The sequence below is a fragment of the Variovorax sp. MPBD4-3 genome, assembly GCF_058809745.1.
In genome coordinates, this window is sequence record NZ_JBXASW010000042.1 from 1 (window position 1) to 54,986 (window position 54,986).

Sequence of the window (54,986 nt, forward strand, 5' to 3'; positions counted from 1 at the left end):
GCGTTGAATGGAATACCAGGCCAGCACGGCCCCCACGCCGATCACCGAGGCCACGATCAATTGCGTGACGATGTCGAAGCCCAGGTGTGCCGAGATTGCCGCGCCGGCGAAGCCAGCGGCCAGCAACAGCAGGTAGACCGTGCCCGAAAGCAGCTCGGCCACGATGGCTGCCCCCGCGATCAGCCACCAGACGGTGGAATTCGCCATGTTGTCGACTCCTCTTCTTGCTTGTTCGATGCGCGCCATTCTGCGGCATTGCCCCCAAGCGCTTGCCCCGCGTAGGGGTACTGGCGCCGGGCCGGCGCGGTACATGCCTGCCTCCGGCGAATGGCTTGCGGCAAGCTGACCGGATTCTTCATCTGAATTCCGTACACTTCGCGCCTCGTCTCATTGCCTGACCCGGAGCCCCGCTCATGAAATTCCGCTTTCCCATCGTCATCATCGACGAGGACTTCCGCTCCGAAAACACTTCGGGCCTCGGCATCCGCGCGCTCGCGCAAGCCATCGAGACGGAGGGCTTCGAGGTGCTGGGCGTCACGAGCTACGGCGACCTGAGCCAGTTCGCCCAGCAGCAAAGCCGCGCCAGCGCCTTCATCCTGTCGATCGACGACGAGGAATTCACCGTCGGCCCCGACCTCGATCCGGCCGTGCTGAGCCTGCGCAACTTCATCGGCGAAGTGCGCCGCAAGAACGCGGATGTGCCGATCTACATCTACGGCGAGACCAAGACCTCGCGCCACATCCCGAACGACATCCTGCGCGAGCTGCACGGCTTCATCCACATGTTCGAGGACACCCCCGAATTCGTGGCGCGCCACATCATCCGCGAGGCCAAGAGCTACCTCGAAGGCGTGCAGCCGCCGTTCTTCAAGGCGCTGATCGACTATGCGGAAGACGGCTCCTACTCATGGCACTGCCCGGGCCATTCGGGCGGCGTGGCGTTCCTGAAGAGCCCGGTGGGCCAGATGTTCCACCAGTTCTTCGGCGAGAACATGCTGCGCGCTGACGTCTGCAACGCCGTGGAGGAACTGGGCCAGCTGCTCGACCACACCGGCCCGGTGGCGGCCAGCGAGCGCAATGCGGCGCGCATCTTCAACGCCGACCACTGCTTCTTCGTCACCAACGGCACCAGCACCAGCAACAAGATGGTGTGGCACCACACGGTGGCGCCGGACGATGTGGTGGTGGTCGACCGCAACTGCCACAAGTCGATCCTGCACGCGATCATCATGACCGGCGCGATTCCGGTGTTCATGAAGCCCACGCGCAACCACTTCGGCATCATCGGTCCCATTCCCAAGAGCGAGTTCGAGCAGAGCGCCATCAAGGCCAAGATCAAGGCCAACCCGCTGCTGGCCGACGTGGACCCCGACAAGGTCAAGCCGCGCGTGATGACGCTCACGCAGTCGACCTACGACGGCGTGATCTACAACACCGAGACCATCAAGAACATGCTCGACGGCTACGTCGACACGCTGCACTTCGACGAAGCCTGGCTGCCGCATGCCGCCTTCCACCCGTTCTACGGCGCCTACCACGCGATGGGCAAGCGCCGCGTGCGCCCGAAGGAATCGCTGGTGTTTGCCACCCAGTCCACCCACAAGCTGCTCGCGGGCATCAGCCAGGCCAGCCACGTACTGGTGCAGGACTCGCAGAACCGCCAGCTCGACCGCGACCTCTTCAACGAGGCCTACCTGATGCACTCGTCGACCAGCCCGCAGTACGCGATCATCGCGAGCTGCGACGTGGCCGCCGCCATGATGGAGCCGCCCGGCGGCACCGCGCTGGTGGAAGAGAGCATCCTGGAGGCGCTGGACTTCCGCCGCGCCATGCGCAAGGTCGAGGAAGAATTCGGCAAGGACGAGTGGTGGTTCAAGGTCTGGGGCCCCGAGAAGCTCGTCGACGAGGGCATCGGCCGCGCCGAGGACTGGATCATGCACGGCGAGAAGAACGGCCCGTCCAAGGCCAAGGGCAAGAAGTCGCCGCGCAACTGGCACGGTTTCGGCGAGCTGGCCGACGGCTTCAACATGCTCGACCCGATCAAGTCGACCATCGTGACTCCCGGCCTCGACCTGGAAGGCAACTTCGCAGAGACCGGCATACCCGCCAGCGTGGTCACCAAGTTCCTGGCGGAGCACGGCGTGATCGTGGAGAAGACCGGGCTGTACAGCTTCTTCATCATGTTCACCATCGGCATCACCAAGGGCCGCTGGAACACGCTGCTCACGGCGCTGCAGCAGTTCAAGGACGACTACGCGCGCAACCAGCCGATGTGGCGCATCCTGCCGGAGTTCTGCCAGCAGCATCCCGGCTACGAGCGCCTCGGCTTGCGCGACCTGTGCCAGCACATCCACCAGCTGTACGCGCGCTACGACGTGGCACGCCTCACGACCGAGATGTACCTGAGCGACCTGACGCCGGCCATGAAGCCGAGCGACGCCTTCGCCCACATTGCCCACCGCAAGACCGAGCGCGTGGAGATCGACGAGCTCGAAGGGCGCATCACCACCAGCCTGATCACGCCGTACCCGCCGGGCATTCCGCTGCTGATCCCGGGCGAAGTGTTCAACAAGAAGATCGTCGACTACCTGAAGTTCTCGCGCGAGTTCAACCTGCAGTGCCCGGGCTTCGAGACCGACATCCACGGCCTGGTGGCGCGCGTCGACGAGACTGGCAAGAAGCGCTATTACGCCGACTGCGTCAAGCAGGTGAAATAAGCCAGGGCCGGCCTAGCCTTCGCGCACCCGCATGAAGCGGGCAAAGCGGGGCAGGCCCGTCGTGGTGGTGCCGTTGTAGCGGTAGGTCACCCAGCTGCCGATGGCGGGCGGATTCTCACGCTCGGCGTCGGTCAACCCGGTGCCGAGCTTGAAGCGCTTGCCGTCGGCCGTCTCGACCAGCAGCGCGCCCAGCCTCCCGGCGTGCCTGCCTTTGCCGGGCACGTGCTCGACCACGCGGGCTTCGGCGTCTTCGTAGGGCTTGACCTTCAGCAGATCGTTGTTGCGCTCGCCACGGTACTGCGAACTGCCGCGGTGGAGCATCAGCCCCTCGCCACCCATCTTCACCGTCTTGTCGAGCAGCGACTGCAGCTCTGCGTGCGTGGTCGCGCGCTCCTGCGGAACGGCCACGACCCACGGTGCGTCGGTGATGGGCAGCAGCTTGCGCAGTGCGCCCAGCCTCGCCGTGAAGTCGCCGGACTGGTTGGGCAGGTCGAACACCATGAAGCGCATCTCGTGCCATGCGACGTCGTTGGGCGTCTGGCTGCGCGCCGTTGCCACGGCGTGCGAGAAGCGGCCTCGTCCTGCCCACAGTTCGCCGTCGAGCGGCTGCGCGGGCAGTGCGGCGGTGAACCACGCGGGCGCCGCGATCCGCTCGCCGCCGCGAGTCCAGAGCTGCTTGCCGTCCCAGTAGCCGCGCACGCCGTCGTACTTCTCGCTCACCCAGTAGTCATTCAGCGACATGCCGGGGCGGTAGACGTCGGCCAGCATCAGCGAAGGCGCCGTCGCGCGCGCGAACGCGGCGGGCGCGGCAGCGAGGCCGAAAGCGGCAAGCAGGAGGGAGCGTCGATTCAGCACGATGCTATGAAATGAATAGCTAAGCACGGCCAGCTGGCGGCCGTGCCGGGTCTTGATGGCCGGATTTACTCAGCCATCCCGCCGACCACGTTGCTGAAGCCGCCGTCCACATAGGTGATCTCGGCGGTCACGCCGCTGGCCAGGTCGCTCAGCAGGAAGGCGGCCACGTTGCCGACTTCCTCGATCGTCACGTTGCGGCGGATCGGGGAGGCGTCGGCCACGGCCGCGAGCATCTTGCCGAAGCCCTTGATGCCGCTGGCGGCCAGCGTCTTGATCGGGCCGGCGCTGATGCCGTTGACCCGCATGCCCTTCGGGCCGAGCGAGGCGGCCGTGTAGCGCACCGACGCTTCGAGCGAGGCCTTGGCCAGGCCCATGGTGTTGTAGTTGGGCAGCGCGCGTTCGGCGCCCAGGTAGGTCAGCGTGAGCAGGGCCGACTTGTCGTTGAGGTAGGGCAGGGCCGACTTGGCCATGGCCGGGAAGCTGTAGGCACTGATGTCGTGCGCGATCTTGAAGCCTTCGCGCGAGAGCCCGTCGAGGAAGTCGCCAGCGATGGACTCGCGCGGCGCGAAGCCGATGCTGTGCACGAAGCCATCGAACTTTGGCCAGGTCTGCGCCAGATCGGCGAAGAGCTTGTCGATTTGCGCGTCGTCGCCCACATCGCAGTCGAAAATGAGTTTCGAGCCGAAGTCTGCGGCATATTCGGTGATACGGTCCTTGAATCGCTCGCCGACGTAGCTGAAGGCGAGCTCCGCGCCCTGTTCATGACAGGCCTTGGCAATGCCATAAGCAATGGAGCGATTGCTCAATACACCAGTGATCAGCAGTTTCTTGCCGGAAAGAAAGCCCATGAAGTTGCCTCGTGAAAATCTTGGGCAGAATTCTCGCATGCGGTTTCTCTGGGCCTGGTCGTTGATGGTGTGTGCGGTTCCCGCTTGGGCTGCGCATGGATATGCACTCTGGGACGACCTGAAGTACGCGCCCGATTTCAAGGCCTTCGACTATGTCGATCCGGCGGCGCCCAAGGGCGGCGAACTGCGGCTGGTGAGCAACCTGCGCGTTTCCACCTTCGACAAGTACAACCCGTTCACCATCAAGGGCTCGGCGCCGGCCTACCTCGACAGCCTTCTGTTCGACACGCTGCTGGCCGGCTCGATGGACGAAACCGCGTCCGGCTACGGCCTGCTGGCCGAAGACGTCACCGTGGCGCCCGACCGCCGCAGCGTGACCTTCCGCCTGCGGCCCGAGGCCCGGTTCCACAACGGCATGCCGGTCGAGGCGGCCGATGTGAAGCACAGCTACGACACGCTGATCGGCCCCTACACCTCGCCCGGCTACAAGACCCTGCTGCAGGAAGTCGATGGCGCCGACGTGATCGACGCGCGCACCATCCGTTACCGCTTCAAGACGCCGAACCGCGAGCTGCCGCTGATCGTCGGCAGCCTGCCGGTGTTCAGCCGCGCGTGGGGCGTGGAGAACGGCAAGGCCAAGCCCTTCGACAAGGTGGTGATGGACATCCCCATCGGCAGCGGCGCCTACAAGATCGGTCCGGTGCGCTTCGGCAAGGACATCACCTACGTGCGCGACCCCGGCTACTGGGGACGCGACCTGCCCGTGAATCGCGGCTCGCACAATTTCGACCGCATCACCGTGAAGATCTACAAGGACAACACGGCCCGGCTCGAGGCGCTGAAGGCGGGCGAGTTCGACATGATGAGCTTCTACTCGGCCGGCGACTGGGCGCGGCGGGTCAACGGCAAGCGCTTCAACACCGGGGAACTGGTCAAGCGCGAGTTCCAGCACAGGAAGCCCGCGGGCTTCCAGAGCTTCGTGCTCAACAGCCGCCGCGAGAAGCTCAAGGACCCGCGCGTGCGCGAGGCGCTGGGCCTGGCGCTCGACTACGAATGGATGAACCGGCAGATGTTCTACGGCGGCTATCCGCGCGTGAAAGACCTGTTCGGCAACACCGACTGCGAGGCCCAGGGCCTGCCGTCCCCGAAAGAAAAAGCCCTGCTCGAACCCTGGCGCGGCAAGATCCCGGACGCGAGCTTCGGGCCGATGTACACGCCGCCCACCACGGAGGGCGAGGGCCACTCGCTGCGCAACAACCTGCGCCGCGCACGGGATCTGCTGAAGGAAGCCGGCTGGGAATACCGCGACGGCGCGCTGCGCAACGCCAAGGGCGACGCCATGACGCTCGAGTACCTCGACAGCAAGGAAGGCGGCGTGCGCACGGTGTCGCCGTGGGTCCGCAACCTCGAGAAGCTCGGCATCACGCTGAACTTCGCGACGGTCGATTTCGCGCTCTACCAGGAGCGGCTCGACCGCTTCGAGTTCGACATCACCACCATCAACTTCCCTGGCACCAACAACCCGGGCCAGTCATTGCTCGAAATCTTCGGCAGCAAGGCAGCCAGGACGGAAAGCTCGGGCAACTACATGGGCGTTTCGACCCCGGCGGTCGATGCCCTGCTCAAGGACATCGTCGATGCCGACACCAAGGCCGAGCTGATGCCTGCCTGCCGCGCGCTGGACCGCGTCATCATGCACAGCCACTACCTGATCCCCCAGTGGACGCTGACCTCGCACCGCATCGTCTACGACGACTGGCGCCTGGCGTTCAAGTCTCCGATGCCGCCCTATGCCGGCGGTGAAGACTGGGTCATGGGCACCTGGTGGGCCAGGCAGCCGCAGAAGCAATCGAACAAGTAGAAGAGAAGGAAACAGCCAGTGCTCTCCTATGTCCTCAAGCGATTGCTGTTGTTCATTCCGACCCTGCTCGGTGTCCTGCTCGTCACTTTCCTGGTCATCCAGTTCGTGCCCGGCGGGCCGGTCGAGCAGTACCTGGCCGAAGCCAAGACGGCGGGGCGCGGCGGCGGAGGCGGCGGTTTCGAATCGGGTGGCGGCAGCTACCGGGGCAACCAGGGGGTGGACCCCAAGCGCCTGGAGCAGATCAAGGCGCTCTATGGCTTCGACAAGCCGCCGCACGAGCGCCTGTGGCAGATGCTCGGGCAGTTCGCGCGCTTCGACCTGGGCAAGAGCTTCTTCCAGAACAAGGATGTCTGGACGCTGATCCTCGAGAAGCTGCCGGTGTCGATCAGCCTGGGCCTGTGGACCTTCTTCATCAGCTATGGCGTGGCGGTGCCGCTGGGCGTTGCCAAGGCGGTGAGGGCGGGCACGCGCTTCGACCTGATCAGCACGCTGATCGTGCTGATCGGCTATGCCATTCCGGGTTTCGTGCTCGGGGTGGCGCTGCTGGTGATCTTCGGCGGGCAGTTGCAGTGGTTCCCGCTGCGCGGGCTGACCTCGGCCAACTGGGACGAGCTCGGCTGGGGAGCGCGCATCGTCGACTACCTGTGGCACATCACACTTCCGGTGACGGCCATGGTGCTCGGCAGTTTCGCGGTGACCGCGATGCTCACCAAGAACGCTTTCCTCGAGGAAATCCGCAAGCAATATGTGCTGACCGCGCGGGCCAAGGGCCTGGGCGAGCGGCAGGTGCTCTGGAAGCATGTGTTCCGCAATGCGCTGATCCCGATCATCACGGGCCTGCCGTCGGCGTTCATCGGCGCCTTCTTCGCGGGCTCGCTGCTCATCGAGACCCTGTTCTCGCTCGACGGACTGGGCCTGCTGGGCTACGAGAGCGTGATCCGGCGCGACTATCCGGTGGTGCTGGGCACGCTGTACCTCTTCACGCTGATCGGCTTGGTGACGAAGCTGATTTCCGATCTCTGCTACGTATGGGTGGACCCGCGTGTCAAATTCGAATGAGCACTGGCTCGCCCCCAGGCTGCGCGCACTTCGTGTCGCTTCGCCTTCCCCCTACCGGGGGCAACACCTGAGGCCCGGCGGAGCCGGTTCCTCGGTGCTTCTGGAATGGGCTCGGCAGTGAGTAGTTCTTCAACCCATATCTCGCCCGGCCGCCGCGCCTGGCTTCGCTTCAAGCGCAACCGGCTCGGTTTCTGGAGCCTGGTGCTCTTCACCATCATGGTGGTGCTCAGCCTGTTCGCCGAGGTGCTGTCGACCGACAAGCCGCTGGTGCTGCGGTACGAAGGCCGCACTTATTTCCCGGTGTTGCGCGACTACTCCGAGAAGACTTTCGGCGGCGACTTCGAGACGCCCGCCGACTACCTCGATCCCTACATCCGCGACCGGATCACCAAGGGCGACAACTGGGCCATCTACGCGCCCAACCCGTACGGCCCGAAGACGCTCAACTACTTTGCCAAGGCGCCCAGTCCGGCAGCCCCGACGGCCGACAACATCTTCGGCACCGACGACCGCGGCCGCGACCTGCTCGCGCAGTTGATCTACGGTTTTCGCGTGAGCGTGTTGTTCGGCCTGGCGCTCACGGCCATCGGCACGGTGCTGGGGGTGGCGGCGGGGGCGGTGCAGGGCTATTTCGCGGGCAAGACCGACCTCGCGTTCCAGCGCTTCATCGAAATCTGGAGCTCGATGCCGGAGCTCTACCTGCTGATCATCTTCAGCGCGATCTTCGCGCCCAGCGTGGCGCTGCTGCTCATCCTGCTGAGCCTGTTCGGCTGGATGGGGCTGGCCGACTATGTACGCGCCGAATTCCTGCGCAACCGCCAGATGGACTACGTGCGTGCCGCGCGCGCCCTGGGCGTGAGCAACCTGCAGATCATGTGGCGCCACATCCTGCCCAACAGCATGGTGCCGGTCGTTACCTTCCTGCCGTTCCGCATGAGCGCGGCCATCCTGGCGCTGACATCGCTCGATTTCCTCGGCCTCGGGGTGCCGCCGGGCACGCCGTCGCTCGGCGAGTTGCTGAGCCAGGGCAAGGCCAACATCGACGCCTGGTGGATTTCCATTTCCACCTTCGGCGTGCTGGTCGTCACGCTGATGCTGCTGACTTTCATGGGCGACGCGCTGCGCGACGCGCTCGACCCGCGCAAGGCTGACAAGTGATGAGCGAGAACAACAACACCAAAACCGGCCAGCCCCTGATCGACGTGAAGGGCCTGCGCGTCGCGTTCGGCGGCAAGGAAGTGGTGCACGGCATCGACTTCCAGATCGCCACGGGTGAAAAGCTGGCGCTCGTCGGCGAGTCGGGATCGGGCAAGACCGTCACCGCGCTGTCGCTGCTGCGGCTGGTGCAAAACGCCGACGTGGCCGGCGAGGCGCGGCTCTTCGGCCCGCAGCGCGAGCAAGCGCCGCGCGACCTGCTGTCGATTCCGGAGCGCGAGCTGCGCGGCATCCGCGGCAAGGAGATCGCGATGATCTTCCAGGAGCCGATGACAGCGCTCAACGCGCTCTACAGCGTGGGCGACCAGATCGCCGAGGTGCTCGAGCTGCACGAAGCGTTGTCGGCCCGCGCCGCGCAGGCGGCGGCAGTGCAGTTGCTGGCCGACACCGGCATTCCCGAGCCGGCGCGGCGGGCGAGGGCGTTTCCGCACCAGCTTTCGGGCGGCCAGCGTCAGCGCGCGATGATCGCGATGGCGCTCGCCTGCAAGCCCCGCCTGCTGCTGGCCGACGAACCGACCACGGCACTCGACGTGACGGTGCGCGCGCAGATCCTGGAGTTGCTCGCCGATCTGCAGCGCAAATACGGCATGGCCGTGCTGCTGATCACGCACGACCTGAACCTGGTGCGCCGCTTCGCCGACCGCGTGGTCGTCATGGAGAACGGGCACATCGTCGAGCACGGCGCCGTGGCCCCGGTGTTCGATGCGCCGCAGCACCCCTATACCCGCAAGCTGATCGACAGCCATCCGACGCGCGACGTCGCCGCGGTTGCGGCCAGCCCTGGCGCCGTGCCGGTGCTTGAGGCCAAGGCGCTGCGCGTGATCTATCCGGTGCCCAAGCCCGGCATCGGCGGCTGGTTCAGCAAGGGCGAGTTCGTGGCGGTGCAGGGTGCGGATTTCCGCATCGTGCCGGGCGAGACGCTGGGCGTGGTCGGCGAGTCGGGCTCGGGCAAGTCGACGCTCGCGCTGGCGGCGCTGGGCCTGCTGAAGCACCAGGGAGCGCTGAAGATTGCCGGCAAGGACTGGGCGGTCGACCGCGCGTCCGACCTGCGCTTGCGCCGGGTGATGCAGGTCGTGTTCCAGGACCCGTTCTCGTCGCTGTCGCCCCGCATGACGGTGGAGCAGATCGTGGGCGAGGGGCTGCGCGTGCATGCGCCCGAACTCGACGCCGAGGCGCGCCGGACCCGTGCGCTCGCCGCGCTGGCCGACGTGGGGCTGACCGAATCGCAGTTTCCGTCGCTGCTCGACCGCTATCCGCATGAGTTCTCGGGCGGGCAGCGGCAGCGGCTGGCCATTGCGCGGGCGCTGATCGTCGATCCGCAGCTGCTGGTGCTCGACGAGCCGACCAGCGCGCTCGACGTGACGATCCAGAAGCAGGTGCTGGGCCTGCTGCAGCGGCTGCAGCGCGAGCGGGGGCTGAGCTACCTGCTGATCACGCACGACGTGGAGGTGATCCGGGCCATGGCCCATCAGGTCATCGTGATGAAGGACGGGGCCATTCTGGAAAACTGGCCTGTCGAGCGCGTGCTCGACGAGCCCGAGCATCCCTATACAAAAAAACTGGTGGCCGCCGCGCTGCTGGAATAAACGGAGCAAGCAAGAAATGTCGGAAACCGGACGCGACCGGCGCGAGGCCTGGCGCGCGGCGCTGGCCTGCATGGTCACCCTCGCGGTGGCAATGGGCCTGGGACGCTTTGCCTTCACGCCCATGCTGCCCATCATGCTTCACGAGGGAAAGCTGGAGCTGGCGGCCGGCGGGGTGTTGGCGTCGCTCAATTACCTGGGCTATTTCCTGGGCGCGGTCACTTGCGCGGCCATCGGCGTCAAGGCGTCGACCATGGTGCGCGGCGGGCTGGTCGCCACGGCGCTGCTGCTGATCGGCATGGGTCTGTTGCACAGTTTCACCAGTTGGGGCGTGCTGCGCTGGACCGCGGGGGTGATGAGCGCGTGGGTTTTCGTCTTCGCGTCGGGCTGGGGGTTGCGAAGGCTGGCCGAGACCAATGCGCCCACCTTGGGCGGCGTGATCTACACCGGCCCGGGCATCGGGATCGCGATGACCGGCTTGCTGGGCGGCGCGCTCGGACGGTGGGGCTCCGAGGCCGGGTGGATCGGGCTGGGCCTGCTGGCTTTCGTGCTGATCGCGGTGATCTGGCGGGTTTTCGACGACGGGCGGCTGGCGTTGTCCAAAGGCGCCGCGTTGGTTGCTGATTCGCGCGCGACGGCGACGGGTATGGATCGCAGCGATGCGATCTGGCTGGTGTCGCTCTACGGGCTGGCGGGCTTCGGCTACATCATCACGGCCACTTTCCTGCCGGTGATCGCGCGCCAGGCACTGCCCGGTTCGTCGTGGCCGGACTATTTCTGGCCGCTGTTCGGGCTGGCCGTCATCCCAGGGGCACTGATCGGTGCCCGCGCGCCGACGCATTGGGACAACCGGCTGCTGCTGGCGGTGGCTTACGCGTTGCAGGCGCTCGGCGTGGTGCTGTCGGTCGTCTGGCCGACGATCGTCGGGTTCGCCTTCGGCAGCTTGCTGCTGGGCATGCCATTTACCGCCATCACCCTTTTCGCGGTGCGGGAAGCACGGCGGCTGCGCGGAAACGCGGCGGCAGGGCTGATCGGCTATGCCACGGCGTCTTATGGGGTGGGGCAGATCGTCGGGCCGCTCTTCGCGGCGCCGCTCGCGCAGCGCACCGGTTCTTTCGAGCTGCCGTTGCTGGTCGCGGCGGCTGCCCTGGCGCTCGGATCGGTCTTATTTGCGGTGGTCTGGTCCAAATCTCGGCGTCTGGTGGCAGTTTGAGTGGTCGAGGCCCTTCATTTATCACGTGAATAGCATATAATTCGAGGCTCACGACCAAACGGGCGGGTACCAACCGCCCGTTTTTTTTGGTCTATGCATTCTCGAGCTTTTGGCTTTATTCATGCAGGTGGCACCCACGGCGGGCGGGTGACACGGAAACCGATTCTTAAAAAGGCTTTTTCGAACACGTGGCATTGCAGCAAATAGTCGAACAAACCGTAGCCGGTCTGGGCTACGACCTGGTAGAGATCGAGCGCTCCGCCGGGGGATTGCTGCGCGTGACGATTGATTTGCCCTGGACGGCCCCCACCTCCGAAGCTGTGGCTGCCGGCGTGCCCGAGCCCTTCGTGACGGTGGAAGACTGCGAGAAGGTGACCCGCCAGCTGCAGTTCGCGCTGGAGGTCGATGGTGTCGATTACAAGCGGCTCGAGGTGTCCTCGCCGGGTATCGACCGTCCGCTGCGCAATGAGCAGGATTTCGAACGTTTCGTGGGCGAGGTGATCGACATCACGCTCAAGGCGCCCATGGGCGCCGCCGCGGCGGGCCAGGTGTCGGCCAACCGCAAGAAGTTTCGCGGCACGCTGGAGCGTGCTGCAGTGGCAGAGGGGGCTGACGCAGCCCCGGGCTGGCAAATCGTCTGGAGCGAGGCGCCGGAACCCAAGCCGGGTCAAAAAGTGAGCAAGAAGCGCGCGCCTGCACCGTTGCATGCGCTGGGCTTCGTGCTGGACGAGCTGCGCGAGGCGCGGCTCGCGCCCATTGTGGATTTCAAGGGCCGCAAGGCCAAAACCCAACCGGGTTTTTCGGATATTGACGACGGAACGCAAGTTCCGGAATGACAGAGGAGTGGTGGCATGAATCGCGAAATGTTGATGTTGGTGGATGCGATCTCGCGCGAGAAGAACGTCGAGCGTGACGTCGTCTTCGGCGCGGTCGAGTCCGCGCTGGCGCAAGCCACCAAGAAGCTCCATCAGGGCGACGTGGACATCCGCGTCTCGGTCGACCGCGACAGCGGCGACTATGAAACCTTCCGCCGCTGGCACGTCGTCCCGGACGAAGCCGGCCTGCAACTGCCCGACCAGGAAATCCTGCTTTTCGAAGCCAAGGAAGAAATGTCGGACATCGAGGTCGGCGAGTACATCGAGGAAGCGGTCGAGTCGGTGCCGATCGGCCGTATCGGTGCCATGGCCGCCAAGCAGGTCATCCTGCAGAAGATCCGCGATGCCGAGCGCGAGATGCTGCTCAACGACTTCATGTCGCGCGGCGACAAGATCTTCGTGGGCACCGTCAAGCGCCTGGACAAGGGCGACATCATCGTCGAGGCCGGCCGTGTCGAAGGCCGCCTGCGCCGCAGCGAGATGATCGCCAAGGAAAACCTGCGCAATGGCGACCGCGTGCGCGCCATGATCATGGAAGTCGACCTGACGCTGCGCGGCGCGCCGATCATTCTGTCGCGCTCCGCTCCCGAGTTCATGGTCGAGCTGTTCCGCCAGGAAGTGCCCGAGATCGAACAGGGCCTGCTCGAAATCAAGAGCTGCGCCCGCGACCCCGGTTCGCGCGCCAAGATCGCCGTGCTCTCGCACGACAAGCGTGTCGACCCGATCGGCACCTGCGTCGGCGTGCGCGGCACCCGCGTGAACGCCGTGACCAACGAGCTCGCCGGCGAGCGTGTCGACATCGTGCTGTGGAGCGAAGACCCGGCCCAGTTCGTGATCGGTGCGCTGGCTCCCGCCAACGTGTCGTCGATCGTGGTGGACGAAGAAAAGCACGCCATGGACGTGGTGGTCGACGAGGAAAACCTCGCCATCGCCATCGGCCGCGGCGGCCAGAACGTGCGCCTGGCTTCCGACCTCACCGGCTGGAAGATCAACATCATGGACGCCAACGAGTCGGCCCAGAAGCAGGCGACCGAGACCGATGCCAGCCGCAAGCTCTTCATGGAGAAGCTCGACGTCGACGAGGAAATCGCCGACATCCTCATCTCCGAAGGCTTCAACAGCCTCGAGGAAGTCGCGTACGTGCCGATTTCCGAAATGCTGGAGATCGAGGCATTCGACGAAGACACCATCAACGAGCTGCGCGCGCGTGCCAAGGATGCGCTGCTGACCATGGAAATCGCCAAGGAAGAGGGCGTCGAGGCCCAGTCGCAGGTGTCTCAGAACCTGCACGACCTCGAAGGGCTCGACCCCGAGCTGATTCCCAAGCTGATCGCAGCGGGTGTGAACACCCGTGACGATCTTGCCGACCTCGCGGTCGATGAACTCACCGAGATCACCGGCCAAAGCGCCGATGACGCCAAAGCCCTCATCTTGAAAGCCCGCGAACATTGGTTCGCCGGCCAAGAGTGACGGTCATGGAGGCACGAAACCAATATGTCCAGTACCACTGTCGCCGAGTTCGCGAACGAGCTCAAGAAGACTCCCGAAACCCTGCTTGACCAGCTCAAGAGCGCAGGCGTGCCCAAAGCGGCCGTCACCGATGCGCTCACCGAGGCTGACAAGCAGCGCCTGCTTGGCCACCTCAAGGCCAGCCACGGCACTGTCGAGCCCGAGCGCAAGAAGATCACGCTGACCAAGAAGTCGACCAGCGAGATCAAGCAGGCCGACGCCACCGGCCGCGCCCGCACCATCCAGGTCGAGGTGCGCAAGAAGCGCACCTTCATCCAGCGCGACGACGGCCATCCGGCTTCGCCCGAGGCTGCGCCACAGGCGGCTGAAGCGCCCGCCGCGGCACCCTCCGCTCCCCGCGTCGACGAGGCCGAACTGGCCCGCCGCGAGGAAGAGGCGCGCCGCCAGGCCGAACTGATCCGCCGCCAGGAAGAAGAACTGGCAGAGAAGCGCCGCCTGCGCGAAGAAGCCGAAGCCCGCGAACGCGAACAGGCCGAGAAGGCCGAGCGCGCCGAGAAGGCCGAGCAGGAAGCTGCGCGCGCCGCCGCCGAGAAGAAGGCCGCCGCCGAGGCAGCCGCTCTCGCCGCCGCCGCCAAGAGCACCCCCGCCAAGCCTGCTGCGCCCGCACCTGCTCCCGCAGTGACGGCGGCGGCCGCCGCGGCAGCCGCCGCCGAGCAGCAGGCTGCCGACACCAAGCTCGCTGCGCAGAACGCCGCCGCGCAAGCCAAGGAAGACGCGAAGGCCAAGGCCGCCGCCGAATCGAAGGCCCGTGCCGACGAAGAAGCCGCTCGCGCCAAGGACCTCGACGAGCGCCGCCGCAAGGCCCTGGCCGAAGCCGAAGCCATTCGCGCCATGATGAACGCACCGGCCCGCGTGCTGGTGCCACACAAGGCGCCCGAGAAGCCGCAGCCCGAAAAGGCCGCGGTCAAGGGCACGCTGCACAAGCCGGCCACGCCTGCGGCCCGCCCCGGCGCGCCTGCCGCGCCCGGCGCTGCGGCTGCACCCGGCGCAGCAGCCGGTGCCGGCAAGGAAGTCAAGTCCGCCAAGCTCTCCTCGAGCTGGGCCGGCGATCCTGCCAAGAAGAAGGAAATCAAGACCCGCGGCGATGCCAGCGGCGGTGTCGGTCGCGGCAACTGGCGCGGAGGCCCGCGTGGTCGCCGTGGCAACGACCGCGGCGGTCACGACGAGCAGCATGCACCGGCCGCACCGGTCGAGGCGCGCATTCTCGAAGTGCACGTGCCCGAAACCATCACCGTGGCGGAACTCGCCCACAAGATGGCCGTGAAGGCGCAGGAAGTCATCAAGCAGCTGATGAAGCTCGGCCAGATGGCGACCATCAACCAGTCGCTCGACCAGGACACCGCAATGATCCTGGTGGAGGAAATGGGCCACAACGCGGTGGTTGCCGCGCTGGACGATCCCGAAGCCTTCACCGACGAGGACGTGTCGGCGCAAACGGCGGAAGCCCTGCCGCGCGCACCGGTCGTGACCGTCATGGGTCACGTCGACCACGGCAAGACCTCGCTGCTGGACTACATCCGCCGCGCCAAGGTCGCCGCGGGCGAAGCCGGCGGCATCACGCAGCACATCGGCGCGTACCACGTGCAGACCGAACGCGGCATGGTGTCGTTCCTCGACACCCCGGGTCACGAGGCCTTCACGGCCATGCGTGCCCGCGGTGCGCAGGCCACCGACATCGTGATTCTGGTGGTGGCGGCCGACGACGGCGTCATGCCCCAGACCAAGGAAGCCATCAAGCACGCGAAGGCGGCGGGTGTGCCGATCGTGGTCGCGATCAACAAGATCGACAAGCCCGATGCCAACCTGGACCGCGTCAAGCAGGAACTGGTGGCAGAGGAGGTCGTGCCCGAAGAGTACGGCGGCGACGTTCCGTTCGTCGGCGTGTCGGCCAAGACCGGCCAGGGCATCGACGACCTGCTCGAGCAGGTGCTGCTGCAGGCCGAAGTGCTGGAACTCAAGGCGCCGGTGGATGCCGCCGCCAAGGGCCTCGTCATCGAAGCCCAGCTCGACAAGGGCCGCGGTCCGGTCGCCACCGTGCTGGTTCAGTCCGGCACGCTCAAGACCGGCGACGTGGTGCTGGCCGGCTCCACCTATGGCCGCGTGCGCGCCATGCTGGACGAAGACGGCAAGTCGACCAAGGCCGCCGGCCCGTCGATCCCGGTCGAAATCCAGGGTCTGACCGAAGTGCCGCAGGCGGGTGACGAGTTCATGGTGATGAGCGACGAGCGCCGTGCGCGCGAAATCGCGACCTACCGTGCCGGCAAGTTCCGCAACACCAAGCTGGCGAAGGCGCAAGCCGCGAACCTGCAGAACATGTTCACCGACCTGTCGGCCGGCGAAGTGCAGACGCTGCGCATCATCATCAAGGCCGACGTGCAGGGCTCGCAGGAAGCATTGGCCCAGTCGCTGCTCAAGCTGGCGACCGACGAGGTCAAGGTGCAGATCGTGTATGCCGGCGTGGGTGGCATCAGCGAAAGCGACATCAACCTGGCCATCGCCTCGAAGGCGGTCGTCATCGGCTTCAACGTGCGCGCCGATGCCGGTGCGCGCAAGCTGGCCGAAGGCAATGGCATCCAGCTGAACTACTACAGCATCATTTACGACGCCGTGGACGAGATCAAGGTCGCGATGTCGGGCATGCTGGCACCGGAGCGCCGCGAGGAAATCATCGGCTCGGCCGAGATCCGCACGGTGTTCGTGGCCTCGAAGATCGGTACCGTCGCAGGTTCGTACATCACCTCGGGCTCGGTCAACCGCAGTGCGCATTTCCGCCTGCTGCGCGACAACGTGGTGGTCTACACCGGCGAAATCGACTCGCTCAAGCGTCTCAAGGACGATGTGCGTGAAGTCCGCGAAGGTTTTGAGTGCGGTATCAAGCTCAAGAACTACAACGACATCAAAGAGGGCGATCAGCTCGAATTCTTCGAGATCAAGGAAATCGCCCGGACGCTGTAAGCGTTCGACGCGAGAGAGTCCATGCCGAAAAGAAAAGCCGCCGCCCCCAACCGCGCGTTCAAGGTCGCCGACCAGATCCAGCGTGATCTGACGGAACTGATCGCGCGCGAGTTGAAGGACCCGCGCGTGGGCATGGTCACGATCCAGGCGGTCGAGGTGACGCCCGACTATGCGCATGCGAAGGTCTTCTTCAGCATGCTCACGGGCGACGTGACCGAGACCACCGAAGCGTTGAACCAGGCCGCGGGCTTCCTGCGCAACGGCCTGTTCAAGCGCCTGCATATCCACACCGTGCCCACGCTGCACTTCCTGTTCGACCGCACCACCGAGCGTGCGGCCGACATGAACGCGCTCATCGCGCAGGCCGTCGCTTCGCGCTCGAAAGACGACTAGCCATGAACGCGCCACGCACACGGGTGCAGCGGCGCCCTGTGCATGGGGTGTTGTTGCTCGACAAGCCGCTGGGACTCTCCAGCAACCAGGCCTTGCAGAAGGCCAAGTGGTTGCTGCGCGCGGAAAAAGCGGGCCACACCGGCACGCTCGATCCGCTCGCGACGGGCGTCCTGCCGCTGTGCTTTGGCGCGGCCACCAAATTCAGCCAGCTCCACCTGGACGCTGACAAGACCTACGAGGCCACGGCCCGCCTGGGCGTGAAAACCGCGACCGGCGACGCCGAGGGCGAAGTCATCGCCGAGCGGCCCGTGCACGTCACGCCGGAAGACCTGGCGCGCGTCCAGGCGCAGTTCACCGGCCCGATCCGGCAGGTGCCGCCGATGCACAGCGCGCTCAAGAAGGACGGCAAGGCGCTGTACGAATACGCCCGCGAGGGCGTCGAAGTGGAGCGGGCGCCGCGCGACGTGGTGATCCACAAGCTCGACATCGGCATGGCCGGCGCGGTGGGCGACAACCTCATCCGCATCCGTGCCACCGTCAGCAAGGGCACCTACATCCGCACCCTCGGCGAGGACATCGGCGAGGCACTGGGTTGCGGCGCGCACCTGACTTCGCTGCGCCGCGTCGCCACCGGCGATTTCGTCGAGGCGCAGTGCGTCACGCTCGAGGCGCTGGAGGCCATGGACGAAGACGAGCGGCTGGCGCGGCTCCTGCCCGCCGAGGCGCTGGTGGACGGCCACAGCCGCGTCACGCTTGGCGCGGAAGATGCTGCACGCTTTCTTTCGGGCCTGCGCCGCCGTGGCAGCTGGGCCGATGCGGGCGAGGTGGCCGTTTTCGGCGCCGAGCCTGCCGCCTTTCTCGGAACCGCCCATGTCACCGGCGGCGAACTGATTCCGGGGCGCTTGCTGAACCCCATCGAAATCCAGCAAATTCTTTTGAACGCACAACAGACCGAAGCGACACCATGAGTACCAAGCAAATTCGCAATATCGCCATCATTGCCCACGTGGACCATGGCAAGACCACCATGGTCGACCAGCTGCTGCGCCAGTCGGGCACCTTCGCCGAGCACGAGAAGGTGGTCGACACGGTGATGGACAACAACGCGATCGAAAAAGAACGCGGCATCACCATCCTGGCCAAGAACTGCGCCGTGACCTGGCAGGGCACGCACATCAACATCGTCGACACCCCGGGCCACGCGGACTTCGGCGGCGAGGTGGAACGCGCGCTGTCGATGGTCGACGGCGTGGTGCTGCTGATCGACGCCCAGGAAGGCCCGATGCCGCAGACGCGCTTCGTGACCAAGAAGGCGCTGGCCCTCGGCCTGAAGCCCATCCTGGTGGTGAACAAGGTCGACAAGCCCGGCGCCAACCCCGACAAGGTGGTCAACGCCGCCTTCGACCTGTTCGACAAGCTCGGCGCGACCGACGAACAGCTCGACTTCCCGGTGGTGTATGCCTCGGGCATCAACGGCTGGTCGTCGCTCGAAGAGGGCGCGCCCGGCGAGCAGTGGGGCCCCGACATGTCGGCCCTGTTCGACACCATCCTGAAGCACGTGCCGTCGCAAAAGGGTGACCCCGCCGCGCCGCTGCAGCTGCAGATTTCGGCTCTCGACTTCTCGACCTTCGTCGGCCGCATCGGCGTGGGCCGCATCAGCCAGGGCACGATCAAGCCTATGACGGACGTCGTGGTCATGGAAGGCCCGGACGGCAAGTCCATCAAGGGCCGCGTCAACCAGGTGCTGACGTTCCAGGGCCTGGACCGCGTGCAGGCCACGGAAGCCGGCCCCGGCGAAATCGTGCTGATCAACGGCATTGCCGACATCGGCATCGGCGTGACCATCACCGACCCGGCCAACCCGGCACCGCTGCCGATGCTGAAGGTCGACGAGCCCACGCTGACGATGAACTTCTGCGTGAACACCAGCCCGCTGGCCGGCCGCGAAGGCAAGTACGTCACCAGCCGCCAGATCTGGGACCGCCTTCAGAAGGAACTGCAGCACAACGTGGCCCTGCGCGTGAACGAGACCGACGAGGAAGGCGTGTTCGAGGTCATGGGCCGCGGCGAACTGCACCTGACCATCCTGCTGGAAAACATGCGCCGCGAAGGCTATGAAATGGCCGTGTCGAAGCCGCGCGTGGTGTTCCGCACCATCGACGGCGAGAAGCACGAGCCGATCGAGCTGGTCACGGCCGACATCGAGGAACAGCACCAGGGCGGCGTGATGCAGGCACTGGGCGAGCGCAAGGGCGAGCTCGTCAACATGGAACCGGACGGCCGTGGCCGCGTGCGCCTGGAATACCGCATTCCGGCGCGTGGCCTGATCGGCTTCACCAACGAATTCCTGAACCTGACGCGCGGCTCGGGCCTCATCAGCAACATCTTCGACAGCTACGAGCCGCACAAGGGCGACATCGGCGGCCGCAAGAACGGCGTGCTGATCTCGATGGACGACGGTGAAATCTTCACCTACGCGCTGGGCAAGCTGGACGACCGCGGCCGCATGTTCGTGCGTGCCAACGACCCGGTGTACGAAGGCATGATCGTCGGCATCCACAGCCGCGACAACGACCTGGTGGTGAACGCCACGCGTACCAAGCAGCTGACCAACTTCCGCGTGAGCGGCAAGGAAGACGCGATCAAGATCACGCCCCCGATCGAACTCACGCTCGAATACGGCGTGGAATTCATCGAGGACGACGAGCTGGTCGAAATCACGCCCAAGAGCGTTCGCCTGCGCAAGCGTTTCCTGAAGGAACACGAGCGCAAGCGCGCCGGCCGCGACACGTCGCAGGGCTGATCGACCGCGTGCGCCTTGCCGCGTGCCCTGGCGCACGGCGAGGCATGCTCCCCTAAGTCACCATCCGGTGCGGCTTCTTCGTGAAGTTGTCACCGCTGGTGATTTTTGCCGTCCGGGGCCTTGCTTCTCAGGGGGATGGCTTCTTGGGCGGGGCCGGGAAGGCCGGCATGGCGACATCGGTGGCGCCGATCTTGCGCATGCGGGCCTCGACCACCTTGCGCATGAACGCCTGCATGAAATCGTCGCCCACGCGCCAGGTGCCGTTGTCCTGCACGAAGGTGAATTCGCCGGTCAGCGGCAGCGACGTGCCGCCGTTGCCGGCAAGGGCGCCCAGCAGGCGATCGTTGTATTCGACGACCAGCGGGCAGGCCTGCCGGCCCGGGTCGCCGTCGAGCGCCCGGCACGGGCCCGTGGGCTCGATGTCGGCGATTTCGCGCGTGCGGTCCGGGTCGAGGTCCGACAGCCCCGAAGCGGCGCGCTCCTGGGCACGCATGCGTGCCAGCGCGCGAGACTGTGAACGGGCCGACAGCGACTCGGCGCCTTCGCGGAAAGCCTTTTCCATCGCCTCGCGGCCGATGGGTTCGGTGTTGAAGAGCGGTTTGCCGCTGGCGTCCAGGTGGCCGAAACGTGCCTCGACGATGTCCGCATCCGCGCCGCGCACCACCATGTCGTCGCTCTTGGGCGATGTCGCGCCAATGGTGAAGGCCATCGTGTCCTTGTCGTCGCCCCGGGTCAGGGTCGCGATGCAACCGCGCACGCGCTGGTCCTTGCGGTAGCCGACTTCGCGGATGCCGCCGAGCAGGGGCGTGCGGATGTCGGCGCGTTTCTCGGCGTCGAAGGTGCGCATGCGCACGTCCAGGGTCACGCGGAACAGCATGTTGTTCAGCGTCTTGCGCGTGGAACTGGCGTCGCAGGCGGGCACGCTGTCGGGTGCGAACAGATACCAGCCCAGGCCGCCGCCGATCACGAGCACCGTGAGGATGAACTTCCAGGCGCCGATGCGGCCTTGGCGCTGCGAGCGCGATTTCCATTCCGCGATGGTCCGGTCTTCGGCTTCGATCAATGCCTGGGCCTCGGCGACGATGCGGGCGCGTTCGGCCGCCATTGCAAAAGCAGGCTCGGCGGCAACCTGCGCGCGGGTGGCGTCGAAGTGCTCCCGCTCGAGCGGGCCGTCCGTCACCAGCCAGGCGAGCGTGGCGCCCGGCGCGGCGGGAACGGCGCCCGCGACCGGCGTTTCCTGCAGTGCGATGTCGCGCGTTTGCGCGTCGATCAGGCCGTCGCGGTAGAGCGCCTGCACTGCCTCGTGCGTGATTCCGCGCTCGGCGCATTCCATGAGGTCGTCCGCGTCGAAGGCGGTGTCGGCCGCGTCTTCTGCGTTCGGGTCCGGTGGCGTTGCGGCCTCGATCCGGTCGAGTGCCGCGTCCTGTTCTTCTTCGGTGACGAGGCCTTTCACGCGCATCCACGCGAGCGCGTGGGCCGGGCTCGGAAGCGGGGGAAGGGTAGAGGTCTCGGGGTGGGCGAGCACAGCCTCGTGCTGCGAGTCGGTGATGAGGCCCTGGCTCAGCAGGGCGAGGAACGCGTCGGGATTGGCGTCAGGAATCATGCGGGGATTCTGCCGTGGGTGCCCGGGGCCTTCGCGTCGGCCGAAGCGCACAAAAAAAACGCCAGCGGGTGCCGGCGTTGTCTTGCGTCAGGTCCCGATGGAATCAGGGACGGGCGACTTTCCATGCGCCGTTGAGGGCGCCGTCGCCGGTCTTGTCGCCGGGCTTGGCGTCCTTCGCCCAGTAGTACAGCGGCCAGCCCTTGTAGGCCCATTGGCGCTTGCCGTCTTCGCGAATGATGATGGTGTAGCCGCCCATGGGCTTTGCGGTTTCGGCCACGCCGAGCGCGGGCCAGTTGGTGGCGCATTGGGCGTTGCAGGCGGAGGTGCCGGCGCCGGCCGTGTCCTTGGCGAAGGTGTACAGCGTCATGCCGTTCGGGCCGACCAGGATGCCGTCGGCGGTGCGGGTGGGCGTGTCGGGCGCGGCCGGGGACATGCTGCCGCAGCCGGCAAGCAGTGCCGCTGCGAGGATCGAGGCGCTGAGCAATTTCATGCAGTTTCTCCTTCAGTTGATGAATCGCGAAAACAAGGCCGGGTGACTGGCCGGGGTGGTTGCGCGAGCCGGCAGTTTATGCGCTGATCAAGACAGATCATGGTAGGCCAGCGTCGCGAGTTTGAGCAAAAGGTCATGCGGCAGCTTGCCGGCAATGGCGTAGCCGAAGCCCTGGTCGACCCAGTAGAAGCTGGGTACGGGGCCTTCGGAGGCGAAGCGGAAGGCTGTCTCGCGGGCAGCGATGGCACCGGCGGCATTCGCGTCGAGGGTGCCGATGTAGAGCGTCACGCGCTCGCCGGCAGCGTCTTCGAACATGAACTGGGCGCGCGCGCCGGTCTCCCCGGGCAGCAGGCGGCCGCCGACCAGGGTGTAGCCCTGGGCCGAGAAGTCGGGCACCTTCAGCGGCCGGTCGAGGCGTTTCGACAGCCATTGCACCAGGTGCTGCTGCTCGGCGGCGGTTACTTCGACCGGGTGTCTTTTCTCTGGCGTGTAGACGGCATGCGCGATCGATGCGTCATGCACGAACTCTTTCAGCGCCGGTGCGCGACCCAGTTGCTGCTGCAGCTGCGCACCGCCGCGCTGCGCGGACCATTGCGCATTGCCCAGCCAGCCGGCGGCAAAGGCCAGCAGCACGCCGGCCGCCATGCCGCCCAGGCGCATCCATGCGCCGCGTTGGGCGTGGCGGGGCTGGTTGCGGTTCAGCGCGCCCATCAGCGCCTCCGGGACGGGTGCATCGAGCAGCTCGCCGTGCAGCCGGCGCAGGGCGTCGCGCTGCGTGTGCCAGGACGCGATCCTGACGGCCACGGCGGGGTCGCGGGCGATGGCGTCTTCGACCGCGCCATGGCGGTCCGGGGCCAGCTGGCCGTCGACCCAGGCGTGCAGCTCGTCGTCGGTGGGGGGCGGTACGGGGCGGTTCATGATGCGGCGGGTTTCATTTGAGGCGGCGCAGGCCGGGGCGGACCGGCGCCGAGGTGCCGTCCATCAACTCCTGGAGCCGCACGCGGGCGCGCGACAGGCGGGACATCACGGTGCCGGCGGGGATGCCCAGCACCTTGGACACTTCTGCATACGACAGGTCTTCCAGCGTCACGAGCAGCAGCACCGCACGCTGTTCGTCGGGCAGCTGCATCAGGCAGCGCTGCAGGTCGAGGCTGGTGTCCTGGCCGCGTCCGGGGTCGACGCCGCCGTGCAGTTCGTGCGGCAGGTCGTCGAGGGGCACCACGGCGTGCGGCGGCGGCGCGCGCCGCACCTGGCTTGCGAAGATGTTGTGCATGACGGTGAAGAGCCACGCGCGCAGGTCGCTGCCCACCACCCACAGCCGCCACTTGCCGCAGGCACGCTCCAGCGTGTCCTGCACCAGGTCGTCGGCCGCCCACGCATTGCCGGTCAGCGCCCGGGCGTAGCGGCGCAGGCTCGGGATGTGCTCGACCAGCAGGCGGGCGTCCATGGGAATCAGTGCGTCAGGGCTTGGCGGTCTTCCAGCTGCCGTTGACGCCGTCGCCGGTCTTGTCGCCCGGCTTGGTGTCCTTGGCCCAGTAGTACAGCGGCCAGCCCTTGGCGGCCCATTGCTTCTTGCCGTCGTCGCGCGTCACGATGGTGAAGTCGCCCGCGGGTTTGTCGCTGTCGGCGGCCATGAACGGCGGCCAGTTGGTGGCGCAGGCGCCGTTGCACACCGACTTGCCATTGCCGGCCGTGTCCTTGTCGAAGGTGTACAGCGTCATGCCGTTGGGGCCGACCAGCGCGCCGTCGGCGGGCTTGGGCTGGGCGAGGGCCGGCAGGGCGAGCACGCCGCTCAGCAGGATGGCGGCAAGGCCGGCGGAAGAGGCACGAAAAGGCGACATGAAAGAGCTCCTGGGGTGGTTGGCTTGCCATCGGCGATCCGATGACAACCGCACAAACGCCCGCAGCCCGTCTTTTATTCCATTGCGTGCAAAAAAAGTTTCAGCGGTTGCGGCTCTTCATGGCGCGCTCCACTTCGCGCTTGCCTTCGCGGTCCTTGATGGTGTCGCGCTTGTCGTGCTCGGCCTTGCCCTTGGCCAGCGCTATTTCGCATTTCACCTTGCCGGCCTTCCAGTGCAGGTTGAGCGGCACCAGCGTGTAGCCCTTTTGCTCGACCTTGCCGATCAGGCGGCGGATCTCGTCCTTCTTCAGCAGCAGCTTCTTGGTGCGGACCGAATCGGGGTTGACGTGGGTCGACGCGCTCTTGAGCGGGTTGATCTGGCAGCCGACGACGAACAGCTCGCCGTTGCGGATCACGACGTAGCCGTCGGTGAGCTGCACCTTGCCTTCGCGCAGCGATTTGACTTCCCAGCCTTCGAGGACCATGCCGGCCTCGAAGCGCTCTTCGAAGAAATAGTTGTACGCGGCCTTCTTGTTGTCGGCGATTCGGGAAGAGGTATCTTGTTTCTTTGTGGCCATGACTCGGGAATGTTGGGGCTGCATGGCTTCAATACAATCCATCGCGCACGCTGTGCCGATTCTATGAAAACAGTCAACAAGTCCGTCCTCATCTGGTACAGCGCCGAAGAGATGTATGCGCTCGTCACCGATGTGGCCAAGTATCCGCAATTTCTTCCCTGGTGCGACAAATCGCGAGTCATCGAGCAGGACGAGGCCGGCATGACCGCCGAAGTCGGCCTTGCCTTTGCCGGACTGCACCAGAGTTTCACCACCCGCAACACGCATGTGCCGGGGCGCGAAGTCCAGCTCAAGCTGGTCGACGGGCCTTTCTCCAACCTCGACGGCAAGTGGAAATTCGTGCCCGTGGGCGAAGAGGGCGAGCGCGCCTGCCGTGTCGAGCTGCACCTGAGCTACGGCTTCAGCAACTTCGCCCTGCAGGCGCTGGTGGGGCCGGTGTTCGACACCATCGCATCGAGCCTGGTGGAGGCCTTCGTCAAGCGCGCCGAGCAGGTCTACGGCAGCCCCTGATGATCGAGGTCACGCTGAGCTGTTCACCCGCTGCGCGCGAGGTGTTCGAGCAGGTGCTGCAGCTCGCGCCTGGTGCCACGCTGGCCGAAGCGGTGAAGGCGAGCGGCCTTTCCGCGCGCTTTCCCGAACTGGACTGGCGCCACGCAATGACGCCGGGCATCTGGGGCAGGGTGGTCGAGTGGGAGCAGCCGCTGAAGGAAGGCGACCGCATCGAGCTGTGCAGGCCCCTGGCGGTCGACCCCAAGGTGGCGCGGCGGGAGCGCTTCCAGCGACAGGGCGCGAAGGGCACCGGCCTTTTTGCGAACCGCCGCAAGGGCGGCAAGGCCGGCTACTGAAGCCGGCGGTGCCGGCGCCTTACTTGCAGTCGGCGTCGATCACCGATTGCACGCGCTTCTGCTCGGCAGCGCGTGCTGTGTCATCCATGATTTCGCGCTCGCCCTGCGCGTTGACCCGCGCAATGCGCATGCCGCTGTCGACCGTGGCCTTGGCCTGACGGGCGCGGGTGCAGTTCTCGGCCTTGGCCTGGGCCACCTTGGCGGCGTCCGCGGCCTGCTTGGTCTTTGCGTCGGCCTCGGCCTTCCTGGTCTTTTCCTCGAGCTCCTTGTCGACGCCGGTCGGCTTGGGGGCGGCCGCGGCCTTTGCGGGAGCGGCTGCAGCGGCGTCGGCCGCGCCTTCGGCCGGCGCGGCGTCTACGTTCGGGTTCGCCGTGGAGCGCGCCCCCGGCGCCGGGCCGACGCGGCGCAGGATGTTCTTCTCTGGCACGTCCGGCGGCGGGGCCTGGTCGCTGAAGACCTTCTTGCCGTTCTTGTCGATCCATAGCCACTGCGCGCTCGCAGACAGCGGCATCGCAACGACACATCCCAATAGCAGCCAGTGCACGAATTTCATCCCCGAAGTTTAGCCTTGCCTTACTTTTTGCAACATCCTCATTGGGTGGTTTTGCAACGTTCGTTAATGGCCTGCGCCAGCAAACCCCTCGGGGCCCTCGTTACAATCCGTCTTTTGGAGCTTCACCCATGCGCCTTCTCGGCAAAGCGCTCACCTTCGACGACGTGTTGTTGGTGCCAGCGTTCTCCCAGGTCCTGCCCAAGGACACCTCCCTCGCCACCAAACTCTCCCGCAACATCACGCTGAACCTGCCGCTCGTCTCGGCGGCCATGGACACCGTGACGGAAGCCCGCCTTGCGATCGCCATCGCGCAGGAGGGCGGCATGGGGATCGTGCACAAGAACCTCACGGCGCAGCAGCAGGCCGCGGAAGTGGCCCGCGTGAAGCGATACGAATCGGGCGTGCTGCGCGACCCGGTCGTGATCACCCCCACGCACTCGGTGCGCCAGGTGATGGCGCTGTCCGAGCAGCTCGGCATCTCGGGCTTCCCGGTGGTCGACGCCGGCAAGGTGGTCGGCATCGTCACGGGACGCGACCTGCGCTTCGAGAACCGCTACGACGTGCCCGTCAGCGAAATCATGACGCGGCGCGAGAAGCTCATCACCGTGCCTGACGGCACCACGCTGGCCGAAGCCAAGGCGCTGCTCAACAAGTACAAGCTCGAGCGCCTGCTCGTCATCAACGGCGACTGGGAGCTCAAGGGCCTGATCACCGTCAAGGACATCACCAAGCAGACCAGCTTCCCCAACGCCGCGCGCGATGCCAACGGCCGCCTGCGCGTGGGCGCTGCGGTCGGCGTGGGCGACGGCACCGAGGAGCGCGTCGAGGCGCTGGTGAAGGCCGGCGTCGACGCCATCGTGGTCGACACCGCCCACGGCCACAGCGCCGGCGTGATCGAGCGCGTGCGCTGGGTCAAGAAGAACTACCCGCAGGTCGATGTCATCGGCGGCAACATCGCCACCGGCGACGCCGCGCGCGCGCTGGCCGACGTCGGCGCCGACGCGGTCAAGGTCGGCATCGGCCCCGGCTCCATCTGCACCACCCGCATCGTGGCCGGCGTGGGCGTGCCGCAGATCATGGCGGTCGACAGCGTGGCCACCGCGCTGCAGGGCACGGGCATTCCGCTGATCTCCGACGGCGGCGTGCGCTACTCGGGCGACATCGCCAAGGCTATCGCGGCCGGCGCCAGCACCGTGATGATGGGCAGCATGTTCGCCGGCACCGAAGAGGCGCCGGGCGAAATCGTGCTGTACCAGGGCCGCAGCTACAAGAGCTACCGCGGCATGGGCTCCATCGGCGCGATGCAGCAGGGCAGTGCCGACCGGTACTTCCAGGAATCGACCACCGGCAACCCCAACACCGACAAGCTGGTGCCCGAGGGCATCGAAGGTCGCGTGCCCTACAAGGGCTCGATCGTCTCCATCGTCTACCAGATGGCCGGCGGCGTGCGTGCCAGCATGGGCTACTGCGGCTGCGCGACCATCGAGGACATGCAGAACAAGGCCGAGTTCGTCGAGATCACCACGGCCGGCATCCGCGAGAGCCACGTCCACGACGTGCAGATCACCAAGGAAGCGCCGAACTACCGCGCTGAGTAAGCCCAATCTGGCCAGATCTTGAGAGTCAGGCCAGATCGGGTTTAGAATTTGGGCCAGATTCAAATTTTCTGGCCCAAATGCAATCCATCGGTATCGCCGAAGCCAAGAACAACTTCTCGGCCCTGATCGACTCGGTCGAAAAGGGCGAGGAGGTTCGCATCACCCGCCACGGCAAGGAAGTCGTGCGCATGCTGCCGGTGCGCCGCAAGCCGGTCATCACCGACGAGCAGATCCAGCGCGAGCTCGGCCAGATCGACGCGCTGCACGCCACCATCCAGCCCGGCCTCTCGCCGAGCGCCTTGCGCGCCGAAGGGCGCCAGCCATGACAGCCTTCGTCATGGACGCCTCGGTCACCGCAGCCTGGCTGCTGCCCGACCACGCCACCGAACACACCCGCAAGCTCTACGGCGCCATTCGCCGCGACGAGGTCGAGCCGCAGGCGCCCAACGTGTGGCAATGGGAGTGCGCCAACATCCTGGCCAATGGCGTGCGAAGCGGCCGCATTCCGTCGTCGGCGGTCGAAGGGCTGTGGAGCGTGCTCGACGCCATCCGTCACCGCGTCGAGCTGCACGAGCTGGCGCCGGCGCAGCACAAGGCCGTGCTCGCCGTGGCCATCGACGCGGGCGTGTCCCAGTACGACGCGGGCTATCTCTGGCTTGCAAAATCGCTCAATCTTCCGCTCGCGACCTTCGACGAGCGCCTCATCCAGGCCGCGCCGCAAGCGGGCATCCGGCTGTTCGACATTTCAACGCTCTGAGTCCTTCGCCATGCAACACGACAAGATCCTCATCCTCGATTTCGGCTCGCAAGTCACCCAGCTGATCGCACGCCGCGTGCGCGAAGCCCACGTGCTGAGCGAAGTGCATCCCTGCGACGTCACCGACGAATGGGTGCGCGAATACGCCGCCGACGGCCACCTCAAGGGCGTGATCCTCTCTGGCAGCCACGCCAGCGTGTACGAGGAAACCACCGACAAGGCCCCGCAAGCCGTGTTCGACCTCGGCGTGCCTGTGCTCGGCATCTGCTACGGCATGCAGACCATGGCGCACCAGCTCGGCGGCAAGGTCGAGGGCGGCCACAAGCGCGAATTCGGCTTCGCGGCCGTGCGCGCCCACGGCCACACCGCGTTGCTGGAGGACATCGCCGACTTCACCACGCCCGAAGGCCACGGCATGCTCAACGTGTGGATGAGCCACGGCGACAAGGTCACCGAACTGCCGCCGGGCTTCAAGCTCATGGCCAGCACCGAAAGCTGCCCCATCGCCGGCATGGCCGACGAGGCGCGCCGCTACTACGCGCTGCAGTTCCACCCCGAAGTGACGCACACCGTGCAGGGCAAGGCGATCATCGAGCGCTTCGTGCTCGGCATCTGCGACGCCAAGCCAGACTGGGTCATGCGCGACCACATCGCGGAAGCCGTGCAGAAAATCCGCGAGCAGGTGGGCGACGAAGAAGTCATCCTCGGCCTGTCGGGTGGTGTCGATTCGAGCGTGGCTGCCGCGCTCATCCACCGCGCCATCGGCGACCAGCTGACCTGCGTGTTCGTCGACCACGGCCTGCTGCGCCTGAACGAAGGCGACATGGTCATGGAAATGTTCGAAGGCAAGCTGCACGCGAAAGTGATCCGCGTGGACGCCAGCGAGCTGTTCCTCGGCAAGCTCGCCGGCGTGAGCGACCCCGAAGCCAAGCGCAAGATCATCGGCGGCGAATTCGTCACCGTGTTCAAGCAGGAGGCTGCGAAGCTGAAGGCTGGCGACGGGGGCCACAAGGGCGCGACCTTCCTGGCGCAAGGCACCATCTACCCCGACGTCATCGAGTCGGGCGGCGCCAAGAGCAAGAAGGCCGTCACCATCAAGAGCCACCACAACGTGGGCGGCCTGCCCGAGCAGCTCGGCCTGAAGCTGCTGGAGCCGCTGCGCGACCTGTTCAAGGACGAAGTGCGCGAGCTGGGTGTGGCGCTCGGCCTGCCGCCCGAGATGGTGTATCGCCATCCGTTCCCGGGCCCCGGCCTGGGCGTGCGCATCCTCGGCGAAGTGAAGAAGGAATACGCCGACCTGCTGCGCCGCGCCGACGCGATCTTCATCGAGGAACTGCGCAACTTCACCGACGCCGAAACCGGCAAGACCTGGTACGACCTCACGAGCCAGGCCTTCACCGTGTTCCTGCCGGTGAAGAGCGTGGGCGTGATGGGCGACGGCCGCACCTACGACTACGTGGTCGCGCTGCGCGCGGTGCAGACCAGCGACTTCATGACGGCGGACTGGGCGGAGCTGCCGTATGCGCTGCTGAAGAAGGTGTCGGGGCGCATCATCAATGAAGTGCGCGGGATCAACCGGGTGACTTACGACGTTTCGAGCAAGCCGCCGGCGACGATCGAGTGGGAGTGAGGGCGCCGCTGCAGTTGTCTGCAATGGTTGCCCGCGGTCTCAAGTCCCTTGTCGCGCCGGCAGTGCCAACCGCGGCTTGCCGAGCACTTGAGTCGCCACACGCGACGCGAACCGCCGCGTCAAGAAACGCACGCCGAAGCACGACAGCTTGTTGAACAGCCCGGGCACCACCGTGCGCTTGCCGCGCAGCATCGCGCGGATCGCGGCGTGCGCCACGAACTCCGCGCTTTTCGTCGACGCGTTCGCGATCCACGAGTAGTCGCCCCCGCCGGACGCAGCGTGGAACGCGGTATCGGTGCCGCCAGGGCAGATGTAGGTCACCGGCGCGACCAGCGAGGTCATGTTGAGTTGGATGAGTTCCGCGTCGCGCGCCCAGTCGACCTCGTCGAACCGGCGGAAATAGCCGAACCCGGCGTTGTCGATCAGGATGTCGATCGGGCCGCCGGCGAGCCCGGCGTCCCAAAGCGCGCCCGCGGCATCGGGCTTGCCGAGCCGAGCGCCGCGAGCTCACGCGCGATGGCCGCGCCAATGCCGCTGGATGCGCCGGTTACCAGCGCGCTTGCCGATGTTGATGGTTGTGTGGGTACTCCTGTCGTTCTCCGTGTCGTGCCGCATGCGCGTCAGCTACAGCATTTGCACCACGACCTTGCCCTTGGCGCGCCCACTGTCGACGTAGGCCAAAGCTTTGTGGGTGTCCTGAAATGGGAATACCTTGTCGACGACCGGGCGGATGGCGCCTGACTCGATGAGGGCCGTGATCTCGCGCAACTGCGCCCCATCGGCCCGCATGAAGACGAAGGTGTATTGGCCCCCGATCTTCTTTGCCTTGTTCCTGATGCTGAAACTCAACAGGCGCAGCGCCAGTCGGAGCGGCCAGGCCAGTCCTCGCGCGGCGGCGAACGCCGGGGTCGGCGGCCCGGAGATGGAGATGAGATGCCCGCCCGGCTTGAGCGCCTGGAGGGATTTGTTCAGCTCGCTGTTTCCGAGGCTGTTCAGCACCACGTCGTAGTCGCGAAGCACCGCGGCGAAGTCCTGCTGTTTGTAGTCGATGACGACGTCCGCTCCCAAGTCCTTCACCCAGGCGATGTTGGCCGTACTGGTGGTCGTGGCCACGAACGCCCCGAGATGCTTGGCCAGCTGGATGGCGATGGTGCCGACGCCGCCGGAGCCGGCATGGATCAGAACCTTCTGCCCCCTTTTCAGCTTGGCGGTTTCGACCAGCACCTGCCAGGCCGTCAGGGCCGCCAGAGGAACGGATGCGGCCTCGACCATGCTGAGATTCGCGGGCTTCAGTGCCAGCGATGACGCCTTGACGGCAATGAACTCGGCGAACGTGCCGATGCGATCGTCGTCGGGGCGTGCATAGATCTCATCGCCGGGCTTGAAGTTGCGAACGCGAGCGCCGACCCGCACGACCGTTCCGGCCATGTCGTTGCCCAGGATCAGGGGGAGGCGGTAGGGAAGAATCAACTTGAATTCACCGCTCTTGGTCTTCGAGTCCAGGGGATTGATGCTCGCCGCGTGGATCTGGATCAGGACGTCATCGTCCCGGACCTCTGGGTCGGGCATGTCGGCAATGCGGCCGACTTCTTTCTTTCCGTACCGGTCGATGATGAAAGCTTTCATGGGGGCTTTTTCAGGGTTTTTTATTGTTCAGTCATTGAGGAAGGCCAGCGCCCTGGGCACGAACTCGCCGTGGTACTGGAAGATCCCGCCATGCCCGGCGTCCTTGTAGATGACCAGTTGCGAGCCGGGAATGCGACGCGCGATGTCATGGCTGTTCACGGTGGGCACCATGATGTCGTTGTCGCCATTGGCGATCAGCACAGGGATGCGGATGCCGCCCAGATCCTGCGGCGCCTGCCGGCCCCAGGCCCTGATGGCCTTCAGCTGCCGCAGGAAAGCTCGTGGCGTCGGCTCCTTGTCCCGATCCGCCTTGCGCTCCTTCAGTCGCGCCAGGAAGGCTTTCGCGGCTCGACGGCCATTGGCCGTGGAGGTGAAGAACAGATAGGTCTTTGGATCGCGCAGCGTCAACAGGCCTTTGACGATCAGCGGCCAAGAAACCGCTCCGACCCGTTCGATGCCTTTGCCGCCCGCCGGCCCCGTGCCGGTCAGGATGAGCCGGCGCACCAGGCCAGGAGCTTTCAGCATCATGTCCTGTGCCACGAATCCTCCGAGGGAGAAGCCGAGCAGGTCGACCTTCTCGAAACCCAGTGCGTGGATCAGCGAGATCGCGTCCCGGGCCATCGCATCGATGGTCACGGGTGCTGTTCCGCCTGAAGCGCCGATCCCCCGGTAGTCGATGGCGATGATGCGATGTCTGCGGGCAAGTCCATCGACGATACGCGGGTCGAAATTGTCGAGGACCGCGCCCCAGTGATTGAGCAGAACCAGCGGCACGCCGCTGCGCGGCCCCAGGTCACGGTACGCGAATGCAGTCCCGTCGACGTCGATCGATTGGTTGGGGGTGTCGATGTAGGGCATGTGCGATCCTGGGTGCTTGTCGGTAGGGGGCATCGTCATCGCGTTGGCGGTCAGGCGTTCACATCGACGATGGTGCGCCCCTGAACCTTCCCTGCGAGGACTTGGCTGGCGACCTCAGGCACCTCCGCCAGGCCAATCACCTTGGTGGTCCGTGCAAGCTTGTCCACGTCCAGGTCGCTGGCCAGACGCGACCACGCCTGCAGCCGCATAGGCTGCGGCGCATTGACCGAGTCGATACCGGCGAGGGTGACGTTGCGCAGGATGAACGGCAGCACGGATGCGGGCAGGTCCGCGCCCTGTGCGAGGCCGAAGGCCGCGACCACACCGCGATACCGGGTCTGGGCCAGGACGTTCGCCAACGTATGACTGCCGACCGAATCGATGGCCCCGGCCCACCGCTCCCTGGCGATCGGTGCGCCCGCTTCGGAAAGGGTGTGGCGGTCGATGACGTCCGCCGCGCCCAGCGTACGCAGGTAGGCGGCTTCCTCGAGGCGACCGGTCGAGGCGATCACGCGGTAGCCCAGGCCCGACAGCAGTGCGATGGCCACGGAGCCGGCGCCGCCATTGGCGCCGGTCACCAGGATGTCGCCAAGCTCGGGTGTCAGGCCGCCATGCTCCAGTGCGAGTACGGACAACATGGCGGTGAACCCGGCGGTGCCAATGGCCATGGCATCACGGGTCGAAAAGACTTCCGGGACCTTGACCAGCCAATCACCGCTCACCCGCGCCTTTTGCGCGAAGCCACCATGGTGCGTCTGGCTCAGTCCCCAGCCCGTCGCCAGCACGCGGTCGCCGGCGACGAGGCCGGGATAGGCCGACGACTCGACGACACCGGCAAAGTCGATGCCAGGAATCAGCGGAAACTGGCGAATGACCGGTGACCGGCCACTGAGCGCCATCGCGTCCTTGTAGTTCACCGTCGAGTACTCGACCGCAACGGTGACGTCGCCCGGCATCAGCTCCTCGTCCTTGAAGTCGACCAGGCCGGTTGAAATGGTGTCGCCGGTCTTGCTGGCGAGCAGTGCCTTGAATGTCATGTGCCGTCCGTTGCGCTCTGGAGTCTTTTGCCGCTTCAGGCGACGGTTCGATAGCGCTCAGCCACGTGTGCCTGCCGGATGTCCCCGATCAGGGCCTGGCGTGCCGTGTTCAGCACCTCCCAGCGCGCGGCATCGTGCAGCGGCGGGATGGTCACGAGTTCGCGGCGGTCGAACCCCACCAGCGCGGCATCTACCAGTTCTTCCACTCCCATCAGATCGGGCATCGAACTGCTGTCGATGCCCGCGCGTTCCCAGATCTCAGTACGGGTTCCGGCAGGCAACACCGCCTGCACGTAGACACCCCTGGGCGTGAGCTCCAGGCTCAGCCCCTGGGACAGGAACAGCACGAAGGCCTTGGTCGCACCGTAGACCGACATGCCGAACTCGGGCGCCAGGCCGACCACCGAGCCGATGTTGACGATCGCGCCTTTGCCAGCCTGCGCCAGGCGCGGGGCGATGGCGCTCGCCAGCCTGACGAGTGCGGTGGTGTTGAGGCTGACCAGGCGGGCCACATCGTCTGTCGACTGGTCGATGAACTGACCGGACAGCGCGGCCCCGGCGTTGTTGATCAGGGTGTCGATCCTGGCGTCCTCGCGCAGGCGCGCCTCGACTGCGGCCAGATCGCCAGGTTGGGTCAGGTCGGCCGCAAGGATCTCGACGGCAGTGCCGGTTTCGTCGCGCAGGCGTGCAGCGAGCGTTTCCAGCCGCGCCTGGTCGCGCGCCAGCAGCACAAGGTCGCGGCCGCGGCGTGCGAAGCGGTCGGCATAAATGGCGCCAATGCCGGTCGAGGCGCCCGTGATGAGAACAGTGGTACGAGTGGTCATGTGTTTTTCCTCTTGATAGAAAGGTGAGCCCATGCCGCGGTGTGCGGCATGGGGCGATCGCTACTGGGCGCTGGAACCGGCGAGCGCCGGGTAGTCGATGTAGCCCGCCGCGCCACCCCCATAGAGCGTGGCCGGGTTCAGGGCGGCGAGGGGGGCGCCGGCTTTCAGTCTTTCGACCAGGTCGGGGTTGCTGATGAAGGGGCGTCCAAAGGCGAACAGGTCGGCCTCGCCACCGATCAGGCGGGCGTTGGCCAGTTCGAGGTCATACCCGTTGTTGGCCAGGTAAGTGTTTTTGAAGCGGCTGCGCAAAGCATCGAAGTCGAACGGTGCGACATCGCGCGGACCGCCGGTGGCGCCTTCCACCACGTGCAGATAAACGATGCCCAATGCGCTGAGCTGTTCGGAGATGTATTCGTACTGCGGTTGCGGATCGCTGCAGGAAATGCCGTTGGCCGGCGAGACGGGAGACAGACGCACGGCAGTGCGGTCCGCACCGATTTCCTTGGCCACTGCGGCGGTGACTTCCAGCAAGAGGCGGGCACGGTTCTCGATGGAGCCGCCGTACGCGTCCGTGCGTGCGTTGGCGCCGTCCTTGATGAACTGTTCGAGCAGATAGCCGTTGGCACCGTGGATCTCGACGCCATCGAAGCCCGCGGCGATCGCGTTGGCCGCAGCCTTGCGGAAATCTTCGACGATGCCCGGAAGCTCATCCAAGGTCAGAGCACGTGGCTCGGAGACGTCGTGAAAACCATTGTTGACAAAGGTCTTGGTCGCGGCGCGTATGGCCGAAGGTGCAACCGGTAGAGCGCCACCGGGCTGCAGATCGACGTGCGAGATGCGTCCGACGTGCCACAACTGGACGAAGATCCGCCCGCCCTTGGCATGAACGGCATCGGTCACCTTGCGCCAGCCGTCGATCTGCGGCTGCGTGTAGAGGCCCGGGGTGTCCTGGTAGCCCTGAGCCTGTGCCGAGATCTGCGTGGCTTCCGTAATCAACAGGCCGGCCGAGGCGCGCTGGCTGTAGTAGGTGGCGGCATGCTCGCTGGGTACCAGGCCCGCACCGGCACGATTGCGCGTCAGCGGCGCCATCACGATGCGGTTGGAAAGTTTGAGTGAGCCAAGGGTGTAGAACTCGAAAAGCGTGTTGTCAGTCATGTTGGGTTGCTGTGTCGTCGTTGATCAGGTGGGTGCCGCTCATATCCGGAAGCCTTCCAAGGCAAGTTGGCTCAATGATGTCGATCATCATCTTTGTTGTCAAGGATTTTGATGATAGGTAACATCAATGTATATTCAAGGCTTCACCAATGGCACATCTAGAAGGATCCTGGACATGAAGGTCACCAAAGCGCAGGCGCAGGCGAACCGGGCGCACATCGTCGAAACGGCCTCCACCCTGTTTCGCGAGCGTGGCTACGACGGGGTAGGGATCGTGGACTTGATGGCGGTCGCAGGCTTCACCCACGGAGGGTTCTACAAGCACTTCGGCTCCAAGGCAGACCTGCTGGCGGAGGCGGCGACCTGTGGTTTTGCGCAGTCGGCTGCCAAAGCCGAAGGGGCCGATGCGACAGCGGTCGTCAAGCAATACCTGTCCCGAGAGCATCGTGACGCTCGTGGTGAAGGTTGCACGATGGCCGCGCTATGCGGAGACGCTGCGCGTCAGCCGGCGTCGATCAAGACGACTTTCGAGGCCGGCGTTGAAGGCCTGCTGGCGACCCTGGCCGACCCGCTCGGTGCGCCGGAGGACGGCAAACGGGCAGGAGCCCAGCGCGCCAGGCGCATCGAAGTGTTCGCGCAGGCGATTGGCGCGTTGATGCTGTCGCGGGCGTGTCCTGACGACTCGCCTCTCGCCGATGAAATTCTGGATGTCTGTCGTGTGGCAGCCCTGTCGAGGCTATCGGCTCCCCTTGATGCGTAGTTGACGCACTCAATGTGCGGACGCGACCACGACGTGCCTGATTTTTGACCTTTCTGCACCCGTTTCGGGAGGACGCCATTGTCGGTTGCGCATTCGCGCACCGACGGATTCATGCGACGTGACGCGTTCGCTGCCGCACAGACGGCCAGTTCGGTTAACCGTATCTTCCGGTCAAGAGTCGTTTGGCTTGGAGGCTGTCAGGACAAGGTAACTCGCTCGGCGAAGATGCTTGCCGGTTCTGCCGCGTTCCCGGTTCCCCCAAGTGCACAGCGCCACGACCGCGTCGGCCAGACTGCGACCGAGTGGGGTCAGCGCGTAGTCGACACGCGGCGGCACTCCCTTGTAGGCCTACGACGCGATGACTCCGCTGCGGCGCATGGCCGATCGGTCCGAGCAGTGCTGCTGGTCAGGGCCAAGTTCTACTGATCGGGCCGGCGTACCGCTCGCCATTCGCCGCACGCCGCGCACTCTTCGACCACCCTAACGGAGCTCCCTATGTACGACCAATCCAAGCTATCCGAGTTGATCCGGTTCGCACGCGTAGATGCGGGTTCCACCGTCATTGACGTTTATCCAGGCGACGGCGGCTGGACCCGCCTCTTCTCCGACACCGTGGGACCCGAAGGGCGGGTCTACAGCTTCGTGCCGGCCGAGGTCGCCCACTTCAGCAACGATCCGGTCGGCCGCATGCGAGCGCTTGCGAAGGAGCCGGGCCGGGAGAACGTCGAAGTCGTCTCCGCGGAGCTCGTGGCGCTGCCGGAGGCCACGCAGCCAGCGGATGTCGTGTGGCTGCACCTGTTCTATCACGACCTCCACACGTCCCTGGCCCAGGCCCGGGGGGCGACGGCGGCCCTTTTCAATCAAGCTGTATTCGAACGGCTGAAGCCCGGCGGGTTCTACGTCGTTGTCGACCACGCCGCCGCCGGCGGTGCAGGCACGAACGACGCTCAGTCGCTGCATCGCATCGAGCCCGTATCCGTTCGCAACGAGGTGGAGGCGGCCGGCTTCGTCCTGGACGAGGAAAGCACCTTGCTCGCGGAAAAGAAAGACACGCACTCGATCAAGGTGTTCGATCCCTCGATCAAGGGCGAGACCGATCGCTTCGCCTACAGGTTCGTGAAGCCCTGACAGGTTCCGCGCCGACTACCGCGACTGGCGTGAGCGCACCAGTCGCGGTCGCTACGCCAGCGCCTAGAAGCTCGCCTTCAACCCCACCGACAGCATGCCCCCCTTGGCCTGCTTCGACAGCTTGCCGAAGTAGTCGTAGTCGGCTGTGATCGCGAGGTTCTGCGTCATGCGGTATTCGGCGCCGAAGCCGGCCATGAGGCCGGTCGAGCTGCCCGAGAAGCGCTGGCCGCCGGGTTGCCACCAGTTGACGGTATTGTTGTTGTCGCCGCCGGAGATGCGGCCGCGCGAAACACCCAGGCGGCCGTTGAGCGCGAAGGCATCGCCCAGTGGCAGGCGTGCCGTGGCGGCCGCGTAGAAGGCCTGGCCGGTGCCGCTTTGCAGGCTGGAGTAGCCCAGGCCCGCCGCCGTCCACTGGCTCACGCGGCCAAGCCGCGCGTAGCCGACTTCCACGCCGAAGTTTTCCGTCAGGCGATAGCCGCCGTACAGCTTGTAGGCCGTGCCGGCCTTGCTGGCTTTCTGGCCGCCCCACGGGGTGGGCACGGTGTTGGAAGAAGAGAGGCTGTAGCTCGAACGGCCGACGGAGCCGCCCACGTAGAGACCGGTGTCCTGCGCCGGGCCGGCGGCGCAGACGCCCATGGATGCGGTGCCGAGCAGAAGTGCGGCGAGGGCGGTGCAGGCTTGCGTTTTCGTCAAGATGAAATTCCTGGTTGGAGTCGTTGGGATCATTGAGACTGTTGGTGGCTTGAAGCCATGCCATCAGCGCTCGGCGATTCTGGAATTCCAGCCTGAAGACGAGCTTGGCGCCTGCTGAAGAGCACCTGAAGGCGCCGGGTCGATGGGCGATGATCGAGGCATGTCTCAACAGCTTCTTCTTCCCGGCATCGATCCTCCGCCGCGGCCCTTGCCGCGCCCCCGCAGCAAGGCGCAACGCGCCGAGCCGATGCCGCATTCGCTCTTCTTCTCATTGCTTCCCGGCGCGCAGGACGCCACGACGATTGCAGCGCTCGGCGAGCGCATGAATTTCCAGCACGCACTGAAGGGCACGGTGGTCGAGGCGCACCGCCTGCATGTCACGCTGTTCGACCTGGGCGACTACGCAGCGGTGCCGCGCGACAAGGTCGAGCAGGCCCTGGCCGCCGCAGCGACGCTGCCTGCGCCCGCCTTCGATGTCGTCTTCGACGAAGCCATGAGCTATGCGAAGAGCCAGGCACTCGTGCTGTATGGCGACGACGCGGGCGCCGAAGCGCTCATGGCCTTCAGGCAGCGGCTGGGCGAAGCGCTGGCCGACGCGGGCTTCAAGCCCAAGCGCGCCTTCACGCCGCACATGACGCTGGTGTACGCGAGGCGCAAGCTCGAGAAGCACGCGATCGAGCAACCGGTGCGCTGGCGCGCCGGCAAGCTCGCGCTGATCGACAGCCATGTAGGGCAGGGCGTGCACGAGGTGCTCGGCCAGTGGCCCGCCGCGGAGCTCGAATCGGAAGCGACGGAGGCCTGAGATGGAAGCGCCGCTGCTGGTCTGCTTTGCGTGCCGGGCGTGCTGCGCAATGTCGACCAGCTCGCGAGGCACGGCATGCTCGATCGCATCGAGCCTCTGAAGGCCGACCGATAGCCAGCATCGGCCAACCGGTCAACCGGTCAACCGCTGTCCGCGAAGTTGTCGAACAGCAAGCCGCGCATCCACTGGTTGCCTGGATCGCGGTGCGCCTTCGCGTGCCAGAACAGGTTGATCGCTATCTGCGGCAGCGCCACCGGGTGAGGGCGCCACACCAGCCCGAAGGGCTCCGCGATGCTCTGTGCGAGCCGCTCGGGCACCGTCGCGATCATGTGGCTCGAGCGCAGGATGTGGCCGATGGCTACGAAGTGGGGCACGCGCAGCTTGATGCGCCGCTGGATGCCCTGCGCCGCCATCACGTCGTCGGCCTTGCCGTGGCCGGTGCCGGCGGCCAGGACCTGCACGTGGTCGGCCGCGCTGAAGTCCTTCAATGACACGCTGCGTTTCTTCGCGAGCGGATGCGCTTGCGAGAACAGGCACACGTACTGCTGCAGGAACAGCCGGCGCTGGAACACGCCGGCCTTGAGCTGCGGCAGCAGGCCGATGGCGATGTCGACGTGGCCGGCCTCCAGCTCGTCGCGCAGGTTGGTCGCGGTGTTGTTGCGCAGCGTGCTCACGGTCACGCCGGGCGCGGCCACCGAGAGCGCTTCCATCAGCTTCGGGGTGAAGTAGATCTCGCCGATGTCGGTCATGGCGAGCGTGAAGCTGCGAGTGCTGGTGGCGGGGTCGAACACCACCTGCTGGTTGAGCGCCGTGTGCAGCGCGCCCATGGCGTAGGCCACCGGCTCCGCCAGCTGCAGCGCAAAGGGCGTGGGCTCCATGCCGCGCGCGGTGCGCAGGAACAGCTCGTCGCCCAGCAGCTTGCGCAGGCGCGCCAGCGCATTGCTGATGGCCGGCTGCGAGAGGCCCAGCGACTCGGCCACGGCCGACACGCGCTTCTCGGCCAGCATGCGGTCGAACACCAGCAGCAGGTTGAGGTCGATGTCCTTGAGTTGCACGGCGGACCTTTATTCAGCGCAGTGATGAGGAGGATTCACCGAATTCTATTGGTCAATCGGAAGCGCCCGCGCATCATCGCCTCCCGGAGACAGGCCGGCACCCACGCCGGCGCAAGAGAGCCCCACGATGGACCTGCACATACATCCCCTTGCCCGCACCCTCGAGGTCCGCCCCGGCGCGAACCTGCTCGAAGTGCTGCGCGAGCATCACGTGCCGGTGTCCTACAGCTGCATGGCGGGGCGCTGCGGCACCTGCCGCTGCAAGGTGGTGTCGGGCCAGGTGCTCGACGGCGGGCAGGACGCCATCCGCCCGGACGGCCAGGGCGAGCGCTACGTGCTGGCCTGCCAGAGCACCCTCACCGAAAGCTGCGCCATCGAGATTCCCGAGCCGGACGAAGTGGTCGTGCATCCCGCGCGCATCCTGAAGGCCACGGTGACAGGCATCGACGAGCTGACCCACGACATCCGGCGCCTGCGCCTCAAGCCCAACAAGCCGCTGGAGTTTTCTCCCGGCCAGTACGCGCAGCTGCAGTTCGCCCCCGACCTCGCGCGGCCGTATTCGATGGCCGGGCTGAGCCGCGACGCGGAGCTCGAGTTCCATGTGCGCCGCGTGCCCGGCGGGCGTGTCACGGCGCACATCTTCGAGCAGTTGCGCATCGGCGATCCGGTGCGCGTGAGCGGACCGCTTGGCACGGCCTACCTGCGCACCAAACACCGCGGACCGATGCTCTGCGCCGCGGGCGGCACCGGGCTGGCGCCTATTCTTTCGATCGTGCGCGGCGCCATCGCGGCCGGGCTCACGCAGCCGATCCACCTGTACCTCGGCGTGCGTTCCGATGCCGACGTTTACGGCCTGCAGGAACTGCGGGAGCTGCAGGCGCAGCACCCGGGCCTGGACGTGCACGTGGTGGTTGTCACCGGACCGGCGAACGGAAAGCAGCGCGTGGGCCTCATCACCGACGCGATCCGCGCCGACTGGCCCGGCAGCCTCGACGGCTGGCGCGCCTACCTCTGCGGCTCGCCGCCGATGGTCGAGGCCGTGACGCAGCTGGTGCGCGGCCGTGGCCTCGCACCCGAGCAGACGCATGCCGACGCCTTCTACCTGCAAGGCACCTGAACACAACGAAGGAGACCCCGATGACCACGCAAGCCGTGTTCCCCGTCGAACTGAAATGGGAGAGCGAGCAGACCGGCCGCATTCCCTTCATGGCCTACACCGACGAGGCCTTGCACAAGAAGGAGCTGCAGCGCTTCTTCTACGAGAAGCACTGGTGCTATGTCGGCCTGGAGGCCGAGATCCCGAACCCGGGCGACTTCAAGCGCACCGCCATCGGCGAGCGCTCGGTCATCATGTCGCGCGACGAGGCGGGCGAGATCCATGTGTTCGAAAACGTCTGCGCGCACCGCGGCATGCAGTTCTGCCGGGAACGCCACGGCAACAAGAAAGAGTTCGTCTGCCCCTACCACCAGTGGAACTACACGCTCAAGGGCGACCTGCAGGGCGTGCCGTTCCGGCGCGGCGTGAAGCAGGACGGCAAGGTCAACGGCGGCATGCCCGCTGACTTCAAGACCGAGGAGAACGGCCTCACCAAGCTCAAGGTGGCCTCGCGCGGCGGCGTGGTGTTCGCTTCGTTCGACCATGCGATCGAATCGTTCGAGGACTTTCTCGGCCCCGACATCCTTCATTATTTCGACCGGCTGTTCGACGGCCGCAAGCTCAAGATCCTCGGCTACAGCCGCCAGCGCATTCCAGGCAACTGGAAGCTGATGCAGGAGAACATCAAGGACCCGTACCACCCGGGCCTGCTGCACACCTGGTTCGTGACCTTCGGCCTCTGGCGCGCCGACAACAAGTCGGAGCTGAAGATGGACGCGCGCGGCCGCCATGCCGCCATGATTTCCACGCGCGGCAGCGCCGGCAAGGCCGCGCAGGTGACGCAGGTGTCCAGCTTCAAGGAGAGCATGCAGCTCAAGGACCCGCGCTTTCTCGACATCGTGCCCGAGCCCTGGTGGGGCGGCCCGACGGCGGTGATGATGACGCTGTTCCCGAGCCTGATCCTGCAGCAGCAGGTCAACAGCGTGTCCACACGCCACATCCAGCCCGTGGGGCACGACGCCTTCGACTTCGTCTGGACGCATTTCGGCTTCGAGGACGACACAGAGGAAATGACCCAGCGCCGCCTGCGCCAGGCCAACCTGTTCGGGCCCGCGGGCTTCGTCTCGGCGGACGACGGCGAGGTCATCGAGTTCTCGCAGGAAGGCTTCGAGCAGAAGCCGTTCCACCGCACGCTTGCCGAGCTTGGCGGCCGGGAGGTCGAGAACACCGACCACATGGTGACGGAGACGCTGATTCGCGGCATGTACCGCTACTGGCGCGAGGTGATGGAGGCATGATGAAGCTCGACGCCGACACCTACCTCGAACTCTCGCGGCTCTACGCCGCCTACGCGCACGCCGTCGATTCCGGCCAATGGGGCCTGTGGCCCGGCTTCTTCACCGAGCAGTGCAGCTATCGCCTGCAGCCGCGCGAGAACCACGAACGCGGCCTGCCGCTGGCCACCCTCTCTTTCGAGAGCCGGGGCATGCTCGAAGACCGGGTCTACGGCATCCAGGAGACGCTGTTCCACGACCCGTACTACCAGCGCCACGTGGTCGGCCTGCCGCTGGTGCACGCGGTCGATGCCGACGGCACGATCCACAGCGAGGCCAACTACGCGGTGTTCCGCACCAAGCTCGACCAGCCCTCCACCGTGTTCAACGTGGGGCGCTACATCGACACCGTGGTGCCCACGCCCGAGGGCCTGAAGTTCGCGTCGCGCCTGTGCGTGTTCGACAGCGAGATGATCCCGAACTCCATCATTTATCCGATCTGAAACCCGAGTCAGCCGTGCAGCAAAAAGAACCAGAGACACACGGCGCGCCGCTGCGCCGCTTCGCCGACCCCGCCTATGTGCCGCTGTGCGCCGACCTCGCCGAGGTGCGCGAGAACATCGACCGGCTCGACCGCCAGATCGTCGCGCTGCTTGCCGAGCGCGGCCGCTACGTGAAGGACGCCGCGCGCTTCAAGCGCGACGCCTTCCAGGTCTCGGCGCCGCAGCGCCAGCAGGAGGTGATCGACAAGGTGAAGGCGCTGGCCGAAGAGAAGGGCGCCTATCCGGAGGTGGTCGAGGCCGCCTACCGCGCGCTCATCGCGGGCTTCATCGCGCGCGAGCAGCAGGACCACCTGGGCATGGTCGCGGTGGAGGCCAAGGCATGAAGCACGCACGGCTCGGCATCGCCTTCACGGCGCTGGCAATGGCGGCGGCGGCCCACGCACAGGGCTGGCCGCAGCGCCCGATTCGCATCGTGGTGCCGTTCGCGGCCGGCTCGTCGCCCGACATCCTCGCGCGCATCGTCAACGACAAGCTGGCCGCGCGCATCGGCCAGCCGCTGATCGTCGACAACAAGCCCGGCGCGGGCGGCAACACCGGCACCGACCAGGCCTCCAAGGCGCAGCCCGACGGCTACACCTTCCTGCTGTCGGTGAATGCGCCGCTGGTCTACAACACCATCCTCTACAAGAACCTGCCGTACGACCCGTTCAAGGACCTCGTGCCGGTGTCGCTCGCAGCCACCACGCCCAACGTGTGCGCGGTGTCGAATTCGATGAACGTCGATTCGGTCAAGGGCTGGCTCGACGCAATGAAGCGCAACCCGGGCAAGTTCAATTTCGCTTCGACAGGCAACGGCTCCATCTCGCACCTGGGCGTGGAACTGGTCAAGCTCAAGACGAATTCGTTCGCGGTGCACATTCCGTATGCGTCATCGGGCCAGGCGGTCACGGCCATCATCCAGGGCGACGTGCAGTTCGCCTGCCTGCCGCCGGTGTCCGTGATGCCGCAGGCCAAGGCCGGGCGGCTGAAGGCGCTGGCCGTTACCTCGGCCGAGCGTTCGCCGCTGCTGGCGGAACTGCCGACGCTTCGCGAATCGGGCCTGCCCGACATCCAGGCCGTGCCGTGGTTCGCCTACATGGCACCCAAGGGCACGCCTAACGACGTGGTGCAGCGCATGAGCCGCGAGATTGCCGCGGTGCTGAAGGAGCCGGAGACGCTCAAGCGCCTGCAGACCGCTTACTTCGACCCCGTGGGCAGCACGCCCGAGGCGCTGAACAAGTTCATGACGGAGGAACTGCGCCGCTGGAAGCCCGTGATCGAGCGCGCCGGCCTGAAGGCCGACAACTGAACACTCCACAGATCAAGGACGAGAACATGAGCACGATGACCTGGGTCGACGCCGCGGCGGTCGACGACGTTCCCTCCGACGACGTGGTGGGCATCGAGGTGCAGGGGCGCGACATCGCGCTGTACGGCACCGAAGATGGCATCCACGCCACCGACAACATCTGCACCCACGGCCATGCGCGGCTGTGCGACGGCTTCCTCGAAGGCCATGAGATCGAATGCCCGCTGCACCAGGGCCGCTTCGACGTGCGCACCGGCAAGGCGATGTGCGCCCCGCTGACCGAAGACCTGCGCAGCTATCCGGTGAAGATCGAGGGCGGCCGCGTCTTCCTCTCGTTCGATCAGTGAAGGCAGCCGCTTCGGGCCATCTGTTGCGGCTCGAAGCGGATCGATCTGTATCTGTTTTCCCGCAGGACGGCTGGCGACAATGAGGCTCTTTTTCATGGAACCGATATGACAGCGCAGAGCCGAGACCAGATCGCCGACCAGATTGCAGCCGAACTGGGCCACAGCTTCGACGGCGACATCATTGCCGGCGGCCACTACGTGCCGATCGTGCGCGACGGCCGCACGGTCTACCTCAGCGGGCAGGTTCCGCGTGTGGGCACCACGGTGGTGGTCACGGGCCGCGTCGGCGATGCGGTCACGCTCGACAAGGCCCGCGAGGGCGCCCAGATCTGCGCGCTGCGCAGCCTCGCGCTGCTGCGCCGTTCGCTCGGCTCGCTCGACGCGGTGGAGAAGGTGCTGCGCGTTGGCGTGTTCGTGCAGTGCACCGCCGACTTCACGCAGCAGAGCGAAGTGGCCGATGCCGCGTCCGACCTGCTGCACCGCGTGTTCGGTGACGCCGGCGTGCATGTGCGCACGGCGGTCGGTGTCTATGCGCTGCCGAAGAACGCGACCGTCGAGGTCGAGATGACCGTGGCGGCCAAGCACGACATCCGCTGACTAGCCGGGCTTCAGCGCGGCAAGGTCGCGAGCGAGCTGCGCGATCGTGAGAGGGGCGCAGCCCTCGGCGTTGTTGCTCACGGTGACGAAGGCGTTCTGGCCCGCGCGGGTGGTGCCCGCGATCACCTTGGCCAGCGCGGCGCGCGTCTCGGGGTCGGGGTCGACGATCCTGTCGAACGGGCCATAGAGCTTTTCCGCGTCTTCGTAGCCGAAGCGGCCGTGGCGGCGGTGCAGGTTCCAGCGGCACACCAGAGGCCCGGGCCACAGCGCGCGCAGCATCGGCAGTTGCTCTTCGATGGGCGGCATCTTCGCGTGCAGGCCCATGCAGAAGGTGGCGCCCACGCTGCGCAGCATGTCGGCGAAGGCGGGGGTCAGCAGCTGCGGGTCGCGCACCTCGACGGCGATCACCGCGTCGGGCGCGGTCTGCTTCAGGTCGGGCAGCGCGCCGAGCATGTCGGCAATGCGAGCCAGCAGCGCCGGCTGGTCGGCCAGCAGGTGGCCGGGGATCGGGCTCAGCTGGAACACCAGCACGCCGATGCGATGGCCCAGCCCTTCGAGCGCGGGCAGCACGAACTCCTGCCGCGCGATCTCGCTGCTGAGGAACACCGGGTTGGCCTGCATGCCGCGGCCGCTTTCGTCGCGCACGGTGGCGTCGGTCACCAGGCTGGGCGCCTTCACCATGAAGCGGAAGTCGTCGGGCACCATGGCCGCGTAGCGCGCGTACTGGCTGGCGGTGAGGGCGCGGTAGAAGTTGCGGTCGAGGCTCACGGTGCGGAACAGCGGATGCTGCGCGAGCGCGGAAAGGCCGTTCTTCGACAGCACCGACTCGGCGTATTCGCCGTTCCACACGAGGCCGGCCCAGCCGGGGTAGCTCCACGACGACGTTCCGAGCCGCAGGTTGGGCGGCAGCGCGGCGGCGAGTTCGACGAGCGCCGGGTCCGCCGGCGCGGGCTCGACCGTGCCGGTGCGCGGCTTTTTTCCGGCGGCCGGTTCGGGGGGCGGCGGGGCCACCTGCACCTCCTGTGCGGGCGGCAGATCGGGGAAAAGGGAGTCCTGTACTTCAGCCATGTCTGGGGCGGCATTCTCGGCCAACACGGGGGCGGCCTGCGGCGCCGGGCACAATCCGCGCCATGAAACAGTGGTTGCGTGCGCAAGGTGGATGGTGGCTGGCATGGGCGGTGCTCACCGTGGCCGGCGCCGTCTGGATCGCGCGCGCAGAACTGGCGCAGATGCACCAGGACTTCGAGACCGACGTGCGCATCGCGCACCGGCTCATGAGCCAGCAGATGGTGCAGTACGACGCCGTGCTGGCCACGCTGGCGCTGCTGGAGCCCAGCACCGGCGCCGACCATCCAGAGCAGCGACTGCCGTCGGTGTATTCGTCGATCCTGCGGGTGCGGCGCCGCGAGCGCGACGAGCCCTGGCCGGACGCCGGTCCGGCGGCGAGCGCCACGCCCGCCGCACTGGCCGCCGCCGAGGCCCGCTCGCGCAGCCAGCATCGCGCCGACCTCGCGTCGCTGGACCTGGCGCACGGCCGCTATGTGCTGGTGATCGGCGCCACGCCGTTCAGCTACGCGCTCGACATCGACCTGGCCGGCTCGGTGCCCTGGCGCGACTGGCCCATGAACCCGCAGGTCAGCCCGGTGCGGCTGAGCCTGCAGCGTGACGGCCAGCAACTGGTGCTGCAGCCCGGCCGGCCCACCGCGGGCGGCTGGCGCTTCGGCCTGACCAAGCCGCTGGCGTCGCCGAGCCAGCCCTTCGACCTCGTGGCCGAGCGGCAGGTGGGCTGGGGCGAGCTCCCGTGGCGCGGCATCGGCGCCTGGGCCGTCGCGACGGCGCTGCTGCTGGCCGGACTGTGGATGGCGCAGCGCCAGCGCATCGCGCGGCGCCGGGCCGAAGAACTGCTGCGGCTCGGGCAGGTCGCGCGGCTCAATGCGCTGGGCGAGCTGTCGGCCGGGCTGGCGCATGAACTCAACCAGCCGCTGACGGCGGTGCTGGCCAACGCGCAGGCCGCGCGCCGCCTGCTGGACGACGAGCCGCCGGACCTGGCCACCGCACGCGACGCGATGGGCCAGGCGGTCGAGCAGGCGCGCCGCGCGGCGGGCGTCGTGGGGCGCCTGCGGCGGGTGATCGAGCGGCCCGAGGCTGCGGGAGACGCCCGGCCGCTGGTGCTGCAGGAGGTGGTGCGCAGTGCCATGCACCTGCTCGCGCCGGAGTTCGGCCGGCGCGGCATCGTCGCGCAGTTCGACCCCACGGCGCAGGCGCCGGTGCGGGTGCAGGCCGAAGCCGTGGCGCTGGAGCAGATCGTGCACAACCTGCTGATGAACGCATTGCAGGCGCTCGAGCTGGTGCCCGCCGGCGACCGGCGCCTGGCCATCGCGGTGGGGCGCAACGGCGAGGAGGGCGTGCTGACCGTCACCGACAACGGGCGGGGCATCGCGCCCGATGCCTTGCCGCGCCTTTTCGAGCCCTTCTTCAGCACGCGCGAAGGCGGGCTGGGCCTCGGCCTGAGCCTGAGCGAAACGCTGGCCAGCGGCATGGGCGGCAGCCTGAGCGCGGCCAATGCGTCGCCGCGCGGCGCGCGCTTCACGCTGTTGCTGCCGCTGGTCGCGCCGCCTGCGGAGCGCGCGCCATGAACGCGCCGGCAATCCACCAGCCGCAGTCGCCGCTGATCCACCTGATCGACGACGACGAGGCGGTGCGTGACGGCCTGTCGCTGCTGATCGGCACGGTCGGCCTGCGCGTGCAGGGCTGGGCCGACCCGGCGGCTTTCATCGACGGCTTCGACCGCGCGAGCGTCGGCGCCATCGTGCTCGACGTGCGCATGCCGGGCATCAGCGGGCTCACGGTGCTCGACCGGCTGATGGCGCAGGGCGTGGACCAGCCCGTCATCATGCTGACCGGCCACGGCACGGTGGAGATGTGCCGGCGTGCCTTCAAGGCCGGCGCGGCCGAGTTCCTCGAGAAGCCGGTGGACGACGAGCAATTGCTCGAGGCGCTGCAGCAGGCGGTGCGCCAGCATGTGCGTTCGCGCGAGCGCTCGCAGGCCGACAACGCCGCGCGTGAACGGGTGGCGCAACTGTCGGAGCGCGAGCGCGAGGTGCTGGCCTTCATCGTGCAGGGGCTCACCAACAAGGAGATCGCGCGCACGCTCGCGCTGTCGCCGCGCACGGTCGAGACGCATCGCGCCAACCTGTTCGCCAAGCTCGACTGCGATTCGCTCGCGCAATTGATCCGCCGCTACGCGCTGCTGGTCGACGGCGGCGCTCCGTAGTTCTACGGAGCACCGCGCGTAGCCGTACGAATGGCCGCGAAGGCCGGTGTTTTCTACAGTGGCGCAGCCGCCGGCAAGGGCCGGCGCAAACACCATCCACTGGAGAAAACGAACAATGCAATCCATCCTTCGCCTCGGCAGCCTCGCCGTCCTGCTCGCTGCTTCGGTCGCCCAGGCCCAGACGCCGGCACCGGCCGTTCGCACCGAAAAGAACATGTCGCTCGCGCTGGCCAACCAGCTCGCGGCCGAAGCCGTGGCCGCCTGCGCCGCCAACGGCTACAACGTCGCCGCCACCGTGGTCGACCGCGCTGGCACCGTGCGTGCCGTGCAGCGCGCCGACAACGCCGGCCCGCACACGCTGGCATCGAGCGAGCGCAAGGCCTGGACTTCGGCCTCGGCCAAGAGCCCGACGCAGGCCATGATGGAAGGTTCGCAGAAGAACCCCGGCGGCGCCAACCTGGTGTACCTGCCGGGCATGCTGCTGCTGGGCGGCGGCGTGCCGGTGAAGTCGGGCAACGAAGTGATCGGCGCCGTGGGCGTGGGCGGCGCGCCCGGCGGCCACCTCGACGAGCAATGCGCCAACGCGGCCATCGAGAAGGTCAAGGGCCTGCTCTGATGATGGCGGCGCGCGGTCTCCGGTCGGGCGTGCTGGCGGTCGCGCTCGGGCTGTGCGTGCCGCTGGGCGCGCTCGCCCAGGTGCCGCCGCTGGCGGCCGAGGTGCTGGCGTACGACGGGCTGCACCAGGCCGCCTGGCAGGGCGACCTGCCGAAGCTCAAGGCGCTGATCGCCTCGGGCGCGAATCCCGATGCCCGCGACACACGCGGGCGCACGCCGCTGCAGGTCGCCACGCATGCGCGGCAGCGCGAGGCGATCAAGCTGCTGGCCAAGGCGGGCGCGAACCTCGATCTGCTCGAGGACGACCGCTACGACGCAGTCACCATCGCCGCGGTGGCCGACGACAGCGCCACGCTTTCGCTGCTGCTGTCGCTCGGCGCCAAGGCCGGGCAGGTCACGAGCCGCTACGACGGCACGGCGCTGATCGCCGCCGCGCACCTGGGGCATGACGAAGTCGTGCGCCGGCTGATCGCGGCCGGGGCTCCGCTGGACCATGTCAACAACCTGCACTGGACGGCGGTGATCGAATCGATCGTGCTCGGCGACGGCGGCCCGCGCCACCAGCGCACGCTGGCCGCGCTGATCGACGGCGGCGCCAACCTGGCGCTGGCCGACCGGCAGGGCAACACGCCGCTGCAGCTTGCAAAGGCGCGGGGCTACACCGCGATGGTCAAGCTGCTGGAGAGCGCACGCACGAGATAGGCGGCTCGGGGACAATCGGGCCTCGCCACGAGGAACCCGCCCCATGTACATGCCTCCGCAGTTCAATGCCAAGGACCCGGCCATCGCGCTGGACCTGATGCGCTCGCATCCGTTCGCGAGCCTGATCTCCAACGACGACGACGGCCTGCCGTTCGTCACGCACCTGCCGCTGGTGGCCGAGCCGCGAGGGGCCGGCGAACTGGTGCTGCTGGGCCATTGCGCCAAGCCCAACCCGCACTGGCGGTATCTGCAGGCACGGCCCACGGCCGTCGCCACCTTCCTCGGGCCGCATGCGTACCTTTCGCCGTCGGTGTATCCCGACCTGGCGCGCGTGCCCACCTGGAACTACCTGAGCGTGCACTGCACGGTCGAGGCCACGCTCATCGAAGACGCGGCCGCCAAGGACGCGCTGCTCAAGAAGCTCATCGGCGACCACGAGCCGGCGTATGCGCAGCAGTGGCGCGACCTGGGCGAGGAGTTCCAGCTCAAGATGCTCGCCGGCATCGTCGGTTTCGAGCTGCGCGTGACGTCGCTTCAATGCAAGGTCAAGCTCAACCAGCATCGCCGTGAATCGCACGCCGCCATGCACGCGATGTACAGCGCCGGCACGCCGGACGAACAGGCCCTGGCCACCTGGATGGACCGCCTGGGCCTGGCTTCGGAAGCGCCCGTGGCAGAGGGACGCTGACATGCGCGGACTCGGGTTGATCGGCCTGTTGCTGGCGCTGCTGGTCGTCGGGCTGGTCGCGAAGAAGCAGATGGCCAGCAGCGTCGTTCCCGTGGTGCCTTCGGTGCCCGGTGTTGCCGCGGCCCCGGCCGGCGAGCCGGCGGGCAATGTGCGCGAGCAGTCGCAGCGCGTGCAGCAGCAGGTCAAGGACGCTCTCGAAGCGGCGAGCAAGCCGCGCCCAATGCCGGATGACAACTGAATCGACCTCGCTTCCACCACCGACGGACGACGCGCACTGGATGGCGCTCGCCCTGGCCCAGGCACGCCTGGCAGCCGAAGCGGGCGAGGTGCCCGTCGGCGCGGTGCTGGTGCGCAATGGCCAGCTGATCGCGACGGGCCGCAACACACCGGTTGCGCAGCATGACCCGAGCGCGCATGCGGAGATCAACGCGCTGCGCGCCGGCGCCGCTGCGCTCGGCAATTACCGGCTCGATGGCTGCGAGCTGTTCGTCACGCTCGAGCCCTGCGCGATGTGCGCGGGCGCGATGCTGCATTCGCGGCTGGCGCGCGTGGTGTTCGGTGCGACCGACCCCAAGACCGGCGCGGCCGGTTCGGTTCTCGACCTGTTCGCGCAGCCGCGCCTGAACCATCGCACGCAGGTGAGCGGCGGAGTGCTTGCCGACGAATGCGCCGCCGTGCTCCAGGCTTTCTTCCAGCAGCGTCGCAGTGCGGCGCGCGAGCAGGCAGAGCCCTTGCGCGACGACGCACTGCGCACGCCGGCGGACCGCTTCGCAGCGCTGCCCGACTACGCCTTTGCGCCGCGCTACGTTCAGGACCTGCCTGTCCAGCGCGGCTGGCGCATGCATTGGATCGATGAGCGCGGCGAGGGTGGCGAAGACGAGGTCGCATGCTGCCTCTGCCTGCACGGCCCCGGCGAGTGGGGCTACTTTTTCCGGCACCTCGTCGGCCAGCCCGGGTTGCGCACCCTGGTGCCCGACCTCATCGGCTTCGGCAAGAGCGACAAGCCCAAGCGCGAGGCGGCGCACCAGCTCGAATGGCACCGCGACGTGCTGCTCGAGTGGCTGGCGCGGGTGCAGACCGTTTCGGCACCGGTGCTGGTGCACAGTGCGGCGGCGAGCGAACTTGCTGCGCTGCTGCACGCGGCGGCGCCCGGGCGCTTTGCCGCCTTGCTCGTCGCGCCCGAGGGCCATGAGCGCATCAAGGACGCCTGGCGCGCGCCTTTTCCCGACCGGGGCTACGAGGCCGCGTTGCGCGCGCTCGGCCCGGTCGCATCTTCCTCCGGGCCGACTGTCGCGCAGGCTCGCACCTTCGTGCAGCAGGTGCGAAACGCAATGGGATACTCGAACTCGTGACCAAACACATCTACATCTATTCCCCCTCCAGCGCGATCCGCGACAAGGCGGCTTTCCGGCGCGGCGTGAAGCGCCTCAAGGCGCTGGGCCACGAAGTCGAAATCGACGAGGCGGCGCTCTCGGTGCACCAGCGTTTTGCCGGCAACGACGTCACGCGGCTCGCCGCGATCTCGCGCGCGGCGGCCAGCGGCGCCGACGTGGCGCTCATCTCGCGCGGCGGCTACGGCCTGACCCGCATCCTCGATTCGCTGCCGTACAAGGCCCTGGCAAAGGCTGTCGAGAAGGGCACCGAGTTCGTGGGCTGCAGCGACTTCACCGCGCTGCAGAACGCGTTGTTCGCAAAGACCGGCGTCACCACCTGGGCAGGCCCGGCGGTCGGCGAAGACTTCGGTGCCGAAGGCGGCCCCGACGACATCATGGAAGCCTGCTTCGACGACCTCGTGAGCGGGCAGGGCGAAGGCACCGGCTGGCGCATGCCGGCGCGCGATGTGGACCTGAAGTTCAAGCCCGTGCAGGACGCGGTGCTGTGGGGCGGCAACCTCTGCGTGCTGGCCAGCCTGCTCGGCACGCCCTACTTCCCGGTGGTGGAAAAGGGCGTGTTGTTCATCGAGGACACCAACGAGCATCCGTACCGTGTGGAACGCATGCTCGACCAGTTGAAGATGGCCGGCGTGCTGGCGCGCCAGCGTGCCGTCGTGTTCGGTCAATTCACCGGCACGCGCAAGGTGCCGGGCTACGACCGCGGCTTCGGCATGAACACGGTGATCGACCGGCTGCGCGCGTCGCTGAAGGTTCCGGTGCTCTCGGGCCTGCCGTTCGGCCATGTGCCCACGAAGGTGCTGCTGCCGGTTGGGGCCAAGGTGTCGATGGCGGCGGAAGGGCGCGATGTCTTTCTGGTCTGGGGCCATCGGCACCCGTCCGGCAATGAAGGCCATCACGGGCACGACCACCATCATCACGCCCACTGAAGCGGCCGTACTGGGAGGCCGCCGCGCGGCTTCAGCCGTTGTCGGTGAAGCGCTGGTGCGTGCGGGGAGCCATCGAGCCGGGCAGGCCGCCCTTGAACATGCTGTTGATGGCTTTCATCTGGCGGCGTGCGGCGGTTTCGCCGTCGATGGCGCTCAGCGCGATCATCACGTCCTGGCGCAGATACCAGAGGGCTTCGACATCGACGGCGAAGCGAACGCGCTGGCTGACTCGCTGTATGGAGTGACCGCCGTGGCCCTGGAGAATCGACAGCATCGCGGTACGGATGCGCCCCAATTGGTTCTCCGCCACCTGGCGGGACCCGAAGCCGGGTACGTTCAGCAGACGAAGAATGCGGCGGAAAAGCATGGGACGAAAAGCGTATTGCCGAAAGCCAGAACGGTCGCTACCTTAAGCCTCAGTTCTCGGTTGCACAAGATCCGGAACAGTGTTTCTTGTCTTGAAACAACACGCTTTGCCTACGATTTCAAACAGCGATTAAATTTTGTTTTCTAAAGTAGTACATCTGGTTGTGATCAATTTGTGAATCCGTCGTCCTGTTACCCGCGTATACAACTCCGTCGACATCGAAGTTGTGCAGATCGTTTCCTTGACCAGGCGCGTGTCAGGGAAAACTGCTTGCGGAGGAACATGAGGGGCGCCGACCATCATTAACCAGAGATCGCAATTCGAGAACCACAACAATATGGGTGTCAATTCCACAGTCGTATTCGCGGACTTGACGGGGAGCACCAGGGTCTTCGAGGCCATGGGCAATGCAAGAGCCACCGAAACCGTGACGCGACTTACCCAATGGATCGGCAATGTCTGCCAGGCCCATGGCGGGCGGGTCGTCAAGTCGCTGGGAGACGGCGTGTTTGCCATCTTCTCCAGCGGCTCGGCCGCCACGAACGCGGTCATCGAATTGCAGCGCTATCACCAGAAGCGCCTGCTGGTCTGGCCCGCGCCGTTGCGCATGGCGCTGCAGATCGGCGTGGCCAGCGGCGATGTGGTCGAGGTCGAGGGCGATTGCTATGGCGACGCCGTCAACCTGGCGTCGCGGCTCAGCGACCTTGCCGGCCCCGGCCAGATCTGGGTGACCGATGCCGTGATCTCGCAGCTGCGCGATGGCGGCGTGCAGCACCGCGACCTTGGGCTCATCAACATTCGCGGGCGCAGCGAGATGTCTGTGGTGCACCGCATCGACTGGCAGGAGGAAGTGACCTCTTTCCTGACCGTGCCCGCAGCGCTGGCGCCCGCGCGCATGCCCGATTCATCGTTCGGCCAGATCGAGCTGGCCTGGCTCGACGTGCGCTCCATGTTCAGCCTGGAGCAGTTGCCGATCCATCTCGGCCGCGTGGACGACGCGCAGTTCGTGGTGAACGACCCACGCGTGTCGCGGCTGCATGCGCGCATCGAGGTGCGCCAGGGCAGTTGCGTGCTGATCGACGTCAGCACCTACGGCACCTGGGTGCGTTTTCACGGCAACGGCGGCCCCAGCACCGAAATCGCCCTGCGGCGCGAGGAATGCCTGTTGCACGGCAGCGGGGAAATCGGCCTTGGCGCGCCGCTGAGCGACTTCAGCGCCCCGACCATTTCCTTCAACACGACTGGCGGCGACGTGATGCTGACGCGCCGGGAAATCGCGCGTCGGTGACGTTTGGCAACCATCTGTCGGCGCGCCGGGTGCACCGCGCGCGTGCAAGATGCGTTGCGTATGGACCCGGGCGCTGTCCGCCCCGGTCCTTTCTGGCTCTGGAGCCGCAATGAACACCAAAAATCATTCTTCCGTTTTCAAATGGGCCGCCTTCGGCGCCATCGCGGCCGCCGCGCTGCTCGCCGTGGGTTCCGCCAGTGCGCGCACGAGCTGGTCGGTACAGATCGGAACCCCGGGCTATGTGGAGACCTATCCGGCGGCGCCTGCCTACTACCCGCCGGCACCGGTCTATTCGTATCCGGCCCCCATCTACTACGCACCGCCGCCGCCGGTCTATTACCGTCCTCCGCCGCCCGTGTACTACCGCCCGGCCCCGGTCTACGTGCCGCCGGCGGGCCGCGTCTACTACGGGCCGGGCTATCCGTACCGTCCGCCGAACGGCGAATACTACGAAGAACGCGACTGACGGCTTTCCTGACTCCCGAACCCATGGCATGCCTTCTGGCATGCCATTTTTGTTTCTGCAGGTGACGAAAAAGTCACAAAAAGTCACATTCTTGGGTTTTGCTGCCATGCGCCTGCACGGCTGTACCCCCGAATTCCGCAAGGCATGCCGCTTGCCTTGAGCGCTCCGACGGCACGGAAATGCCGAAGGAGCGAGGACCATGGTGGAACAGATCGAGGTGGCTCGGGTCGAGGCACCCATGCCCGAGGAGGCGGCGGCAAGAGGAACCGAAGAAGAACGGCTAGGCGGCGCCGGACGCCCCCTGAAAGCGCTGGCCGGATTTTCCATTTCGGCGGCGCTGGCTGCGTGCGGCGGAGGAGGGG

The 54,986-nt window shown here is 66.7% G+C and carries 58 protein-coding genes and 1 pseudogene; 38 read left to right on the forward strand and 21 right to left on the reverse strand.

The window, feature by feature from the left end:
* A partial coding sequence (locus AC1RVW_RS21505; protein ID WP_493202373.1) for an NfeD family protein occupies positions 1-207 on the reverse strand: 207 nt, incomplete at its 3' end.
* A 206-nt stretch (positions 208-413) separates the two neighbouring features.
* Between AC1RVW_RS21505 and AC1RVW_RS21510 the strand changes: the two genes are divergently transcribed.
* Positions 414-2,717: an arginine/lysine/ornithine decarboxylase gene (locus AC1RVW_RS21510; protein ID WP_081270542.1), complete on the forward strand. Its 2,304-nt coding sequence runs from the start codon at positions 414-416 to the stop codon at positions 2,715-2,717.
* A 12-nt stretch (positions 2,718-2,729) separates the two neighbouring features.
* Here AC1RVW_RS21510 and AC1RVW_RS21515 read toward each other — a convergent pair whose 3' ends face one another.
* Complete coding sequence (locus AC1RVW_RS21515) at positions 2,730-3,572, reverse strand: DNA ligase (protein WP_493202376.1); 843 nt, start codon at positions 3,570-3,572, stop codon at positions 2,730-2,732.
* A 65-nt stretch (positions 3,573-3,637) separates the two neighbouring features.
* Positions 3,638-4,420 (reverse strand): enoyl-ACP reductase FabI, encoded by a 783-nt coding sequence (gene fabI / locus AC1RVW_RS21520; protein WP_130424770.1) that lies wholly within the window; start codon positions 4,418-4,420, stop codon positions 3,638-3,640.
* A 37-nt stretch (positions 4,421-4,457) separates the two neighbouring features.
* On the opposite strand from fabI, the gene AC1RVW_RS21525 reads away from it, so the two are divergent.
* The 11 genes from AC1RVW_RS21525 to typA all read left to right on the forward strand — a co-directional run bounded on the left by AC1RVW_RS21525 (position 4,458) and on the right by typA (position 19,907).
* Positions 4,458-6,281, forward strand: coding sequence for an extracellular solute-binding protein (locus AC1RVW_RS21525; protein ID WP_493202378.1), 1,824 nt, complete (start codon positions 4,458-4,460; stop codon positions 6,279-6,281).
* Between the two features lie 18 nt (positions 6,282-6,299).
* Positions 6,300-7,340: a microcin C ABC transporter permease YejB gene (locus AC1RVW_RS21530; protein ID WP_081270546.1), complete on the forward strand. Its 1,041-nt coding sequence runs from the start codon at positions 6,300-6,302 to the stop codon at positions 7,338-7,340.
* Positions 7,341-7,445: 105 nt separating this feature from the next.
* Positions 7,446-8,498, forward strand: coding sequence for an ABC transporter permease (locus AC1RVW_RS21535; RefSeq protein ID WP_081270547.1), 1,053 nt, complete (start codon positions 7,446-7,448; stop codon positions 8,496-8,498).
* Entirely contained in the window at positions 8,498-10,141 is a 1,644-nt protein-coding gene (locus AC1RVW_RS21540) for an ABC transporter ATP-binding protein (protein ID WP_493202381.1), read from the forward strand. Before AC1RVW_RS21535 ends, AC1RVW_RS21540 begins: the two co-directional genes overlap by 1 nt.
* 16 nt (positions 10,142-10,157) lie before the next feature.
* Complete coding sequence (locus tag AC1RVW_RS21545; RefSeq protein ID WP_493202383.1) at positions 10,158-11,351, forward strand: YbfB/YjiJ family MFS transporter; 1,194 nt, start codon at positions 10,158-10,160, stop codon at positions 11,349-11,351.
* Between the two features lie 188 nt (positions 11,352-11,539).
* Positions 11,540-12,187: a ribosome maturation factor RimP gene (rimP, locus tag AC1RVW_RS21550; protein ID WP_081270550.1), complete on the forward strand. Its 648-nt coding sequence runs from the start codon at positions 11,540-11,542 to the stop codon at positions 12,185-12,187.
* Between the two features lie 15 nt (positions 12,188-12,202).
* Positions 12,203-13,696, forward strand: a complete 1,494-nt coding sequence (gene nusA / locus AC1RVW_RS21555; RefSeq protein WP_081270551.1) for a transcription termination factor NusA — start codon at positions 12,203-12,205, stop codon at positions 13,694-13,696.
* 24 nt (positions 13,697-13,720) lie between these two features.
* Positions 13,721-16,711 carry a translation initiation factor IF-2 gene (infB, locus tag AC1RVW_RS21560; RefSeq protein WP_493202386.1) on the forward strand — a complete coding sequence of 997 codons (2,991 nt, stop codon included), beginning with the start codon at positions 13,721-13,723 and terminating at the stop codon, positions 16,709-16,711.
* A 21-nt stretch (positions 16,712-16,732) separates the two neighbouring features.
* Entirely contained in the window at positions 16,733-17,104 is a 372-nt protein-coding gene (gene rbfA, locus AC1RVW_RS21565; RefSeq protein WP_081270552.1) for a 30S ribosome-binding factor RbfA, read from the forward strand.
* A 2-nt stretch (positions 17,105-17,106) separates the two neighbouring features.
* Positions 17,107-18,072 carry a tRNA pseudouridine(55) synthase TruB gene (truB, locus tag AC1RVW_RS21570; RefSeq protein ID WP_493202389.1) on the forward strand — a complete coding sequence of 322 codons (966 nt, stop codon included), beginning with the start codon at positions 17,107-17,109 and terminating at the stop codon, positions 18,070-18,072.
* Entirely contained in the window at positions 18,069-19,907 is a 1,839-nt protein-coding gene (gene typA, locus AC1RVW_RS21575; protein ID WP_081270554.1) for a translational GTPase TypA, read from the forward strand. Before truB ends, typA begins: the two co-directional genes overlap by 4 nt.
* Positions 19,908-20,034: 127 nt before the next feature.
* Here typA and AC1RVW_RS21580 read toward each other — a convergent pair whose 3' ends face one another.
* From AC1RVW_RS21580 to smpB, 6 genes are all read right to left on the reverse strand, one after another.
* On the reverse strand, positions 20,035-21,510 hold the full coding sequence (locus AC1RVW_RS21580) for a hypothetical protein (RefSeq protein ID WP_493202391.1): 1,476 nt from the start codon (positions 21,508-21,510) through the stop codon (positions 20,035-20,037).
* Positions 21,511-21,613: 103 nt separating this feature from the next.
* Positions 21,614-22,000 (reverse strand): COG4315 family predicted lipoprotein, encoded by a 387-nt coding sequence (locus tag AC1RVW_RS21585; protein WP_081270556.1) that lies wholly within the window; start codon positions 21,998-22,000, stop codon positions 21,614-21,616.
* An 87-nt stretch (positions 22,001-22,087) separates the two neighbouring features.
* Positions 22,088-22,918, reverse strand: a complete 831-nt coding sequence (locus AC1RVW_RS21590; protein ID WP_493202394.1) for an anti-sigma factor family protein — start codon at positions 22,916-22,918, stop codon at positions 22,088-22,090.
* Positions 22,919-22,931: 13 nt separating this feature from the next.
* Positions 22,932-23,447 carry an RNA polymerase sigma factor gene (locus AC1RVW_RS21595; protein ID WP_493202396.1) on the reverse strand — a complete coding sequence of 172 codons (516 nt, stop codon included), beginning with the start codon at positions 23,445-23,447 and terminating at the stop codon, positions 22,932-22,934.
* 13 nt (positions 23,448-23,460) lie between these two features.
* Entirely contained in the window at positions 23,461-23,841 is a 381-nt protein-coding gene (locus AC1RVW_RS21600) for a COG4315 family predicted lipoprotein (protein WP_493202398.1), read from the reverse strand.
* A gap of 100 nt (positions 23,842-23,941) precedes the next feature.
* A complete protein-coding gene (gene smpB / locus AC1RVW_RS21605) occupies positions 23,942-24,418 on the reverse strand; it encodes an SsrA-binding protein SmpB (RefSeq protein ID WP_081270560.1) in 477 nt (158 codons plus the stop codon).
* Between the two features lie 63 nt (positions 24,419-24,481).
* On the opposite strand from smpB, the gene AC1RVW_RS21610 reads away from it, so the two are divergent.
* Both AC1RVW_RS21610 and AC1RVW_RS21615 read left to right on the forward strand, forming a co-directional pair.
* Positions 24,482-24,928, forward strand: a complete 447-nt coding sequence (locus AC1RVW_RS21610; RefSeq protein ID WP_081270561.1) for a type II toxin-antitoxin system RatA family toxin — start codon at positions 24,482-24,484, stop codon at positions 24,926-24,928.
* Positions 24,928-25,263 carry an RnfH family protein gene (locus AC1RVW_RS21615; protein ID WP_285410292.1) on the forward strand — a complete coding sequence of 112 codons (336 nt, stop codon included), beginning with the start codon at positions 24,928-24,930 and terminating at the stop codon, positions 25,261-25,263. The genes AC1RVW_RS21610 and AC1RVW_RS21615 overlap by 1 nt, the downstream gene beginning before the upstream one ends.
* Before the next feature lie 19 nt (positions 25,264-25,282).
* Here the strand turns inward: AC1RVW_RS21615 and AC1RVW_RS21620 are convergent, their stop codons facing one another.
* Complete coding sequence (locus tag AC1RVW_RS21620) at positions 25,283-25,816, reverse strand: DUF4124 domain-containing protein (protein ID WP_493202401.1); 534 nt, start codon at positions 25,814-25,816, stop codon at positions 25,283-25,285.
* Positions 25,817-25,944: 128 nt separating this feature from the next.
* On the opposite strand from AC1RVW_RS21620, the gene guaB reads away from it, so the two are divergent.
* The 4 genes from guaB (at position 25,945) to guaA (ending at position 29,801) form a co-directional block, all read left to right on the forward strand.
* On the forward strand, positions 25,945-27,414 hold the full coding sequence (gene guaB, locus AC1RVW_RS21625) for an IMP dehydrogenase (protein WP_081270564.1): 1,470 nt from the start codon (positions 25,945-25,947) through the stop codon (positions 27,412-27,414).
* 77 nt (positions 27,415-27,491) lie between these two features.
* Positions 27,492-27,740, forward strand: coding sequence for a type II toxin-antitoxin system Phd/YefM family antitoxin (locus AC1RVW_RS21630; RefSeq protein ID WP_493202404.1), 249 nt, complete (start codon positions 27,492-27,494; stop codon positions 27,738-27,740).
* Entirely contained in the window at positions 27,737-28,171 is a 435-nt protein-coding gene (locus tag AC1RVW_RS21635) for a type II toxin-antitoxin system VapC family toxin (protein ID WP_493202406.1), read from the forward strand. The genes AC1RVW_RS21630 and AC1RVW_RS21635 overlap by 4 nt, the downstream gene beginning before the upstream one ends.
* A gap of 10 nt (positions 28,172-28,181) precedes the next feature.
* Positions 28,182-29,801, forward strand: coding sequence for a glutamine-hydrolyzing GMP synthase (guaA, locus tag AC1RVW_RS21640; protein ID WP_493202408.1), 1,620 nt, complete (start codon positions 28,182-28,184; stop codon positions 29,799-29,801).
* Positions 29,802-29,840: 39 nt separating this feature from the next.
* Here guaA and AC1RVW_RS21645 read toward each other — a convergent pair whose 3' ends face one another.
* The 6 genes from AC1RVW_RS21645 to AC1RVW_RS21670 form a co-directional block, all read right to left on the reverse strand.
* Entirely contained in the window at positions 29,841-30,143 is a 303-nt protein-coding gene (locus tag AC1RVW_RS21645) for a hypothetical protein (protein WP_493202410.1), read from the reverse strand.
* A 282-nt stretch (positions 30,144-30,425) separates the two neighbouring features.
* Entirely contained in the window at positions 30,426-31,427 is a 1,002-nt protein-coding gene (locus AC1RVW_RS21650; protein WP_493202412.1) for an NADP-dependent oxidoreductase, read from the reverse strand.
* 27 nt (positions 31,428-31,454) lie between these two features.
* Positions 31,455-32,285, reverse strand: a complete 831-nt coding sequence (locus AC1RVW_RS21655; protein WP_493202414.1) for an alpha/beta fold hydrolase — start codon at positions 32,283-32,285, stop codon at positions 31,455-31,457.
* Between the two features lie 50 nt (positions 32,286-32,335).
* Positions 32,336-33,322, reverse strand: coding sequence for an acrylyl-CoA reductase (NADPH) (gene acuI, locus AC1RVW_RS21660; protein WP_493202416.1), 987 nt, complete (start codon positions 33,320-33,322; stop codon positions 32,336-32,338).
* A gap of 35 nt (positions 33,323-33,357) precedes the next feature.
* Positions 33,358-34,146 carry an SDR family NAD(P)-dependent oxidoreductase gene (locus AC1RVW_RS21665; protein ID WP_493202418.1) on the reverse strand — a complete coding sequence of 263 codons (789 nt, stop codon included), beginning with the start codon at positions 34,144-34,146 and terminating at the stop codon, positions 33,358-33,360.
* Between the two features lie 60 nt (positions 34,147-34,206).
* The gene (locus AC1RVW_RS21670; protein ID WP_493202420.1) at positions 34,207-35,301 is read right to left on the reverse strand and encodes an alkene reductase; all 1,095 of its coding nucleotides are present in this window, start codon (positions 35,299-35,301) and stop codon (positions 34,207-34,209) included.
* A gap of 175 nt (positions 35,302-35,476) precedes the next feature.
* On the opposite strand from AC1RVW_RS21670, the gene AC1RVW_RS21675 reads away from it, so the two are divergent.
* The gene (locus AC1RVW_RS21675) at positions 35,477-36,061 is read left to right on the forward strand and encodes a TetR/AcrR family transcriptional regulator (RefSeq protein ID WP_493202422.1); all 585 of its coding nucleotides are present in this window, start codon (positions 35,477-35,479) and stop codon (positions 36,059-36,061) included.
* A gap of 197 nt (positions 36,062-36,258) precedes the next feature.
* On the opposite strand, the pseudogene AC1RVW_RS21680 reads toward AC1RVW_RS21675, so the two are convergent.
* A pseudogene (locus tag AC1RVW_RS21680) lies at positions 36,259-36,406 on the reverse strand (winged helix-turn-helix transcriptional regulator); the annotation flags it as partial.
* 150 nt (positions 36,407-36,556) lie between these two features.
* On the opposite strand from AC1RVW_RS21680, the gene AC1RVW_RS21685 reads away from it, so the two are divergent.
* Entirely contained in the window at positions 36,557-37,189 is a 633-nt protein-coding gene (locus AC1RVW_RS21685) for a class I SAM-dependent methyltransferase (RefSeq protein WP_493202424.1), read from the forward strand.
* A gap of 63 nt (positions 37,190-37,252) precedes the next feature.
* Here AC1RVW_RS21685 and AC1RVW_RS21690 read toward each other — a convergent pair whose 3' ends face one another.
* On the reverse strand, positions 37,253-37,882 hold the full coding sequence (locus AC1RVW_RS21690; RefSeq protein WP_493202426.1) for an outer membrane beta-barrel protein: 630 nt from the start codon (positions 37,880-37,882) through the stop codon (positions 37,253-37,255).
* A 160-nt stretch (positions 37,883-38,042) separates the two neighbouring features.
* Between AC1RVW_RS21690 and AC1RVW_RS21695 the strand changes: the two genes are divergently transcribed.
* Positions 38,043-38,684, forward strand: coding sequence for a 2'-5' RNA ligase family protein (locus tag AC1RVW_RS21695; RefSeq protein WP_493202428.1), 642 nt, complete (start codon positions 38,043-38,045; stop codon positions 38,682-38,684).
* Between the two features lie 140 nt (positions 38,685-38,824).
* Here the strand turns inward: AC1RVW_RS21695 and AC1RVW_RS21700 are convergent, their stop codons facing one another.
* The gene (locus tag AC1RVW_RS21700; protein WP_493202430.1) at positions 38,825-39,739 is read right to left on the reverse strand and encodes a LysR family transcriptional regulator; all 915 of its coding nucleotides are present in this window, start codon (positions 39,737-39,739) and stop codon (positions 38,825-38,827) included.
* Between the two features lie 127 nt (positions 39,740-39,866).
* Here AC1RVW_RS21700 and AC1RVW_RS21705 point away from each other — a divergent pair, with 127 nt between their 5' ends.
* The 7 genes from AC1RVW_RS21705 to AC1RVW_RS21735 all read left to right on the forward strand — a co-directional run bounded on the left by AC1RVW_RS21705 (position 39,867) and on the right by AC1RVW_RS21735 (position 44,904).
* Positions 39,867-40,856 (forward strand): 2Fe-2S iron-sulfur cluster-binding protein, encoded by a 990-nt coding sequence (locus tag AC1RVW_RS21705; protein ID WP_493202432.1) that lies wholly within the window; start codon positions 39,867-39,869, stop codon positions 40,854-40,856.
* 20 nt (positions 40,857-40,876) lie between these two features.
* Complete coding sequence (locus AC1RVW_RS21710; RefSeq protein WP_409195441.1) at positions 40,877-42,133, forward strand: aromatic ring-hydroxylating dioxygenase subunit alpha; 1,257 nt, start codon at positions 40,877-40,879, stop codon at positions 42,131-42,133.
* Positions 42,130-42,612: an aromatic-ring-hydroxylating dioxygenase subunit beta gene (locus AC1RVW_RS21715; protein WP_081270577.1), complete on the forward strand. Its 483-nt coding sequence runs from the start codon at positions 42,130-42,132 to the stop codon at positions 42,610-42,612. The genes AC1RVW_RS21710 and AC1RVW_RS21715 overlap by 4 nt, the downstream gene beginning before the upstream one ends.
* Positions 42,613-42,626: 14 nt before the next feature.
* Positions 42,627-42,995: a chorismate mutase gene (locus AC1RVW_RS21720; protein WP_493202434.1), complete on the forward strand. Its 369-nt coding sequence runs from the start codon at positions 42,627-42,629 to the stop codon at positions 42,993-42,995.
* Positions 42,992-43,960, forward strand: a complete 969-nt coding sequence (locus AC1RVW_RS21725; RefSeq protein ID WP_409195444.1) for a Bug family tripartite tricarboxylate transporter substrate binding protein — start codon at positions 42,992-42,994, stop codon at positions 43,958-43,960. The genes AC1RVW_RS21720 and AC1RVW_RS21725 overlap by 4 nt, the downstream gene beginning before the upstream one ends.
* Before the next feature lie 26 nt (positions 43,961-43,986).
* The gene (locus AC1RVW_RS21730) at positions 43,987-44,307 is read left to right on the forward strand and encodes a non-heme iron oxygenase ferredoxin subunit (protein WP_285410322.1); all 321 of its coding nucleotides are present in this window, start codon (positions 43,987-43,989) and stop codon (positions 44,305-44,307) included.
* Positions 44,308-44,412: 105 nt separating this feature from the next.
* Entirely contained in the window at positions 44,413-44,904 is a 492-nt protein-coding gene (locus AC1RVW_RS21735) for a RidA family protein (protein ID WP_285410324.1), read from the forward strand.
* Here the strand turns inward: AC1RVW_RS21735 and AC1RVW_RS21740 are convergent, their stop codons facing one another.
* The gene (locus tag AC1RVW_RS21740; protein ID WP_493202438.1) at positions 44,905-45,972 is read right to left on the reverse strand and encodes a DUF72 domain-containing protein; all 1,068 of its coding nucleotides are present in this window, start codon (positions 45,970-45,972) and stop codon (positions 44,905-44,907) included.
* A 62-nt stretch (positions 45,973-46,034) separates the two neighbouring features.
* Here AC1RVW_RS21740 and AC1RVW_RS21745 point away from each other — a divergent pair, with 62 nt between their 5' ends.
* From AC1RVW_RS21745 to AC1RVW_RS21780, 8 genes are all read left to right on the forward strand, one after another.
* A complete protein-coding gene (locus tag AC1RVW_RS21745; RefSeq protein WP_493202440.1) occupies positions 46,035-47,540 on the forward strand; it encodes a sensor histidine kinase in 1,506 nt (501 codons plus the stop codon).
* Positions 47,537-48,178 (forward strand): response regulator transcription factor, encoded by a 642-nt coding sequence (locus tag AC1RVW_RS21750; RefSeq protein WP_285410329.1) that lies wholly within the window; start codon positions 47,537-47,539, stop codon positions 48,176-48,178. The genes AC1RVW_RS21745 and AC1RVW_RS21750 overlap by 4 nt, the downstream gene beginning before the upstream one ends.
* 115 nt (positions 48,179-48,293) lie before the next feature.
* Positions 48,294-48,794: a GlcG/HbpS family heme-binding protein gene (locus AC1RVW_RS21755; protein ID WP_106934582.1), complete on the forward strand. Its 501-nt coding sequence runs from the start codon at positions 48,294-48,296 to the stop codon at positions 48,792-48,794.
* Between the two features lie 2 nt (positions 48,795-48,796).
* Positions 48,797-49,495, forward strand: a complete 699-nt coding sequence (locus tag AC1RVW_RS21760; protein ID WP_493202450.1) for an ankyrin repeat domain-containing protein — start codon at positions 48,797-48,799, stop codon at positions 49,493-49,495.
* 43 nt (positions 49,496-49,538) lie between these two features.
* The gene (locus tag AC1RVW_RS21765; protein ID WP_493202443.1) at positions 49,539-50,183 is read left to right on the forward strand and encodes an FMN-binding negative transcriptional regulator; all 645 of its coding nucleotides are present in this window, start codon (positions 49,539-49,541) and stop codon (positions 50,181-50,183) included.
* Between the two features lies 1 nt (position 50,184).
* Positions 50,185-50,421 (forward strand): hypothetical protein, encoded by a 237-nt coding sequence (locus AC1RVW_RS21770; RefSeq protein WP_081270585.1) that lies wholly within the window; start codon positions 50,185-50,187, stop codon positions 50,419-50,421.
* Positions 50,411-51,535 (forward strand): tRNA adenosine(34) deaminase TadA, encoded by a 1,125-nt coding sequence (tadA, locus tag AC1RVW_RS21775; protein ID WP_493202445.1) that lies wholly within the window; start codon positions 50,411-50,413, stop codon positions 51,533-51,535. The genes AC1RVW_RS21770 and tadA overlap by 11 nt, the downstream gene beginning before the upstream one ends.
* Positions 51,532-52,503, forward strand: coding sequence for an LD-carboxypeptidase (locus AC1RVW_RS21780; RefSeq protein WP_493202447.1), 972 nt, complete (start codon positions 51,532-51,534; stop codon positions 52,501-52,503). Before tadA ends, AC1RVW_RS21780 begins: the two co-directional genes overlap by 4 nt.
* A 31-nt stretch (positions 52,504-52,534) precedes the next feature.
* On the opposite strand, the gene AC1RVW_RS21785 is transcribed toward AC1RVW_RS21780, so the two are convergent.
* Entirely contained in the window at positions 52,535-52,870 is a 336-nt protein-coding gene (locus AC1RVW_RS21785; protein WP_081270588.1) for a hypothetical protein, read from the reverse strand.
* Positions 52,871-53,207: 337 nt separating this feature from the next.
* Between AC1RVW_RS21785 and AC1RVW_RS21790 the strand changes: the two genes are divergently transcribed.
* Entirely contained in the window at positions 53,208-54,158 is a 951-nt protein-coding gene (locus AC1RVW_RS21790; RefSeq protein WP_081270589.1) for an adenylate/guanylate cyclase domain-containing protein, read from the forward strand.
* A gap of 109 nt (positions 54,159-54,267) precedes the next feature.
* Positions 54,268-54,624 carry a hypothetical protein gene (locus AC1RVW_RS21795; protein WP_081270590.1) on the forward strand — a complete coding sequence of 119 codons (357 nt, stop codon included), beginning with the start codon at positions 54,268-54,270 and terminating at the stop codon, positions 54,622-54,624.
* Positions 54,625-54,986: the final 362 nt, after the last annotated feature.

Bases quoted from the DNA above. Each gene is read 5' to 3' on its own strand.
- AC1RVW_RS21510 (WP_081270542.1), top strand. From the start codon at position 414: ATGAAATTCCGCTTTCCCATCGTCATCATCGACGAGGACTTCCGCTCC.
- fabI (WP_130424770.1), bottom strand. From the start codon at position 4,420: ATGGGCTTTCTTTCCGGCAAGAAACTGCTGATCACTGGTGTATTGAGC.
- AC1RVW_RS21525 (WP_493202378.1), top strand. From the start codon at position 4,458: ATGCGGTTTCTCTGGGCCTGGTCGTTGATGGTGTGTGCGGTTCCCGCT.
- AC1RVW_RS21535 (WP_081270547.1), top strand. From the start codon at position 7,446: ATGGGCTCGGCAGTGAGTAGTTCTTCAACCCATATCTCGCCCGGCCGC.
- AC1RVW_RS21540 (WP_493202381.1), top strand. From the start codon at position 8,498: ATGAGCGAGAACAACAACACCAAAACCGGCCAGCCCCTGATCGACGTG.
- AC1RVW_RS21545 (WP_493202383.1), top strand. From the start codon at position 10,158: ATGTCGGAAACCGGACGCGACCGGCGCGAGGCCTGGCGCGCGGCGCTG.
- nusA (WP_081270551.1), top strand. From the start codon at position 12,203: ATGAATCGCGAAATGTTGATGTTGGTGGATGCGATCTCGCGCGAGAAG.
- infB (WP_493202386.1), top strand. From the start codon at position 13,721: ATGTCCAGTACCACTGTCGCCGAGTTCGCGAACGAGCTCAAGAAGACT.
- rbfA (WP_081270552.1), top strand. From the start codon at position 16,733: ATGCCGAAAAGAAAAGCCGCCGCCCCCAACCGCGCGTTCAAGGTCGCC.
- truB (WP_493202389.1), top strand. From the start codon at position 17,107: ATGAACGCGCCACGCACACGGGTGCAGCGGCGCCCTGTGCATGGGGTG.
- typA (WP_081270554.1), top strand. From the start codon at position 18,069: ATGAGTACCAAGCAAATTCGCAATATCGCCATCATTGCCCACGTGGAC.
- AC1RVW_RS21580 (WP_493202391.1), bottom strand. From the start codon at position 21,510: ATGATTCCTGACGCCAATCCCGACGCGTTCCTCGCCCTGCTGAGCCAG.
- AC1RVW_RS21585 (WP_081270556.1), bottom strand. From the start codon at position 22,000: ATGAAATTGCTCAGCGCCTCGATCCTCGCAGCGGCACTGCTTGCCGGC.
- AC1RVW_RS21590 (WP_493202394.1), bottom strand. From the start codon at position 22,918: ATGAACCGCCCCGTACCGCCCCCCACCGACGACGAGCTGCACGCCTGG.
- AC1RVW_RS21595 (WP_493202396.1), bottom strand. From the start codon at position 23,447: ATGGACGCCCGCCTGCTGGTCGAGCACATCCCGAGCCTGCGCCGCTAC.
- AC1RVW_RS21600 (WP_493202398.1), bottom strand. From the start codon at position 23,841: ATGTCGCCTTTTCGTGCCTCTTCCGCCGGCCTTGCCGCCATCCTGCTG.
- smpB (WP_081270560.1), bottom strand. From the start codon at position 24,418: ATGGCCACAAAGAAACAAGATACCTCTTCCCGAATCGCCGACAACAAG.
- AC1RVW_RS21610 (WP_081270561.1), top strand. From the start codon at position 24,482: ATGAAAACAGTCAACAAGTCCGTCCTCATCTGGTACAGCGCCGAAGAG.
- AC1RVW_RS21615 (WP_285410292.1), top strand. From the start codon at position 24,928: ATGATCGAGGTCACGCTGAGCTGTTCACCCGCTGCGCGCGAGGTGTTC.
- AC1RVW_RS21620 (WP_493202401.1), bottom strand. From the start codon at position 25,816: ATGAAATTCGTGCACTGGCTGCTATTGGGATGTGTCGTTGCGATGCCG.
- guaB (WP_081270564.1), top strand. From the start codon at position 25,945: ATGCGCCTTCTCGGCAAAGCGCTCACCTTCGACGACGTGTTGTTGGTG.
- AC1RVW_RS21630 (WP_493202404.1), top strand. From the start codon at position 27,492: ATGCAATCCATCGGTATCGCCGAAGCCAAGAACAACTTCTCGGCCCTG.
- AC1RVW_RS21635 (WP_493202406.1), top strand. From the start codon at position 27,737: ATGACAGCCTTCGTCATGGACGCCTCGGTCACCGCAGCCTGGCTGCTG.
- guaA (WP_493202408.1), top strand. From the start codon at position 28,182: ATGCAACACGACAAGATCCTCATCCTCGATTTCGGCTCGCAAGTCACC.
- AC1RVW_RS21645 (WP_493202410.1), bottom strand. From the start codon at position 30,143: ATGACCTCGCTGGTCGCGCCGGTGACCTACATCTGCCCTGGCGGCACC.
- AC1RVW_RS21650 (WP_493202412.1), bottom strand. From the start codon at position 31,427: ATGAAAGCTTTCATCATCGACCGGTACGGAAAGAAAGAAGTCGGCCGC.
- AC1RVW_RS21655 (WP_493202414.1), bottom strand. From the start codon at position 32,285: ATGCCCTACATCGACACCCCCAACCAATCGATCGACGTCGACGGGACT.
- acuI (WP_493202416.1), bottom strand. From the start codon at position 33,322: ATGACATTCAAGGCACTGCTCGCCAGCAAGACCGGCGACACCATTTCA.
- AC1RVW_RS21665 (WP_493202418.1), bottom strand. From the start codon at position 34,146: ATGACCACTCGTACCACTGTTCTCATCACGGGCGCCTCGACCGGCATT.
- AC1RVW_RS21670 (WP_493202420.1), bottom strand. From the start codon at position 35,301: ATGACTGACAACACGCTTTTCGAGTTCTACACCCTTGGCTCACTCAAA.
- AC1RVW_RS21675 (WP_493202422.1), top strand. From the start codon at position 35,477: ATGAAGGTCACCAAAGCGCAGGCGCAGGCGAACCGGGCGCACATCGTC.
- AC1RVW_RS21685 (WP_493202424.1), top strand. From the start codon at position 36,557: ATGTACGACCAATCCAAGCTATCCGAGTTGATCCGGTTCGCACGCGTA.
- AC1RVW_RS21695 (WP_493202428.1), top strand. From the start codon at position 38,043: ATGTCTCAACAGCTTCTTCTTCCCGGCATCGATCCTCCGCCGCGGCCC.
- AC1RVW_RS21705 (WP_493202432.1), top strand. From the start codon at position 39,867: ATGGACCTGCACATACATCCCCTTGCCCGCACCCTCGAGGTCCGCCCC.
- AC1RVW_RS21710 (WP_409195441.1), top strand. From the start codon at position 40,877: ATGACCACGCAAGCCGTGTTCCCCGTCGAACTGAAATGGGAGAGCGAG.
- AC1RVW_RS21715 (WP_081270577.1), top strand. From the start codon at position 42,130: ATGATGAAGCTCGACGCCGACACCTACCTCGAACTCTCGCGGCTCTAC.
- AC1RVW_RS21725 (WP_409195444.1), top strand. From the start codon at position 42,992: ATGAAGCACGCACGGCTCGGCATCGCCTTCACGGCGCTGGCAATGGCG.
- AC1RVW_RS21730 (WP_285410322.1), top strand. From the start codon at position 43,987: ATGAGCACGATGACCTGGGTCGACGCCGCGGCGGTCGACGACGTTCCC.
- AC1RVW_RS21735 (WP_285410324.1), top strand. From the start codon at position 44,413: ATGACAGCGCAGAGCCGAGACCAGATCGCCGACCAGATTGCAGCCGAA.
- AC1RVW_RS21740 (WP_493202438.1), bottom strand. From the start codon at position 45,972: ATGGCTGAAGTACAGGACTCCCTTTTCCCCGATCTGCCGCCCGCACAG.
- AC1RVW_RS21745 (WP_493202440.1), top strand. From the start codon at position 46,035: ATGAAACAGTGGTTGCGTGCGCAAGGTGGATGGTGGCTGGCATGGGCG.
- AC1RVW_RS21750 (WP_285410329.1), top strand. From the start codon at position 47,537: ATGAACGCGCCGGCAATCCACCAGCCGCAGTCGCCGCTGATCCACCTG.
- AC1RVW_RS21755 (WP_106934582.1), top strand. From the start codon at position 48,294: ATGCAATCCATCCTTCGCCTCGGCAGCCTCGCCGTCCTGCTCGCTGCT.
- AC1RVW_RS21760 (WP_493202450.1), top strand. From the start codon at position 48,797: ATGGCGGCGCGCGGTCTCCGGTCGGGCGTGCTGGCGGTCGCGCTCGGG.
- AC1RVW_RS21765 (WP_493202443.1), top strand. From the start codon at position 49,539: ATGTACATGCCTCCGCAGTTCAATGCCAAGGACCCGGCCATCGCGCTG.
- AC1RVW_RS21770 (WP_081270585.1), top strand. From the start codon at position 50,185: ATGCGCGGACTCGGGTTGATCGGCCTGTTGCTGGCGCTGCTGGTCGTC.
- tadA (WP_493202445.1), top strand. From the start codon at position 50,411: ATGACAACTGAATCGACCTCGCTTCCACCACCGACGGACGACGCGCAC.
- AC1RVW_RS21785 (WP_081270588.1), bottom strand. From the start codon at position 52,870: ATGCTTTTCCGCCGCATTCTTCGTCTGCTGAACGTACCCGGCTTCGGG.
- AC1RVW_RS21790 (WP_081270589.1), top strand. From the start codon at position 53,208: ATGGGTGTCAATTCCACAGTCGTATTCGCGGACTTGACGGGGAGCACC.
- AC1RVW_RS21795 (WP_081270590.1), top strand. From the start codon at position 54,268: ATGAACACCAAAAATCATTCTTCCGTTTTCAAATGGGCCGCCTTCGGC.